Here is a 56,327-nt window from a genome sequence, read left to right on the forward strand (position 1 = left end):
TCCACACCTACAACCACCACCGAAGCCACACCGCACTGAACGGCAAGCCACCCATCAGCCGGATTAACAACGCTGCGGGTCAATACACCTAGGCCGTGTCCGGAAAGTCCCGTCGTGCGCCCGCAGGCCAGACGGGACTTTCCGGACACCCCCTAAGTCCTTTCGTTCCGGCGGGCCGCGTTCAGCCGTCGCGGTCGTCGTCCCCGTCCCGGGCCGGTTCTGTCTTCTTCGGGTGGCCGGGCGGCTGCCGGGGCGACTCGGTCTCCGTGGCGCTCGGTGTCGCCGTCGCCGACGGGGTTCCCTCACCGGGTGTGGCCGGGGCGGTGGGAGAGGCCTTCGAGGGGGTGGGCGCTGTGCTCCTCGTGGGTGTGGCCGTGGGTGTCGACGGGTCCGTGCCGGGGCCGGGGGTGGAGGTGACGGACGAGGCGGAGGAGGTACGGGGTGAGGGCGTGTCCGCGGTACGGGTGCCGGTGTGCGGCCGGGTGGGCCGTGCGGCCGGTGGCGGGGTGCTCGTCGTCCCGCGCCCGCCTCCGCCGCTACGGGCGTGAGCGCTTCCCGTGGGAGCGGTGGAGGCCCGGGTCGTGTCCGGGCCGGCGTCGGACGAAGCGGAGCTGCCCGTGACGGCGAGCACGACCGCTGCGACGGCGGCGAGGGCGACGCCTCCGCCCGCCATGGCGGTGCGTCCTCGTGTGCGGCGGGCGTTGTCGGCCCCGGCGCGCGGCGGATCCGCGTGCGTGGGCCCTGCCGCCGCGGCCGGCCCGGCCCCGGGAGAGGGGAGGGGGATCGTGTGCGCCGTGCCGGCCGGCGCCGTCAGGGCGTGGGCGCAGTCGCGGGCCGTCGGGCGGGCCTCGGCGTCCTGGGCCGTCATCCGGCTGAGCAGGGCGCGGAACTGCTCCGGTGCGTCGGGCGGCAGGGCGGGCGGGCGGTGCAGCCGTGCGATCGCGGCTTCCACGGGGCCACCGCCGTACTCCAGCCTGCCGGTGAGGCATTCGAGGAGCACCAGGCCCAGGGCGTAGATGTCGGCGGGCCGTCCCACGGGCCGGCCGAGCACCTGCTCGGGGGCCAGGTAGGCGGCGGTGCCCACGAGTGTGTCGGTCGCTGTCCGGGTCGTGTCGTCCAGGGGCCTGGATATGCCGAAGTCGGCCAGGTACGGACGGTGTGCGGAGTCCAGGAGGATGTTGGACGGCTTGACGTCGCGGTGGACGATGCCCGTCTCGTGGGCGTGAGCCAGCGCGTGGGCGAGATCCGCTCCGAGTGCCGCGGTGGCGTCGGGGGACAGTGGCCCCTCGGCGATGCGGTTCTTCAGCGTGGTGCCTTCGATCAGCTGCATGACCAGGAAGGCGCGTCCGTCGTGGTGCCCGGCGTCGAAGGCGGTGACCAGTCCCGGGTGGTGCAGCCGCGCCAGGATCTGTGCTTCGCCCCGCCAGCTCTCCTCGGCGTCGAGGGAGGTGTCGGGCCGGAAGACCTTGACGGCCACCGGTCGTCTCATCCTCAGGTCGAAGCCCCGGTAGACGTCCGCCGCACCGCCCGAACCGAGAGTCTCGTCAAGACGGTACCGGCCGCTGAGCACCTCGGCGTGAAGCCGGGAAGCCGTGGCCTGAGCAGATTCGCGAAGCCTCATTCCCTCTCCTACTGCGTTGGGGGGCTTACGCCAGTCGGTGATGCGGAACCGACGCTCCTTGAGACGCCGCCTACCCGGAAGAGCGGCGCGCAGCCCTGCCGATCGCGCTCCGCCGGCCTCGGCCCCCTCCTTCGCCCCGGCCCGGGCCCGGTAGGAGGCGGGCCGGGCGGGGGCGAGAGGTGTTGGCTCACCCCCACTGCGGCTGGGGGCCGGCGGGGGCGAGCCGGGACGGCTTTCCGCGGGGCGACGGGACCCTCGACCTAGTGCGCGGCGTGCATGATGCGCGGGTTGAGGTCCTTGTGGACGACCCGGGCGACGGCCTGGATGGTGTTGATGCCGTCGTTCATCGTCTTGTTGTCCTGGGTGAGCACGGTCAGCCCGTAGTCGTGGCCGTTGCCGGTGAAGGCGCCGATGCTGTGCACCCGCCAGCCGTGGGTGGAGCGCTGCAGCCAGCCGTTCTTGAGCTGGACGGTGGTCCCGGTGACGGCACCGGCCGGGGTGCCCCAGCGCTGCGAGGAGACGACCTTCTTCATCAGCCCCAGCTCGTAGGAGCGGGCGCTGTCGGTGAGCACGGAGTTCTTCGAGGTGAGCAGGGTCAGCAGCCGCTGCTCGTCCTGGGCGGTTATCTGGGTCAGGCCCCAGTAGCCGCCGGAGCCGGGCACGGTGTGGGTCATCCCGGCCGCCTTGAGGAAGGAGTTGACCTTGGTGACGCCGAGCTGCTTCCACAGGGCGGTGGTCGCGTCGTTGTCGGACTTGGTGATCATCTTGGTGCTGAGGTCGATCTCGCGCTGGGTGAGATAGCGGTTGTGCCGGGAGTTGTCCCACAGGAGCGTGGCCAGCACGGTCGCCTTCACGACGCTCGCGGAGTCGTACTTCGTGGTCGCGCGGAGCGTGCACGTGGTGTTGGTGGACCGGTCGTAGAGCGCGAGCGCGACGGTGGACTTGCGGCCCTTGAGCGCGGCGGTGATGTCCTTGGTCAGCTGGGCGGCGAGCCCGGCCCGCCCGGAGGTGCAGCTCACCTGCGCGGTGGCGGCGGACGCGGGCGCGGCGGCGAGGGCGACGGGCGCGAGGACCCCGGCGGCGACGGCGGCACAGAGCGCGGCGCGGCGGCGCCCGGTGGTACGGGACGTGGTCATTGGTGATTTCCCCCTGAACGATTCCTGCGGGCGGCCCCCCGGCGCGCCCGCAGGAGATGACTCGCGGGCGGCAGGAAGGTTGTACGCGCCACAGAGCCCGGCGGGGGTCTGTTACAGGTACGTCGACTTACAGGTTCGTGGGCTCTGGTCGGGTGTCCGGTGCTGACAGGTACGTGGGTTCTTGTCGGGTGTCCGGTGCTCACAGGTACGTGGGCATCGGCCGGGTTTCCGGCGCTTACAGGTGCGTCGGCTCGAACATCTTCAGCAGGGCCGGGAGTACGACGACCGAGGGCCCCGGCCGTCCGAACGCCTCCGCCAGGTCCGCGGCGAGCGTTCCGGGGCTCGACCGAACCGCCGGGACGCCGAAGGACGCGGCGAGCGCCGTGAAGTCCGGGCGGGCCAGCTCCGTACCGGTGGTCTCGCCGAAGGCGCCGGTGAGGTACTCGCGCAGGATGCCGTAGCCGCCGTCGTCCACGATGAGCCAGGTCACCGGCAGGCCGTACTGCCGGGCGGTGGCCAGTTCCGCGACGGAGTACATCGCGCCGCCGTCGCCGGAGACCGCGAGGACCGGCCGGGTCGGGTCGGCCACCGCCGCGCCGAGCGCCGCCGGGAACGCGTAGCCGAGGCCGCCGGCGCCCTGGGCCGAGTGCATGGTGTTCGGGCGGCGGGCGTCGAACGCGGCCCAGGCCCAGTAGCCGAGGATCGTCATGTCCCAGAAGCTGGGCGAGGCGTCGGGCAGGGCGGTCCTGATCGCCGCGAGGAGGTCCTGTTCCAGCTCCCGGCCCTGGCCGGCGATCCGGTCCCGGACCCGGTCGAGCACCCCGGCGACGCGGTCCGCCGCCGCCGGGTCCTCGCGCGGGGCGACCGCCTCGACGAGGTCGGCGAGCGCGTCGCGGGCGTCCGCGTGGATGCCGAGCGCGGGGAGGTTGGCCTCCAGCTTGCCGGCGTCCGCCTCGATCTGGATCACCCGGCCGCGCGGGGCGAAGGTGTAGTAGTTCGAGGAGAGTTCACCGAGTCCGGAGCCGACGACGAGCAGGACGTCGGCGTCCTCCAGGAAGTCGGTGACGTGCCGGTCCTCCACCCACGACTGGAGCGAGAGCGGGTGGAGCCAGGGGAAGGCGCCCTTCCCGCCGTACGTGGTGACCACCGGGGCCGTCAGCTTCTCGGCCAGCGCCCGCAGCTTCCCGGAGGCGTCCGCCCGTACGACCCCGCCGCCCGCGACGATCGCCGGGCGCTCCGCGTGCGACAGCAGGTGCGCGGCGACGGCGACGAGTTCGGGGCGGGCGTGCGGCTCGCGCGGGGTGGCGTCCGGGGCGGGGACGACCGGCAGCCCGGTCGCCGCGTCCAGCACGTCCTGCGGGATCTCGACCCAGACGGGGCCGTGCGGGGCCGTCAGCGCGGACTCCCAGGCGGCGGCGATCGCCGACGGGATCTGCGAGGCGGCACGCACGGTGTGGACGGACTTCACGACGTCCCGGAACGACGCCTGCTGGTCGCGCAGCTCGTGCAGGTGGCCGTGGCGCCCGCCGCCCAGACCGCGCACCGGGATCTGGCTGGAGACCGCGAGCACCGGCGCGGAGGCGGCCGCCGCCTCCTGGAGCGCGGCGAGCGAGGTCAGCGCGCCGGGCCCGGTCGACAGGAACAGCGGGGCGACCTCGCCGGTGATCCGCCCGTAGGCGTCGGCGGCGAAGCCCGCGTTGTTCTCGACACGCAGCCCCACGTACTCCAGCGAGGAGCGGCGCAGCGCGTCGAACAGCGCCAGCGCGTGCTGTCCGGGCAGCCCGAAGACGGTGGTCGCGCCGAGCCCGCGCAGGGTCTCGACAACGAGGTCGCCGCCGGTGCGCCCCGGTGGCGGATTCAGCGCGGCCTCGATCTGCGCCGGGGTGAGCTCGGGCCGCTCGTCGTGGTGGTCGTGACTCAACGCTGCCGGGCCTCCGCGATCTGGCGGGTCATGATCGTCGTCAGCTCGTACGCGGTGTGCGAGGCGGCGACGGAGGTGATCTCCGCGTGATCGTACGCGGGGGCGACCTCGACCAGGTCGGCGGAGACCAGGTGGCAGGAGGACAGGCCGCGCACGATCTCCAGGAGCTCGCGGGAGGTGAGGCCGCCGGCCTCCGGGGTGCCGGTGCCGGGCGCGTGCGCCGGGTCGAGCACGTCGATGTCGATGGAGATGTACAGCGGCCGGTCGCCGATGCGCTGGCGCAGCTGGTCGGCGATCTCGTCCACGCCGCGCCGCATGACATCGGCGGAGGTGACGATCCCGAAGCCCATCTTGGCGTCGTCGGTGAGGTCCTGCTTGCCGTAGAGCGGGCCGCGGGTGCCGACGTGGGAGAGCGCCGAGGTGTCGAGGATGCCCTCCTCGACGGCCCGGCGGAACGGGGTGCCGTGCGTGTAGGCGGCGCCGAAGTAGGTGTCCCAGGTGTCGAGGTGGGCGTCGAAGTGGAGCAGGGCGACCGGGCCGTGCTTCTTGGCGACGGACCGCAGCAGCGGCAGCGCGATCGTGTGGTCGCCGCCGAGCGTCATCAGCCGGGCGCCCGTGGACAGCAGCTCGTCGGCCGCCGCCTCTACGGTCTCCACGGCCTCCTCGATGTTGAACGGGTTGGCCGCGATGTCCCCCGCGTCGGCGACCTGCGCCAGGGCGAAGGGCGAGGCGTCCTGCGCCGGGTTGTACGGGCGCAGCAGCCGCGACGCCTCACGGATCGCGTTTCCGCCGAAGCGGGCGCCGGGCCGGTAGGAGACGCCCGAGTCGAAGGGCACCCCGACGACGGCTACGTCCGCCGCGCCGACCTCGTCGAGGCGGGGCAGCCGGGCGAACGTCGCGGGTCCCGCGTACCGGGGGATGCGCGAGGAGTCGACGGGGCCGCGCGGCGTCTCGTTGCTGGTCATGACGGAGGTGCCCTTTCCTGGGGTGCGTGTGCCGAGGCGACGCTAGGCGGCCGCGGGGGCGGACTGAAGTGTACGTTTCGTCCACTCACCCACCGGAACGGATGAAACCGCCACGGCCCGGCCCCACACGCCTTCGATCCGGCCACCCGAGGTGTCCCCGTCGTCACCCCATGCCTTATGTTGCAGTGGCAAAGGGGGGTCGCATGGCACGGGATTACGACAGTCAGCTGCTGGAGTCGGTGGGAGTACGCCGCCGGCGGATGCGCGACGCGCTCCTGTTCGGCACCGGCCGTGCGCGGCGGACGGCCGACGAGCGCCTGGGCAAGGTGTTCGCGGGCATCGCGATCACCGCGGTGCTCTGCGCGGGCTGCGTCGGCTGGTCCTTCCTCCAGCACACCCTGGACAAGCAGAAGGCCGAGCAGGAGAAGCAGCAGCGGCAGTACCAGCAGTACGACCGCTGACCGGTTCACCCCGAAGTTCCTGGACGTCGCGATGATTGGTTTTCGTCTGTGAGTACGGCAATGGCTTCCCGAGCGGAAATGAGCCGGGTGACCCTGGTCGGCGAACGGCGCCGCGCGGACCTCGTCCTGCCGTCCGACACCCCGGTCGGGCAGCTCCTTCCGGACATACTCCAGCTGCTGGACGACCGGGCCGCGTCCCGCCCGCTGACCCGGCAGCTGCTCACCGCCGACGGCTCGGCGCTGCCGCACGACGCCACCCTGGCCTCGGCGGGCATCGGGGACGGTGCCGTGCTCCGGCTGGTCCGCATCCACGCGGCCCCGCCGGCCCCGGTGGTCCACGACGTGACGGACCAGGTGGCGGACAGCCTGGACCTCCAGACCTGGCGCTGGCGCCCGGCCGCCCGCCGCGTCGCCGCGGGCGCGGCGACCGTGGTCTTCGCGGTGATCGCCGCGCTGCTCGCCCGCCGCGAGTTCCCGCTGGGCGCGCTGGCCGGGGCGCTCGCGGGCGTGGCGGTCCTGCTGCTGGCGGCCGGTGCGCTGGTCGCCCGGCTCGGCCGGGGCAACCGCACGCTGGCCACCGCGCTGCTCCTCGTCTCGGCCGGGCTCGGCGTCCTCTCGGCGTGGACGGCCGCCGACGCGCACGACTGGTCCGGTGCGCTGCGCCTGGCGGCCGTGGCCGGGGCGGTCGCCCTGTCGCTGGCGCTGCTCGGGCTGCTGTCGCCGCTGGGCCGGGGCGGGCTGATCGGCGCGCTGGCCACGGCCGTGGTGACGGGGGTCTGGGAGGTCGTCGCGGCCGTCGCGGACGCCCCGGCCAGGATCGGCGCCGTGATGGCGGTGTTCTCCGTGGTCCTGCTCGGGCTGCTGCCCCGGCTCGCCCTGATGGCGTCGGGCCTCACGGGGCTGGACGACCGCCGCTCGGGCGGTGCCTCGGTCAGCCGCCACGACGTGGGCAACGCGCTGGCCGCCACGCACCGGGGCCTCGCCCTGGCGACGCTCGTCACGGCGGTGTCGGCCGCCGCCGCCGGCCACCTCCTCACCACGGCGGACCGGCCGACGGTGTGGACGGTGCTGCTGCCGTGCCTGGTCGCGGTGGTACTGCTGTCCCGGGCCCGGGCGTTCCCGCTGGTCGCGGAGGTGGTGGCGCTGTTCGCCGCCGCCGCGTTCGTCGCGGTGCGGCTGGTGGTGCTGTGGCTGGACCACTCCGGGGGCGCGGGGCCCATCGCGGTCCTGTGCGCGGCCGCGCTGCTGCCCCTGCTCGCGCTGGCGGTGGAGCCGCCGGAGCACGTCCGGGTGCGGCTGCGGCGGACGGCCGACCTCGTCGAGTCCATCGGCGTCGTGGGGCTCTTCCCGCTCGCCATCGGGGTGTTCGGCGTCTACGGGCAACTGCTGAACAAGTTCTGACGACACCGAGACCACTCACGCGGGCCCGGCGGGGCATCGAAGCGGCGAAGAAGGGCAGACATGCCGAACGCGGACCACAACTGGCAGGGCGACCTCCTGCGCGACCTGAGAGGGCCCGGCGAGGCCGGCGGCACCGGGGCCCCGGCGGACCCGCCCCCGGCGGTGCCGCCCGCACGTCCCGGGCCCGCGAAGCAACCCGCCCCCGCCGCGCAGTCCTGGCCCGGGACGCCCACGCCTCCCCCCACCCCCGACTCGCTCCCCGTCCTCGACAAGGCGATGTCCGCCGTGGCCCGGCGCCCGGTGCGCGGTGAGGCCGTCGCCGTACGGGCCGTCCGCGCCGTGCGCCGTATCGTCTCCGGGTCCGCCGCCCGCGAGGTCGCCGCGCTCACCCGTACCGCCGAGGTGCTCCAGCAGCCGGTGACGACGGGGCGGCAGATCGCGGTCACGTCCATCCGGGGCGGCGCGGGCAAGACGACGGTGACCGCGCTGCTCGGCACCACGTACGCGCACTACCGGCAGGACCCCGTCCTCCTCGTGGAGGCCGATCCGGCGCTGGGCTCGCTGCCGCTGCGGATGGGCGCCGACGCACTGCGGTGGACCCTGGCCGACCTGGCGGACATCGCGGCGCCGCAGATGTCGCTGCTCGACGTCACCGGCTATCTCGTCCAGCTCCCGGACAACGCCTGGCTGCTGCCCGGCAGCCAGGGCCGGATCGGGGCCATGATCGACACCGTCACGTACGAACGCGTGATGGTCGCCCTGCGCCGCTACTTCGGGGTGACCGTGGTGGACTGCGAGACGCTGCCCGCCGAGGTCGCCCGGGTCGCCCTGTCCGCCGCGCAGGCCCGGGTGCTGGCGGCCCCCGCCACGCTCGACGGCGTGACCAGCACCTACGCCGTGCTCCAGTGGCTGCGGGCGCTGCCCCCGCACGTCATCGAGGGGACCGTCGTCGCGCTCTCCGTGACGACCCCGCGCCCCGGCATCGGCATCGACGCGGCGGCGGAACGCCTCGCGACGACCGGCGCCCGCGTCCACGTCCTGCCGTACGACCGGCACCTCGCGGCCGGCGGACCGCTGCGCACCGAACTGCTCGCCCGCCCGGCCCGGCTCGCGGCCGCCCGCCTCGCCGCCGAGGTCTTCGAGCTGTCCCAGAAGCGCCGGTGACCCCGGTGCCGAGCCCGTACGCCCACCCGGCCGACCTCCCCGGACGGAGCCGATGAGCACCCGCCTGATCCACCGCCCCGCCCGCACGACGCGCCCGCCGGCCCCGTCCGAGCCGCGCACCATCGAGGCGCCGCCCAACCTGCCCGAGGGCAAGTCCGGGAACATCGCGATGTCGCTGCTCCCGGTCGCGGGGGTCATGTCGTCCGTGGTGATGATGACGGTGGTCCGCAACAGCCAGTTCGCCGGGCTCGGCGCGATCATCCTCGTCGTCACGGTCATCGGCTCGGCGGTTTTGCTGCTCTCCCAGCGCGGCAAGGCGCAGCGGACCCGGCGCACCCAGCGCGAGGCGTATCTCGCCTATGTGGAGGACCTGCGCGAGGAGCTGTCGGCCGAGGAGCGGGTCCGGCGCGAACAGGCGGACGTGCTCAACCCGTCCCCGTACGCCCTGTACGACATCGTGCGCGACCCGGCCCGCCTCTGGGAGCGGCGCAGGGCCGACGACGACTTCCTGCGGATACGGGCCGGCACGGGCGAGATGCCGCTGCGGGACCTCCGCATCGGCGAGCAGGGCTCGTCCGTCCTCACCCCGCCCGACCTCTTCATGCTCAACGAGGCGTCGGCCGTGGTGAAGCGGTTCCGCAACGGCACCGAACTCCCCCTGACCGTCCCGCTGGACCGGGCCGGGAACGTCAGCGTGATCGGCCCCCGCGAGGACGGCCTGCGGGTCGTGCGCGCCCTGCTCGTCCAGGCGGCCGCCCTGCACGCGCCGGACGACGTGGCCCTCGCGGTCGCCGCCTCCGGTGAGCGGATGGCCGACTGGGAGTGGGCCAAGTGGCTGCCGCATCTGCTCGACCCCGAGCAGTCCGACGGCCCGGTCGCCGCCCGCCGCATCGCGCCCTCCGCCGCCCGGCTGGCCCGGCTCCTCGGCCCCGAGCTGCGCCGCCGCGCCTCGTACGCGGCCGAGGTGCGCCGGGGCCTGGCCGGGCGGGACGCGCTCGCGATGAACTCCCGGCTGCTCGTGGTGGTCGACGGGCACGGCGAGGACGCCGTGGACCTGCCGCGCCCCGACGACGCGGTCGGGCTGCGCGAGATGGGCGTGACCGTGGTGCACCTGCTCGACCGGCGGGTCCAGGAGCCGGACCACGTCAATGTCCGCCTCACCGTGGACGGCACGGACGTGGTCGTGGAGGACCTGCGCGGGGCGGAGACCGTCGGGTCGCACGGCACGGTGGACGAGGTCGGGGTGCCCTTCGCGGAGGGCCTGGCCCGGATGATCGCCCCGCTGCGGCTGTCCGCCGAGTCCCTGGCCGACGCGCCGCTGGCCGGGCCCGTCGAGTTCGCCGCGATGCTCGGCATCCAGGACGTGGCGGCGCTGGACCTGGACCGGCTGTGGGCGCCGCGCGGCGAACGGGCCTTCCTCCGGGTGCCGATCGGGATCAGCGACGCGCACGAGCCGGTGCTCCTGGACCTCAAGGAGTCCTCCGAGCTGGGCATGGGCCCGCACGGGCTGTGCGTGGGCGCGACGGGCTCCGGCAAGTCGGAGCTGCTGCGCACCCTGGTCCTCGGACTGGCCGCCACGCACCCGCCGGAGGACCTGGCGCTCGTCCTGGTCGACTACAAGGGCGGCGCCACCTTCGCCCCGTTCGCGGACCTGCCGCACGTGGCGGGGGTCATCACCAACCTGGAGAACCAGGCGGGTCTGGTCGAGCGCGTCCACTCCTCGCTCGCCGGCGAGGTCAAACGCCGCCAGCAGGCCCTGAAGGACGCGGGCAACGTCGCGGACATCGGGGACTACGCGGCGCTGCGCGCGCAGAAGCGGCCGGACCTGGAGCCGTTGCCCCACCTGTTCGTGGTGATCGACGAGTTCGGCGAACTCCTCACCGCAAAACCGGACTTCATCGACCTGTTCCTGTCCATCGGCCGGATCGGCCGCTCCATCGGCGTGCATCTGCTGCTGTCCAGCCAGCGCATCGAGAGCGGCAAGCTCAAGGGCCTGGAGACCTATCTCTCGTACCGGCTCGGCCTGCGCACCTTCTCCGCCGACGAGTCGCGGATGGTCCTGGACACCACGGACGCCTTCCACCTGCCGCCGCTGCCCGGCTTCGGTTTCCTCAAGGTGGACACCAGCCACTACACCCGCTTCAAGGCGGGTTACGTCTCCGGCGCGTACCGGGGCCCCGTACGGAGCGCCGACGAGGAGGAGACCGGGCCGCTCGCCCTCCCCTACGAGGCGTACAACACCCTCGCCGGGCCGGAGGGCGCCCCGCAGGACCGCGAGCCGTCGGCCCGCCGCCGCGAGACCGGGCCGACCGAACTCGCGGTGATGGTCGGCCAGCTGGCCGGTGCGGCGCCCGGGGTGCGCAGCATCTGGCTGCCCCCGCTGCCCTCGGCGGTCACCCTGGACGCCGTCGCCGGACCGCTGGACGCGGGGCCGCGCGGGATGCGGCTGGCCGGGGTGCGCCCGGACGCGGGCAGGCCGGGCACCCGGCAGCGCGGCCCGCTCCTGGTGCCGCTCGGCCTGCTGGACGACCCGGCCAAGCAGTGGCAGGGGCAGTGGCTCCTCGACCTCACGGTGGCCGGCGGGCACGCGGCCGTCATCGGCGGCCCGCAGTCCGGCAAGACGACGCTGCTGCGCACCCTGGTCCTCTCCCTGGCGCTCACGCACACCCCGCAGGAGGTCGGCGTCTACGCCCTCGACCTCGTCGGAGGCGGCCTCCAGGCGCTCGCCGAGCTGCCGCACGTCGGCGGAGTCGCCGGCCGCGCCGACCGGGAGCGGGCCGCGCGCACGGTCGAGGAGGTGCGCGCGATGCTCGCCCTGCGCGAGGAGCTGTTCCGGGAGCACGGCATCGACTCCGTCGAGCAGCTGCGCACCCTGCACGCGGCGGGCCGCCTGCCGGAGCTGGCGTCCGCCGAGGTCGTCCTCGTCATCGACGGGTTCGGCGCGCTGCGCGACGACTTCGACGAGCTGGACGACGCGGTCGCGGACATCCTCAAGCGGGGCGGCGGCTACGGCATCCACGTCGTCGCCGGGATGCTCCGGTGGAACGACGTGCGCATCGCGATCCAGTCCAACTTCGGCACCCGCGTGGAGCTGCGGCTCAACGACCCGGGCGAGTCGAGCATCGACCGCAAGCTGGCCGAGACCCTCTCCCCCGACGAGCCGGGCCGCGTCCTCACCGACGGGAAGCTGTTCGCCCAGGTCGCCCTGGCGCGCACGGACGGGGTCGCGGAGACGGCGGAGCTGGGCGCGGTGCTGGAACGCGTGACGCGCACGGTCCGGGCCACCTGGCACGGCGAGGTCGCCCAGCCGGTACGGGTGCTGCCGCACCTGCTCGAACCGCACCTGCTGCCCGGCCGGTCGGCGGAACCGGAGCGGGTGCCGCTCGGGCTCGACCAGTCGGCCCTGGCGCCCGTGCTCCTCGACCTGTTCGGCCACGACCAGCACCTGCTGGTGCTCGGGGACAGCGAGTGCGGCAAGACGAACCTGCTGCGGGCGGTCGCGCAGGGGCTCGCCGACCGCTACGGCGAGGACGACCTCGTGTTCGCGGTGATGGACCCCCGGCGCTCGCTGCGCGGGGTGGTCCCGGAGGAGCTGAACGGCGGTTACGCGTACAACTCCAAGCTCTGCATGGGCCTTTCGGCCGCGATCTCCGCCGAACTGGAGAAGCGGCTGCCGGACGAGAACGCCCGCCTGGAGGACCTGGAGCCGGGCAGTTGGGGCAAGGGCCCGCGCATCGTGGTGCTGGTGGACGACTACGACGTGCTGACGACGGCGGGCCAGTCGCCGCTGGCCGCGTTCCTGCCGTACATCCCCTCCGCCGTGGACATCGGCCTGCACTTCGTGCTGTCGCGGCGCGTGGCGGGGGCGGCGCGCGGGATGTACGAGCCGGTGGTGCAGAGCCTGCGGGAGTCGGGGGCCTCGGCGCTGGTGATGTCCGGCGACCGCAGCGAGGGCCAGCTCTTCCCCGGTGTCTACGCCTCCCAACAGGCTTCCGGCCGTGGGGTGTTCATTCAGCGGGGGCGCCCGAACCGGCTGACGCAGACGGTGTACGTACCGCACTGACGTACCGCTTCGCAAAGCGCGTCCGGCCGGGGCGCCGGTCGGCTCGCCCGGTCACCGCGACGATATGGCCGATTGCAGATTGCAGTAGCGACGCGCGGATTGATAGACATGAGGCTGGGACGGATACATCCGTTCGAGGTTCCGACGCATTGGGGGAAGCCGATGAAGTTCGACATGGGGTCCACGGTCCTGACGACGCTGCTCAAGCACTCGCAGGGATCCAGCACCGATCTGGGCACGCTGATCCGGCAGCTGATCGCCGCGGCGGAACCGCTGGAGGGCAAGTTCAACGGCGCGGGCAAGATCGCGTTCGACGACTTCAAGAACCGCTCCGACGAGATCACCGCGGCGCTGAACGCCTCGCTCTCCGGCATCCTGGGCGGCCAGCAGGGCATGGACGCGGCCTTCGGCTCGGGCGAGCAGGAGCAGGGCGAGAACGCGCGTACGCAGATGGCTTCGGCCAATTTCGACGCGGCCCGTTTTGGCGCCCGCTGAGCCGGCCGGCCGGCACCTTCGACGCATCCGTACACATTCCTGACGGGGAGACAAGCATCATGGCGGGAAACGCGGGCAACACGGACCGGCGCTCGTACGACACCGGCGCATCGACCGAGGTGCAGGGCAGCCTCCAGACGGTCATCGCCCAGCTCGAACTGGTCATCACGGCCCGGGACGGCCAGGTCAAGGCCGCGATGAGCGACTTCACGGCGGACGGCGTGGCCGACGAGTACCACGGCAAGGAGCTCCGCTGGCAGGCGACCTCGCAGGAGGTCAAGAACATCATCCACCTCCTCCGCTCCACGCTGGAGAAGAACGACGGCACGGCCCACCAGACCCTGGCCCGCGCGAAGGCGGCCGTCGACAACATCGGCTGACGTTCACGACTCCGGGGGGGGCGGCCGGTGACGGCTTGGGACATCAAACCGCAGGGTGTGCAGGGACAGCTGAAGAAGGTCGGCACGCACGCCGGTGACCTGGAGAAGGCGTTGAACTCCATGGTCACCGCGATGTCGGAGGCGGCGACGCACGCGGGCACGGCGGTGCCGGGCTCGGCGGCGTCGCTGCCGGTGGCCGGTCCGGTGGCGGTGGGGGCGGAGCCCCTGTCCCACCCGACGCTGGGGCCGGTGGCCGCCGCGCTGGGCGCGTACATCACGGAGCGGAAGCCGCAGCTGAAGTCGATGGCGGAGCGCGTCCAGGCCGCCGTGGTGGGCGCCGCGACGGCGACGAGCGAGTACGTGGAGGGCGACCTCGACACGGCCAAGCGTGCCCAGGACGCCGCCAAGTCCGTCCGCCTGGACGTGCTCAAGGACATACGGGCGGGCAAGTGAGCAAGAACGAGGCGGTCACCCCGTCGGGCATACCCGTCTTCACCGGCAACCTCGCCCTGCTGGACACCAGCGTGACCACGCTGACGAAGAGCGGGGCGTCGACCGCCACCGCGGCCGGTGACGTCCACAGCAGCTTCGGCGGCCTCCAGGCGTTCTACCAGGCGCCGGAGGCCGACCAGTTGTTCGCGACCACGAAACCGGTCGCGGACCGAGGGACCTCCCTGAAGTCGGAGCTGGAGACGATCACGGCCGCGCTGTCCACGTACGCGTCGGACGCCGCCCCGCTGGTCGAGAGGCTGAATGAGCTCAAGCGCGAGGCCGAGTCCTTCGTCGTCCGGATCAAGGACGACGACACGTGGCGCGAGGACGGGGACCTGGTCGAGGAGAACAACCGCCGGCACGACGAGATCGCCGAGACCTGGGCGGCTTTCCAGGCGGTGGAGCGGGCCTGCCACGACAAGATCGTCGCCCTGGTCGGCGGCCCCGCGCTGAAGACGGACGACGGCTCCGGCAAGGAGGGCACGTACGGCTACGACGCCGACACCCTCAAGCACGCCGAGGGCCTGCCCTGGGGCGACCCGGTCGAGGAGTCCAAGCCCTGGTGGCAACTCCACGAGCACGCCTGGGACTTCGTCAAGGGCTTCTTCGTCGACGGCGTCTGGGGCACGATCAAGGGCCTGGGGACCCTGGTCGGCACCGATGGCTGGGACTCCGCCAAGCAGGCCTGGTCGGGCCTCGGCAAGCTCGCCACCGGCCTGGCGATCTCCGGCACACCGCTGGCCGGCCTGTACTGGGGCCTGCCGGACGACAAGCTCCCCTCCTACCTGCGTGAATCCCGTACCGCGATGAAGGAGACCGGCAAGGCACTGCTGGCCTGGAACCAGTGGAGCGAGAACCCGTCCCGGGCCCTGGGCGCGGTGTCGTTCAACGTCGTCACGACGGTGTTCACCGGCGGCACGGGCAGCGCGGCCTCCGGCGCCGGAAAGGCGGCGGTCGCGGCGAAGGCCCTGTCCACGGTGGGCAAGGTGGGGCGGGTCGTGGACCCGATGACGTACGTCTTCAAGGGCGCGGGCATGGGCCTGACGAAGATCGGCGACGGCCTGGCGGCGCTCAAGGGCCTGGGACAGTTCGAGATACCCGCCCTCCCCGAGGGCGCGATCACCCTCCCGGAGGGCGCGTTCAAGCTCCAGGACGGCACCCTGCACCTGCCGGAGGGCGCGGCGGTCCCGGAGTCCGCGTTCGAGGTCCCGGCCAACTCCTTCAAACTGCCGGACGGCGCGGAGATCCCCCCGGGCGCGACAGACCTGGGCGACGGCGTGGTCCGCCTCCCGGACGGCGTACACGCTCCGGAGGGCTCCCTCCGCATCCCCGAGGGCGCGCTCAAACTCCCCGAGGGCACGACGGCCCTCCCCGAGAACGTGCTCAGGGGCACGGACGAGGCCGGCAACACGGTCTACCTGGACCGCCCGGGCAACGTCCTGTCGGAGGACGGCACCCTCCTCCAGCACAACTCGGCGGCCCGCCAGGAGGGGACGGGGACGGGCACCACCCGTCCGGAAACGCCGAGCAGGGCTTCCGAAATGGCCGGAGTCGGCGCTCACTCCGCCCAGAACTCGGTCAGCCACCAGTCGCCTGGCTCCGGCGCAATGGACAGCACCGCCACCGGCGGACGAGGCGACGGCACGCCGACTGCCGTCGGCCACGGCGGCGGCACCGGTCGTGCCGTCCCTCACCAGAGCACCGGCCACGGTGGAGGCGACGGCGGCGGACCGGGTCACCGTCCCGCTGCGGGGCACGGTCTGCCCGAGCCCCGGGATCCACGCACGTACACCCCCGCCGAACGCCAAACGATCATGGAACACCAAGTGGAGCGCGCGAATAACGATCCCGCGTACCGCAAGGAGTACTACCGAAAGAACGGCTACCGCCTCAGCGAGACCCGCACCGACTGGACGAATACTGTCCCTCCGCAACTCGTCAGATTGCCCGATGGCACCTGGGTGGCGAAATCAGATCTCGCGCCCCCGCTGCCTCCTGCCTACCTCGACGACATGCCGGTGGAGAGCGGACGAACGGCGGCCACGCCAGAGGCGCGCGCGGAGCTCGACGAACTGGCAAAGGCCAGGCACGATGCCATCGCCGCAGACCACCCGTTCCATGTGGAGCACGGCAACGCCAGGAAGGAATACAAGCTCCACCGAACCGACGAATTGCGCGCAGCGTTGGAGGAAGCGGCCGAAAGACACCGGGGCCCCCACAACGCATCAACCAAAGCCAGCGAAACCTACGGGGAGGGCGTAGCGCGCCTGCACGCGATCCCTGAACTTTACCCGAACGCCAAGCCGGAAACCTTGCACGGACCCAAAAATGGCAACGCCCAGTTCGATCAGGTCTACAGCGACGGAGATCGATTCATCGTCGTAGAGGCGAAGAGCCATGTGGATACACCGCTGGGGGAACGCCTGATCAATGGGGCACGCTACTCCCAGGGGTCGCGTACGTACTTCCTCGACATTCTCAACCAAATGGAAAAGAGGCGGCGTAAGTTTCCCAGTGAAGGAAGATTGTCGGCCGACCTACGGGACGCGCTTCGGGACGGTCGAGTCGATTACATCGTCGTCAGGGGCCAGGACAACGCAGGTACATACACTGGGTACTCGACTCAGAAGTTCGACATCAGGGAGCCTTCGTGACCGTAACCATCCCCCGCCACGGCGCGCCTGGGCCCGACGACGAAGGCTTTGCACGAGCCGTGACCGAGGAGACCATTGAGCAGATCTCCTCGATCGAGCGGGCGCCGCACATGCTCGACGCCCTGTGGAACTCAGTGCGGACATGTGTCAGTGCCCGTTCGACCGTCGACCCCACATGCTCAGGCATCGAGACCTGGGAAGCCGTGGTGAACGCCACGCAAGTGGGATCGGCCATCTTCCGCGCCGCCACTGCCACGGGTGACACCTTCGAGTGCCGCATCCATCACGAGATGCGCACGCTCCCTGTCACCGGCCCCAGGGTCCACACCAACGCGCCCTCGTGGATCGACGCCTTCTACTTCGCCGTCATCTGCCGTGACCAGGAACGGCTGACCGAACTGTGCGAGGTGCCCATGGCTGTGCTGCGCGCCTCCGGTGCGCAGCACGACGAATATCTCTACCACTGGGTGGCAACGCTGCAGGCGTATTGGTCACGTCAGCAGCCCGCAATGGTCGAGGCCCTCTCCGCAGCCTTCCGCACCTCCCACCCGGACATGATCGAAATCGCCCCGCGAGACTGGCTGCAGAATATCTCGTACCCGCCGATCAATCTCTTCTACCGGTTCATCAAGCATGACCATGCCGGTTTCAACGCTGCCCTGATCGAAGCCCTGGAACTTCACAAGAGCTACTGGACAAAGAACGAGGACCGCGAGGAGGACACCGAGGGCCTGTGGGCCATCGGCCCACTTGCCATGGCGTGCCTCGCCTACGACGGCGATTTCCCCGTCGACGTCGAATCCGAATACCTCCCCCAGCATCTCCTGCAGCGGAGCTGGGTCGGAGAATTTCCTGTCTGACACCTCGCATGATGACTCTGTCACGACCCAAGAATCTCCTCCATGACAGGTCGCCACCGTGAGCAACCTGCTCTTCCCCGGAGCCCCGCCAAGCCGCCCAGATCAAGCGGCGCCGCACCGACCGCAAGAGCGGCGGGACCACGATCACCACCGTCTACGCGGTCACCAGCCTGACCGCCGAACAGGCCACCCCCGCCCAGCTCGCCCAGCGCGTCCGCGACCCCACGGGAAGATCGAGGCCCTGCGCCGCGATGCCCGCGACCCGCAACAGGTAGTCGCCCCGCTCGGCCTCCCCTCATCCCGAAGTCGCCGCGGGCAGAGCCGGTGACGCCACGCCAGGCGGATCGACCAGCCAGGGCGACTCCCCTTGATAGTCAAGCAAGTCCTTGACTATCAAGGGCGCAGTCCAATAAACTCAAGCACATGCTTAACCATGAAGTCCCACTGGACCGGGTCTTCCAAGCCCTGGCGGACCCCACCCGCCGGGCGCTGGTCGACCGGCTCATCCGCGGACCCGCCACGGTGAGCGAACTGGCCCAACCCCTGCCCATGTCCCTGACAGCGGTCCTCCAGCACGTCCAGGTGCTGGAGGCGAGCGGACTCGTGCGTTCCGAGAAGGTCGGCCGCGTGCGGACCTGCCACATCGAGTCGGCCGTCCTTCGAGAGGCCGAACAGTGGATCGCCGCACGCCGCACCTCCTGGGAGAGCCGCCTGGACAGACTGGGCGACCGCCTCGCCGACACATCGACCACCCCCACCGAGCGGAGCAGCACATGACCCAGCGCAGCGTGACCCACGGCACCTTCGTGATCGAGCGCGTCTACGACGCGGCACCCGCCCGGGTCTTCGCGGCCTGGGCCGACCCGGTCGCCAAGACCCGGTGGTTCAACGGCACCGCCGGCACCCCGATGGACCTCGACTTCACCGAGGGCGGCGTCGAGCGCACCAGTGGAGGCAAGGAGGGCGGCCCGGTGTTCACCTACGAGGCCCGCTTCCAGGACATCGTCAGCGGCGAGCGGATCGTGTCGACCAACCAGATGCACGCCGACGGCACCCGCATCTCCGTCAACCTCGTGACCGTGCAGTTCCTGCCGGAGGGCGAGGGAACCCGTCTCATCCTGACCGACCAGGGCACCTACCTCGACGGACACGACAACCCCGAATGGCGCGAGAGCGGCACCCGTACCCAGCTCGACGCCCTGGCCACCGAACTCGGCAGCCCCATCAGCACCTGATCAACGCACGCACAGGCACCGCCGAACCCCGGCGGCGCCTGCGCCCGTAACGCGCACCGCACACGACCAGGGCCTCGCACCGTCCGAAGCCCTGCAGCAAACTCACCGACGGCCTCCCGGAGGGGGACCACGCCCCCGGTAGCATGCGCCTCGGCGCCCTCCGGGAACTGGCTGCCGACCTGCGAGAGAGCCTTCGGCAGGAACCGACCCCATGACCGACGCTACGGAAACCGGCTCGTACGCCTCCGAGTGGACCGCACCCGGCACACGGCGCCCGAGCCGCGAGTAACGGAGCATCTTGTGACACGGCACGTGGCTCGGCACGGCAGTGCGCGGCCTGACGACGAGGCGTACGCGCGGAACCTGAGTGCGGGGCTCCTGAGGACCATCGGGACTTTGGAACGCTCACCCGGAATGTTCGACAGTGGCCTAGGTAAATCTCTCTTGAATGTACGGGCACATCTGGCCACCGACCCGGCCGCGTCGGAACTGCGCACTTGGGAGGCGGTGATGACGGCACTGCAGGTGCACTCTGCCCTGTTCGCGACAGCTGAACGGTCCGAGGGACACGTAATGTGCCGCATCGCTGGTGAAACACGATCCATCCCGGCGACCGGACCGACCCGTTCCGCCAACCCCGGTCACTGGATCAACGCCTTCTGGCTGGCCATTGTCTGCCGTGACCAAACCCGGATGAATCAGTTGAGCGGCGTTCCGCTGGAGCTGTTGAGGGCGTCACGAGCGCGGTACGACGAGTTCATGTTCGATTGGGTCGACACACTTCAGTCCTACTGGGACGAGCGTCCCGGCCTCGTAGGGAAAATCGTCGCCACCATCGAGGGCTCGCATCCTGACGTCGCGCAGGTGGCGGAACAAGGTCTCATCGACAAGATTCTCTATCAACCGGTCAACCTCTTCCATCTCTTCGTACGCAAAGACCGAGAAGGTTTCAACCAGGCTCTCTTCGAGGCTCTGGGGCTGCACAGGTCGTACTGGACCGCGACCCCGGAGAGAGAAGCCAGCGTCGAGGGCTACCTGGCGCTCGGACCCCTGGCCATGGCCTGTCTAGCCCTCGACGCAGGATTCCCGATCGAGGTGGAATCCGAATACCTCCCCAAGCATCTCCTCCAGCGGAGCTGGGTCGGCGAGTCCCCCACCTGACACCGTTGGCGGACGACCGCGCTACTCGCCGGGACGCCCGAAGAGTTCCGCTTCCGAACGCAGCGCGGCGACCATGTTCGCGCGGTTCGCGGGTCCGTTCGCCTCGCGGCCCGGGATCACGGCGCGGGGGAGGTAGTCGCTGTCCACCGCAGGCGTCCAGCCCCGGCGGTGGTGGGCCAGTGCGGCGAGCGTGAGGGGGGTGAGCGGCAGGAGGGAGCTGGGGTGCGTACTGACCTCGCCGAACGCCCTGTTCGTGAGCAGCAGTTGCCTCAGCGCCGCGCCGAACGCCTCCCGGCGGCCCGGAGGACGGCTTCCGCCTGCGGAGTGTCGAGCGCGGGGTGACGATTACATGCCGCTCGATGTGCACAGCTCCACCGTTCCGTCCCGCTCGTGTCCGGCCGGGCGCAGGTCGCACATCGCCCTGCCGACCGACCGCTCCCGCGTGCTCAGCATCACCCTGGACAGCCCCGTGACCGCCGGGTAACTTTTAACCATGGCTGAGCAAGCGCTTAGCCATGCTCCGGAAGACGTAGAAGTAGCAGCCGACCAGGGAGGCACCCCGTGCGCCGTACGGTATTCAACGAGGACCACGAGGCGTTCCGGGAGACCATCCGGGCCTTCATCGCGGCCGAGGTCGTGCCTGTGTACGACGAGTGGTTCGCCGCCGGGCAGGCGCCGCGCGAGTTCTACCAGCAGCTCGGTGAGCTGGGCGTCTTCGGGATCAACGTGGACGAGGAGTACGACGGGGCGGGCATCGACTCGCACAAGTACGAGGCGATCATCTACGAGGAGACCGCCCGGGCCGGCGTCTCCTTCGGCGGCTCCGGCGTGCACACGCTGCTCGGCCTGCCGTACATCAAGATGCTCGCCACCGATGAGCAGAAGAAGCGCTGGCTGCCGAAGTTCGTCACCGGCGAGGAGATGTGGGCCCTCGCGATGACCGAGCCGGGCACCGGGTCGGACGTCGCGGGCATGAAGACCACCGCGAAGCTCTCCGAGGACGGCACGCACTACGTCCTCAACGGCGCCAAGACGTTCATCACCGGTGGCGTCCACGCCGACCGCGTCATCGTCTGCGCCCGCACCTCCGCCCCGCGCGAGGACGACCGCCGCTTCGGCATCTCGCTGTTCGCCGTGGACACCAAGTCCGAGGGCTACTCCATCGGCCGCAAGCTCGACAAGCTGGGCCTGAAGGTCTCCGACACCGCCGAGCTGGCGTTCGTGGACGTCAAGGTGCCCGCCGAGGACCTGCTCGGCGAGGAGAACAAGGGCTTCGGCTACCTCGGCACCAACCTGGCCTCCGAGCGCTGGGGCATCGCCTTCGGCGCGTACGCCCAGGCCGCCGCCGCCGTGCGGTTCGCCAAGGAGTACGTCCAGGAGCGCACCGTCTTCGGCAAGACCGTCGCCTCGTTCCAGAACACCAAGTTCGAGCTGGCCGCCTGCCAGGCCGAGGTGGACGCGGCCCAGGCCGTCGCCGACCGCGCCCTCGACGCGCTGGACGCCGGTGAGCTGACCGCCGCCGAGGCCGCCTCCGCCAAGCTGTTCTGCACCGAGGTCGCCCACCGCGTGATCGACCGCTGCCTCCAGCTGCACGGCGGCTACGGCTTCATGAACGAGTACCCGATCGCCCGCCTGTACGCGGACAACCGCGTCAACCGCATCTACGGCGGCACCAGCGAGGTCATGAAGTCGATCATCGCCAAGTCCATGGGCCTGTAGGGACCGCGTCCACACAGCCATGAGCACCGCACTCGATTCCCTGCTCGATCTGCTCGACCTGGAGCGGATCGAGCAGGACATCTTCCGGGGCACCAGCCGCTCGGCGGTCGTGCCCCGGGTCTTCGGCGGACAGGTCGCGGCCCAGGCGCTCGTCGCCGCGGGCCGCACCGTCCCCGCCGAGAAGTCCGCCCACTCGCTGCACGCGTACTTCCTGCGCATGGGCGACCCCGGCGCGCCGATCGTCTACACCGTCGACCGCATCCGCGACGGCCGCTCCTTCACCACCCGGAGGGTCGTCGCCGTCCAGCACGGGCAGCCGATCTTCCACCTCTCCGCGTCCTTCCAGGCGTACGAGGACGGGCTGGAGCACCAGGCGGCCATGCCGCCCGCGCCCGACCCCGAGACGCTGCCCACCGCCGCCGAGATGCTGCCCCGCTACGCCGACCGGTTCAGCGACCCCGGCATGGTGGACCGGCTGGTCGAGGCGCGGGCCGCCGTCGATCTGCGGTACGTGGACGCGCCCCCGTTCGGCACGGTCGGCGAACCCCGCGAGCCCAGGTCGCAGGTGTGGTTCCGTACCAACGGCAAGCTGGCCGACGACCCGCTGCTGCACGTCTGCATGGCCACCTACGTCTCCGACATGACGCTGCTCGACTCCGTGCTGCTCGCCCACGGGCGCGGCGGCTGGGCGGTCGGGGACGTCGTCGGGGCCAGCCTGGACCACGCGATGTGGTTCCACCGGCCCTTCCGGGCCGACGAGTGGCTGCTGTACGACCAGGAGTCGCCGTCCGCGTCCGGCGGGCGCGGCCTCGGCCAGGCCCGCATCTACACCCAGGACGGCCGCCTCGCGATCACCGTCATCCAGGAGGGTGTGGTCCGGGTCCCCCGGTGACCGGCCGCGCATCGGACATGAGTGGGCCGGGCGCGGACATACTCACCGGCATGACTGACGCGAAAAGCAGTGGTGGGGACTCGACGTTCACCGTCATCGTCGCGGCGCTGGCCAACCTCGGCATCGCCGTGGCGAAGGCGGTCGCCGGGCTGATCAGCGGATCGAGCGCGATGCTCTCCGAAGCGGCCCACTCGGTCGCCGACACCGTCACCGAGGTGCTGCTGCTCACCGCGCTCAAGCGCAGCGAGAAGCCGGCCGACGAGGACCACCCGCTCGGATACGGCTCCGAGCGGTACATCTGGGCGCTGCTCGCCTCCGTCGCCACCTTCGTCGGCGGGGCGGTCTACTCGTTCTACGACGGGGTGCACACCCTGCTCCAGGGCGAGGAGCTGGGCAACCCGCTGATCTCGTACATCGTGCTCGTCATCGCCTTCCTGCTGGAGGGCTTCTCACTGCGGACCGGGCTCAAGCAGGTCCGCGAGGAGGCCGACGAGCTGGGCGCGCCCGCCCGGCACTACTTCCGGCGCACCCCGGACACGGCCGTCAAGGCCGTGGTGATGGAGGACTCGGCGGCCCTGCTCGGGCTGCTGTTCGCGGCGGGCGGGCTGCTCGGCGGCCAGCTGACCGGGTCGGGGATGTGGGACGGCATCGCCTCGCTGCTGATCGGGGCGCTGCTGGTGTACGTGGCCTGGGTTCTCGGCCGGTCCAACATCCAGCTGCTGATCGGCAGGCCGGTGTCGCGGCCGATGCGGGACGGCATCCGGGAGGAGCTCCTCGGAGTGGAGCACCTCACCTCCGTCAAGGAGCTGACCACGCTCATCCAGCAGCCGGGCGAGGTCCTGGTCGCCGCGAAGGTCGGCTTCCGGGACACGGTCACCGCCGAAGAGGTCGAGTCCGCCTGCGAGCAGGCCGAGCACCGGCTGCGGGAGCGGTACGAGTCCATCAAGCGGGTGTACCTGGACCCCACCTCGGGGCGGGAGGCGCGCCGCCGGGCCCTCGCGGCCGAGGAGGGCGCGGAGGAGAAGGCCTGAGGCGCCGGCCTCTCAGAGCAGCCCCGCCGCGTCCAGCAGGTAGTCCGTCATCGGGTCGTAGAAGCGCGGGTCCAGGACGTGGTCGTCCAGCGGGATCGCCACCTGGAGGGTGCCCTCGGACTCGCCGAGGAACAGGGCGGGGTCGTTGCAGTCCGCGTAGCCGATGGCGTCCAGGCCGCGCTGTGCGGCGCAGCCCGCCCAGCCGTGGTCGGCGACGACGAGGTCGGGCAGGGGGCGGCCCTCGCGTTCCAGGCCGTCGAGGATGGCCGCCATCGGGGCCGGGGAGTGGGTGTGCCAGAGCGTCGCGCCGCGCTCCTGGACGGCGACGTCCGCGAACTGGAAGACCATGCCCTCGTCGGCCATCAGCCCGCCGGGGATGCGGACGATCTCGCAGCCGGCCGCCCGCAGCGCCTGCGCGGTCTGGCGGTGCACGTCGAGCAGGCCGCCGGGGTGGCCGGTGGCGAAGAGGACCCGTTCGGCGCCCTCGACGGCCTTGCGGAGCCGGGCGGCGGCCCGCTCCAGGGCGTCGACGGTCAGCTCGGGGTCGATGGTGTCCTGCCCGAACCGGTGCTCCGGGTCGTCGCTGACCCCGCACCGCTCGGCCATCACGGCCAGCACGTCCTGCTCGTCGCGCCACCGGTCGCCCAGCTCCAGGCCCAGCCAGTAGTGCCGGTCCCCGTTGGCCAGGCTGCGGTAGTGGGCCAGGTTGTTGTCGCGCGGGGTGGCGACGTCCCCCGCGATGCGCGTACGGACGAGGTGTTCGACGAGGGCGGCGCGGCTGGGTATCGGCATGGGGCCATTGTGCCGTGGCGCGTGCCCGGCGTCCCGGCCGTCCGGGAGGCGGTCAGTCCGCCTGCCGCTCCCCCGCCGCCGCGAAGGCGCCCCGGGCCAGCCGGTGCAGCAGCGCCGCCGTCTCGGTGCGCCCGGGCAGCGCGCCCGGGCGCCCCAGGTGCGGGGTGGAGTTCAGCAGGCCGAAGACGGCGTGGACGGCGGCGCGGGCCTCGTGTTCGGGCAGGTCCGGGTAGAGGTCGCGGACGACGGCGACCCACACCTCGACGTACTGCCGCTGGAGCCGGCGCACCCGCTTGCGGTCGGTGTCCCGCAGGCGGTCCAGCTCCCGGTCGTGCAGGGTGATCAGGGGGCGGTCGTCGAGGGCGAAGTCGATGTGGCCCTCGATGAGCGCGTCCAGCAGGGCCTCGGGCGATCCGTCGCCGGAGGCGGCGTCCTCGGACACCCGGAGCTCGCCGCCGGCCAGCAGCCGTTCGCTGATGCCGACGAGGAGCTCGGCGAGCATCGCGTCCTTGCCGGGGAAGTGGCGGTAGAGGCCGGGGCCGCTGATGCCGACGGCGGCCCCTATCTCGTCTACGCCGACGCCGTGGAAGCCGCGCTCGGCGAAGAGCCGGGCGGCCTCCCGGAGGATCTGCTCGCGGCGGGTCGGGGCCGCGACGCGGGCGGCGGCATGGGTGCTCATGAGCAGCCATTCTAGACAGGCGGGTTAGCGCTCGTTAACCTGTGATCACGTTAACGCTCATTAACACGGTGGCGTTGGCGATCGGAACGGCGCGGTACGGGCAAGGGGGCTCGACACGATGCAGCAGGCACCGGTGCTGACGAGCGCGGCGGATCCCGCCTCGGCGGCCTGGCAGGCCAACGAGGCGGCGCACCACGCGCTCGCCGACGAGCTGCGCAAGCGGCTCGCCACGGCCAGGCTCGGCGGAGGTGAGAGGGCCCGCGCCCGGCATGTGGCGCGCGGCAAGCTGCTGCCCAGGGAGCGGGTGGACACCCTGCTCGACCCGGGCTCGCCCTTCCTGGAGCTGGCCCCGCTGGCGGCCGAGGGGCTCTACGGGGGCGCGGCGCCGGCCGCCGGGGTGATCGCCGGGATCGGCCGGGTCAGCGGCCGGGAGTGCGTGGTCGTCGCCAACGACGCGACCGTCAAGGGCGGCACGTACTACCCGATGACCGTGAAGAAGCACCTGCGGGCCCAGGAGGTGGCGCTGGAGAACCGTCTCCCCTGCCTCTATCTGGTGGACTCGGGCGGTGCCTTCCTGCCGATGCAGGACGAGGTCTTCCCGGACCGCGAGCACTTCGGCCGGATCTTCTACAACCAGGCCCGGATGTCGGGCGCCGGCATCCCGCAGATCGCGGCGGTCCTGGGCTCCTGCACGGCGGGCGGGGCGTATGTCCCGGCGATGAGCGACGAGGCCGTCATCGTCCGGAACCAGGGCACGATCTTCCTGGGCGGCCCGCCGCTGGTGAAGGCCGCCACCGGCGAGGTGGTCACGGCCGAGGAGCTGGGCGGCGGCGAGGTGCACTCCCGTACGTCGGGCGTCACCGACCACCTCGCGGAGGACGACGCGCACGCGCTGCGGATCGTGCGGAACATCGTGGCGACGCTGCCGGACCGGGGCGCGCTGCCCTGGTCGGTGCGGCCGGTCGAGGAGCCGAAGGTGGACCCGGCCGGGCTCTACGGAGCGGTCCCGGTCGACTCGCGTACGCCGTACGACGTGCGCGAGGTGATCGCCCGGGTGGCCGACGGCTCGCGGTTCGCCGAGTTCAAGGCGGAGTACGGCCAGACGCTGATCACCGGCTTCGCGCACATCCACGGCCATCCGGTCGGGATCGTCGCCAACAACGGCATCCTGTTCTCCGAGTCCGCCCAGAAGGGCGCGCACTTCATCGAGCTGTGCGACCAGCGCGGCATCCCGCTGGTCTTCCTGCAGAACATCTCGGGCTTCATGGTGGGCCGGGACTACGAGGCCGGCGGCATCGCCAAGCACGGCGCGAAGATGGTCACCGCCGTCGCCTGCACCCGGGTGCCGAAGCTGACCGTGGTCGTCGGCGGCTCCTACGGCGCGGGCAACTACTCCATGTGCGGCCGGGCCTACAGCCCCCGGTTCCTGTGGATGTGGCCCAACGCGAAGATCTCCGTCATGGGCGGCGAGCAGGCCGCCTCCGTCCTCGCCACGGTCAAGCGCGACCAGCTGGGCGACGACTGGAGCGCCGAGGACGAGGAGGCCTTCAAGGCCCCGATCCGCGAGCAGTACGAGACCCAGGGCAACGCGTACTACGCCACCGCCCGGCTCTGGGACGACGGGGTGATCGACCCGCTGGAGACCCGGCAGGTGCTGGGGCTCGCCCTGACCGCGTGCGCCAACGCGCCCTTGGGCGACGCCGGCTTCGGCGTCTTCCGGATGTGAGGAAGAGATGACGATGTTCGACACGGTCCTCGTCGCCAACCGCGGCGAGATCGCGGTCCGGGTCATCCGGACCCTGCGCGAGCTGGGCGTGCGCTCGGTCGCCGTCTTCAGCGACGCCGACGCCGACGCGCGGCACGTACGGGAGGCCGACACGGCCGTACGGATCGGCCCCGCGCCCGCCTCCGAGAGCTACCTCAGCGCCGACCGCCTCCTGGAGGCCGCCCGCCGCACCGGCGCCCAGGCCGTCCACCCCGGCTACGGCTTCCTGGCGGAGAACGCGGCCTTCGCCCACGCCTGCACGGAGGCGGGGCTGGTCTTCATCGGCCCGCCCGCCGCCGCGATCTCGCTGATGGGCGACAAGATCCGGGCCAAGGAGACGGTCGCCGCGGCGGGCGTCCCCGTCGTGCCCGGCTCCTCCGGGAGCGGCCTGAGCGACGCCGAGCTGGCGGAGGCGGCGGCCGGGATCGGCATGCCCGTGCTGCTGAAGCCCTCGGCGGGCGGCGGCGGCAAGGGCATGCGGCTGGTCCGGGACGCGGCGCTGCTCGCGGACGAGATCGCGGCGGCCCGGCGCGAGGCCCGCGCCTCCTTCGGCGACGACACGCTGCTGGTGGAGCGGTGGATCGACCGGCCGCGCCACATCGAGATCCAGGTCCTGGCCGACACGCACGGCAACGTGGTGCACCTGGGCGAGCGCGAGTGCTCGCTCCAGCGCCGCCACCAGAAGATCATCGAGGAGGCCCCGTCCGTCCTGCTGGACGAGGCGACCCGGGCCTCGATGGGCGAGGCGGCCGTCCAGGCGGCCCGCTCCTGCGGGTACGTCGGCGCGGGCACGGTGGAGTTCATCGTCCCGGGCAGCGACCCGTCCTCGTACTACTTCATGGAGATGAACACCCGCCTCCAGGTCGAGCACCCGGTGACCGAGCTGATCACCGGTCTCGACCTGGTGGAGTGGCAGCTGCGCGTCGCCTCCGGTGAGCCGCTGCCGTACGGGCAGGACGCCATCACGCTCACCGGGCACGCGGTGGAGGCCCGGGTCTGCGCCGAGGACCCGGCCCGCGGCTTCCTGCCCTCCGGCGGCACCGTGCTGGCGCTGCACGAGCCGCAGGGCGGCGGGGTCCGCACCGACTCGGGGCTCGCCGAGGGCGGCGAGGTCGGCAGCCTGTACGACCCGATGCTGTCCAAGGTCATCGCGTACGGCCCCGACCGGGCGACCGCCCTGCGCCGGCTGCGGGTGGCCCTCGCGGACACCGTCGTCCTCGGCGTCCCGGTCAACGCGGGCTTCCTGCGCCGGCTGCTGGCCCACCCGGCCGTGGTGGCGGGCGAGCTGGACACCGGCCTGGTGGAGCGCGAAGTGGCCGCCCTGGTCCCGGACGGCGTGCCGGAGGAGGTGTACGCGGCCGCGGCGCTGCTGCGGCAGCACACCGCGTCCGCCGCCGCCCGCCCCGCGCCCGGCGCCTGGGCCGACCCGTTCTCGGCCGGGAACGGCTGGCGGCTCGGCGGCGCCCCGGCGCGGACCGTGCTCGACTTCCACATCCCGGGCCACGACCCGGTCCAGGTGGGCCTGCGGCCGTGCGGCGGCGGGGACACCGAGCTGACGTTCGGCCATGTCGGCGAGGGCGCGACCCCGCCCGCCCCGGAATCGGGTTCCTGCGGACCGCTCGGCCCGCTGCCCGGCACGGCGGAGAAGGCCAGGACCCTGGCGGCCGGTGACGGCCGGATCGCGTTCGAACTCGCCGGGGTCACCCATGTGTTCGCGTACGCGGTCTCCCCGGAGGGGCACTGGCTCGGCCGGGACGGCGACAGCTGGCACGTCCGGGACCACGACCCGGTCGAGGCGTCGCTGACCGGCGCCGCCCGCTCCGGCGCGGACACGCTCGCCGCGCCCATGCCCGGGACGGTGACCGTGGTGAAGGTGGCCGTCGGGGACGAGGTCGCCGCCGGGCAGAGCCTGCTGGTGGTGGAGGCGATGAAGATGGAGCACGTCATCTCCGCGCCGCACGCCGGCACCGTGACCGAGCTCGACGTGACCGCCGGGTCCACGGTGGCCATGGACCAGGTGCTCGCCGTGGTCGTGCCCGCCGCCGGTGCCGGGGAGGACGCATGAGCGCCGACGCCCGCGCCCTGCCGATGACCGTGCCCGCCGAGGGGCTGCCCGCCCGGGTCCGGATCCACGAGGTCGGCGCCCGCGACGGCCTCCAGAACGAGAAGGAGGTCGTCCCGACCGAGGTGAAGGCGGAGTTCATCCGCCGGCTCGCGGTCGCCGGGCTGACCACCATCGAGGCCACCAGCTTCGTGCACCCCAAGTGGGTGCCCCAACTCGCGGACGCCGAGCAGCTGTTCCCGATGCTCGGGGACATCGCGGACGTCGGCGACGTGGCGCTGCCGGTCCTCGTACCGAACGAACGCGGGCTCGACCGGGCCCTGGCGCTCGGCGCCCGCGGGATCGCGGTGTTCGGCTCGGCCACGGAGACGTTCGCCGCGCGCAACCTCAACCGCACGGTGGACGAGTCACTGGCGATGTTCGCGCCGGTGGTGGCCCGGGCCAGGGCCGAGTCGGTGCGGGTGCGCGGCTACCTGTCGATGTGCTTCGGAGACCCCTGGGAGGGCGCCGTGCCGGTCCCGCAGGTCGTCCGGGTCGCGAAGGCGCTGATGGACCTCGGCTGCGACGAGCTGTCCCTCGGCGACACCATCGGCGTCGCCACCCCCGGCCACGTGACCGCGCTGCTGACCGGGCTGAACGAGGCCGGGGTGGCCACCGACGTGATCGGGGTGCATTTCCACGACACGTACGGGCAGGCCCTGGCCAACACCCTGACGGCGCTCCGGCACGGCGTGACGACCGTGGACGCGTCGGCCGGCGGCCTCGGCGGCTGCCCCTACGCGAAGAGCGCGACCGGAAACCTCGCCACCGAGGATCTCGTGTGGATGCTCGACGGCCTCGGTATCGAAACCGGGGTCGACCTCGACGAGCTCACCGCCACCAGCGTATGGCTCGCCGGACACCTGGGCCGACCCAGCCCTTCCCGTACCGTCCGCGCCCTGTCCCACAAGGAGCAGTGATACCCCGATGTCCCTGGACCACCGGCTGACCGCCGAGCACGAGGAACTCCGCCGCACCGTCGAGGAGTTCGCCCATGACGTCGTCGCCCCGAAGATCGGCGACTTCTACGAGCGGCACGAGTTCCCGTACGAGATCGTGCGCGAGATGGGGCGGATGGGCCTGTTCGGGCTGCCGTTCCCGGAGGAGTACGGCGGGATGGGCGGCGACTACCTCGCGCTCGGCATCGCCCTGGAGGAGCTGGCCCGGGTCGACTCCTCGGTCGCGATCACGCTGGAGGCGGGCGTCTCGCTGGGCGCGATGCCGGTCTACCGCTTCGGCACCGAGGAGCAGAAGCGGCGGTGGCTGCCGAAGCTCTGCTCGGGCGAGGCGCTGGGCGCGTTCGGCCTGACCGAGCCGGACGGCGGCTCGGACGCGGGCGGCACCCGGACGACCGCCGTGCGCGACGAGGCGGCGGGCGAGTGGGTGATCAACGGCTCCAAATGCTTCATCACCAACTCCGGTACGGACATCACGGAGCTGGTGACCGTCACGGCGGTGACCGGCCGCAAGGAGAACGGCGCCCCGCTGATCTCCTCGATCATCGTCCCCTCCGGCACCCCCGGCTTCACGGTGGCCGCCCCCTACTCCAAGGTCGGCTGGAACGCCTCGGACACCCGCGAGCTGTCCTTCGCCGACGTCCGCGTCCCGCTGGAGAACCTGCTCGGCGAGGAGGGCCGGGGCTACGCGCAGTTCCTGCGCATCCTGGACGAGGGCCGCATCGCCATCGCGGCGCTCTCGACGGGCCTGGCGCAGGGCTGTGTGGACGAGTCGGTGAAGTACGCCGCCGAGCGGCATGCCTTCGGGAAGCCGATCGGCGCCAACCAGGCCATCCAGTTCAAGATCGCGGACATGGAGATGCGCGCGCACATGGCCCGCATCGGCTGGCGCGACGCGGCCTCCCGGCTGCTGGCGGAGGAGCCGTTCAAGAAGGAGGCGGCCATCGCCAAGCTGTACTCCTCGACGGTGGCCGTGGACAACGCCCGCGAGGCGACCCAGATCCACGGCGGCTACGGCTTCATGAACGAGTACCCGGTGGCCCGGATGTGGCGCGACTCCAAGATCCTGGAGATCGGCGAGGGCACGAGCGAGGTGCAGCGCATGCTGATCGCGCGGGAGCTGGGGCTGCAGGCCTGAGCCCGGTCGCGGCGGCGTACGGCTCCGGCCCGCGCCGCCCCGTTCCGCTTCCCCTATTCTCGTTCGACACCGGCGCCGGGGCCCGGCAGAGTCGGGCCATGAAGCCTGCCGCCTGGCCCCTCTACGGGCTCCGCATCCGCACGCCCCGGCTGGAACTGCGCCTGCCCGACCTGGAGTTGCTGGACGACCTGGCGGCGGTCGGTGCCGGCGGGGTGCACGCCCCGGACACCATGCCGTTCACCGTGCCGTGGACCGACGGCCCGCCCGCCGAGCGCGGGCGGGCCGTCTTCCAGCATGTGCTGTCCACGATCGCCGGCTGGTCCGCCGATGACTGGTGCCTGAGCCTCGCGGTGCTGCGCGAGGGCCGGGTGGTCGGACGCCAGGACCTGATGGCGAAGCAGTTCGCGGTGACCGGCCAGGTCGAGACGGGCTCCTGGCTCGGGCTCGCGCACCAGGGCCGGGGCATCGGCACGGAGATGCGGGCCGCCGTCCTGCACTTCGCCTTCACCGGACTCGGCGCCGCCACGGCGGTCTCGGCCGCGATGCTGGACAACCCCCGCTCCCTGGGCGTCTCCCGGCGGCTCGGCTACCGGCCGGACGGGCTGTCGGTCACCGCGCTGCGGGGCGAGCCGGTCACCCTCCAGCGGCTGCGCCTGGAGCGCGGGCGGTGGGAGGAGCACCGCACGGCCGACGTGACGGTCGAGGGGCTGGACGACTGCCGGTACATGTTCGGGTGAGCCCGCCCGGCGGTCGGGGCCGGGGGCCGTCGACAGGTCGACATTGCGTGAGGTTAGGCTAGCCTTCCCTTGAACGTGTCACCTGCCGGTCTCCGGCTCGTACGAAGGCGGATTCCGTCATGAGCACTACCCGAGCGTCCCGTCCCACCCGCCGCGGCCTGCTGGCCATGGGCGGTGCCGTTGGTCTCGGCGCCGTGCTCGCGGCCTGCGGCGGCAGCGACTCGAAGGACTCCGCCGGCTCGGGCTCCAAGAGCGCCGACGCCGGGCCGTGGAAGTTCAAGGACGACCGGGGCCAGGTCGCCGAAGCCAAGTCCATACCGAAGAACATCGTCGCCTTCACCGGTGTCGCCGCCGCCCTCCACGACTACGGCATCGAGGTCAAGGCGGTCTTCGGCCCGACGAAGACCAAGGACGGCAAGCCGGACGTGCAGGCCGGCGACCTGGACATCGGCAAGGTCGAGATCCTGGGCAACGTCTGGGGCGAGTTCAACGTCGAGAAGTACGCGGAGCTCGGCCCGGAGCTGCTGGTCACGGCGATGTGGGAGAAGGACGCCCTCTGGTACGTGCCGGACCAGTCCAAGGACAAGATCCTCAAGCTGGCCCCGAGCGTCGCCCTGTGGGCCGCCGAGACCACGATCCCGAAGGCCATCCAGCGCCACGAGGACCTGGCGGCCTCGCTCGGCGCCGATGTGAAGTCCGCGAAGGTCGTCGCCGCGAAGACGCGGTTCGAGAAGGCGGCGGCCCGGCTGCGCGCGGCCGCGAAGTCGAAGCCGGAGATCAGGGTCATGGTCGGCTCGGCCAGCCAGGACCTGTTCTACGTCTCGCTCGCCAAGATGTCCGCCGACACCCTGTACTTCCAGGACCTGGGCGTGAAGTTCGTGACGCCGAAGGTGAACGCGGCGGGCTTCTTCGAGGAGCTGAGCTGGGAGAACGTCGACAAGTACGACGCCGACATCATCATGATGGACAACCGCTCCTCGGCCCTCCAGCCCGAGGCCCTGACCTCCAAGCCGACCTGGGCGCAGCTGCCCGCAGTCAAGGCGGGCCAGGTCGTCCCGCGTACGACGGAGCCGATCTACAGCTACGACAAGTGCGCGCCGATCCTGGAGGACCTGGCGAAGGCCATCGAGAACGCCAAGAAGGTCGCCTGACGCGACGGTTCACCGCCCCCGGCGGCCGGAATGCCCGGCCGCCGGGGGCGGTGCCGTGTCAGCTCCCGCCCGCCGTCTCCGACGCGGGCCACGGGACCTGCGGCGAGCGGTAGTAGTCGATGCCCTGGGCGGTGAACCGCTCCCCGAGCGCCGCGAGCCGCACCTTGTACGTCTCCCAGTCGTGCGTCGAAGCGGGCGACCAGGCCAGCTCGGCGGCGCCGGGCAGCCTCGGGAACGCCATGGCGTCGATGTCGTCGCTGTCGGTCAGGGTCTCGGACCAGATCGGCGCCTCCACCCCGAGGACCGCGCTCTCCGGGGCGCCGGTGAGGTACGTCCCCGGGTCCCAGTCGTAACTGCGCTGCACCTCGACCGTGCCGGCCCACTTCAGGCCCAGCACGGTCTGGTCGTTGTACTTCATGTCGAGGTACACCCGGTCCGCCGGCGACAGCACCAGCTTCGTGCCGTTCTTCGCCGCGTCCACCACCTGCTGCCGGTCGGCGGCACTGGTCTTGTCGTAGCCCCAGTACTGCGCGACGGCGCCCTTCACCGGGTCGGCGCCGGTCAGCTGGTGCCAGCCCATCACGGTCTTGCCGTACTTGCCGACGATGGCCTGGGCCCGGTCCATGATCTCCACGTAGTCCTCATGGGTGGTGGAGTGCGCCTCGTCGCCGCCGATGTGGAAGTAGCGGCCGGGCGTGAGCGCGGCCACCTCGCCGACGACGTCGTCGATGAAGTCGTACGTGACGTCCTTGCCGGCGCACAGCGTGCTGAAACCGACCTTGATACCGGTGTAGAGCGGCGGTGCGACGCCGTCGCAGTTCAGCTCGGCGTACGAGGCGAGCGCCGCGTTGGTGTGGCTGGGCATGTCGATCTCCGGGACCACCTCCAGATAGCGGGAGGCCGCGTACCGCACGATCTCCTGGTACTGCGCCTTCGTGTAGTACCCGCCGGGTCCGCCGTCGACCTCGGTGGAGCCGCCGTACGTGGCCAGCCTCGGCCAGGAGTCGATGGCGATGCGCCAGCCCTGGTCGTCGGAGAGGTGGATGTGGAAGGTGTTGAACTTGTACTGGGCGACCTGGTCGATGTAGCGCTTGACCTCGTCCACCGAGAAGAAGTGGCGCGCGACGTCGAGCATCGCGCCCCGGTAGGCGTAGCGCGGGGTGTCGGTGATGGAGCCGCCGGCGATCCGCCAGGGGCCCGTCTGGCGGGTGTCGCGCTCCACCTGGGCCGGAAGCAGCTGGCGCAGCGTCTGGACGCCGTGGAAGAGCCCTGCGGGCTGCCTGGCGGTGATGGTGACGTTGCCGCGCCCGGAGGTGAGCGTGTAGCCCTCGGCGCCCAGCTTGCCGGCGCGGGGGTCGATCCGGAGCCGGATGCCGTCGGCGCCGTCCTTGGTGGTGACGGGCAGGGCGAATCCGGTGGAGGGGCGCAGCACGCCCGCCAGGTAGTCGCCGATCCTCCGGGCCTCGCCGGAGGAGCCGAGGGTCCGGATCCTGGTGGAACCGTTGAGCATGTACGGGTCGCCGCCGGGTCTGACCGAGACGGGGGCGGGCACCACTTGGCCGAGCGGCCTGGGTGCCCACGCCGCCCCGGCCGTACCGGCGGCGGACGCCTGTGGGGCGGCGCACGCGCTGGAGACACCGGCCGCCGCGACGAGTAGCAGCGAGCCGAGGAGCCGGGGTAGAGAACGGGTAAGAGCACTGCGCCGTACCGTGTGCAGTCTCACAAGCCGGGTCCCTTTCTGGGGGGTCACTCTGCTGGGTCTCCTGACCTTTCTCCGTCGCCATGCGTACCGCGCGTCTCACGGGTGGTCAAGGTGTAGACCACCTACCGGCGTTGGTCACCCAGGCACCCTGATGGTCTTTTGCGGCTTATGTGCGGATTCACCCCTTCGGCTCCGACCACTACGGCGCCACCCCCTCCCCCACACCCCCGTGCCGCCCGTGCGAAATCCACCCAAGCCAGAAAAAGAGGGCCAGTATCGCGGTTCCCTGCCCGAAATCGGGCAGGATTGTTGCGCTCGGGCCCCTTCCGCCGCAGTATCGACGGGTGCTCGAACGCCTCTCGTCGTACGACGACCTCATTGACCACGTGGTGCGCAGCACCACGCTGCCCCGCGGCGAAGCCGCCCGGGTGATCCTCGACGTGCTGGCGTACTTCGACGAGACGACCGAGGTCTTCGTCCGCCGCCGCCACCGCGAACTGCAGGCCGGCGGCCTGGTGAACACGGAGATCTTCGAGCGGATCGCGGCCGAACTGCCGCACCGCGCGGTCGCACCGCCGGAGCTCTCGCTCCGTCAGCTGCGCCGGATCGTCTACGGCTGAGGCCGCCTCACGGCCGGGTACCCCTTTACTTGTTCGTCGTCGGAGGACAGAAAGCTCTATGTGCGGAATCGTCGGTTACATCGGAAAGCGTGACGTGGCCCCGCTGCTGCTCGAGGGCCTGCAGCGGCTGGAGTACCGGGGTTACGACTCCGCCGGGATCGTGATCACCGGGAAGCCCGCGGCCGGGAAGCCCGCCGCGCTGAAGTCGGTCAAGGCCAAGGGCCGGGTCCGCGAGCTGGAGTCCCGGGTCCCCAAGCGCTTCGCCGGCACGACCGGCATCGCCCACACCCGCTGGGCCACCCACGGCGCCCCGAGCGACGAGAACGCCCACCCGCACCTGGACGCCGAGGGCAGGGTCGCCGTCGTCCACAACGGGATCATCGACAACGCCTCCGAGCTGCGCGCCCGGCTGACCGCCGAGGGCGTCGTCTTCCTCTCCGAGACCGACACCGAGGTGCTGGTCCACCTGATCGCCCGCTCGGACGCCGCGACGCTGGAGGAGAAGGTCCGCGAGGCCCTGCGCTCCGTCGAGGGCACCTACGGCATCGCCGTCCTGCATGCCGACTTCAACGACCGCATCGTGGTCGCCCGCAACGGCTCCCCGGTCGTCCTCGGCATCGGCGAGAAGGAGATGTTCGTCGCCTCGGACGTCGCCGCCCTGGTCGCCCACACCCGCCAGGTCGTCACCCTGGACGACGGCGAGATGGCCACCCTGAAGGCCGACGACTTCCGTACGTACACCACGGAGGGCTCCACCACGACGGCCACGCCGACCACCGTGGAGTGGGAGGCCGAGTCGTACGACATGGGCGGCCACGACACGTACATGCACAAGGAGATCTCGGAGCAGGCGGACGCCGTCGACCGGGTGCTGCGCGGCCGGATCGACGACCGGTTCTCCACGGTGCACCTGGGCGGCCTCAATCTGGACGCCCGCGAGGCGCGCGGGGTCCGCCGGATCAAGATCCTGGGCTGCGGCACCTCGTACCACGCGGGCCAGATCGGCGCCCAGCTGATCGAGGAGCTGGCCCGCATCCCCGCGGATGCCGAGCCCGCCTCCGAGTTCCGCTACCGCAACCCGGTCGTGGACCCCGACACGCTGTACGTCGCGGTCTCGCAGTCGGGTGAGACGTACGACGTGCTGGCCGCCGTCCAGGAGCTGAAGCGCAAGGGCGCCCGGGTCCTCGGTGTGGTCAACGTGGTCGGCTCGGCGATCGCCCGCGAGGCGGACGGCGGCACCTATGTGCACGCGGGGCCCGAGGTGTGCGTGGTCTCCACCAAGTGCTTCACCAACACCGTGGTCGCCTTCGCGCTGCTCGCCCTGCACCTGGGCCGCATCCGGGACCTGTCGGTCGCCGACGGCAAGCGGATCATCGAGGGCCTGCGCAAGCTGCCCGCCCAGATCAGCGAGATCCTGGCGGGCGAGGACGAGATCAAGCGGCTGGCCGCCGAGTACGCGGACGCGAAGTCGATGATGTTCATCGGCCGGGTGCGCGGGTACCCCGTGGCCCGTGAGGCGTCGCTGAAGCTCAAGGAGGTCTCGTACATCCACGCCGAGGCCTACCCCGCCTCCGAGCTGAAGCACGGCCCGCTCGCCCTGATCGAGCCCGCGATGCCGACCGTGGCGATCGTCCCGGACGACGACCTGCTGGAGAAGAACCGCGCCGCGATGGAGGAGATCAAGGCCCGCAGCGGCCGCATCCTCGCCGTGGCCCACCAGGTCCAGGAGAAGGCCGACCACACCATCGTCGTACCGAAGAACGAGAACGAGCTGGACCCGATCCTCATGGGCATCCCGCTCCAGCTCTTCGCCTACCACACGGCGCTGGCCATGGGCCGGGACATCGACAAGCCCCGCAATCTGGCCAAGTCGGTCACCGTCGAATAGTCACGTTACGCGGATGAGGTCCTGCGGTCGGTGACCGCGGGACCTCATCCGCATACGGGCCCGAATCAGCCCCGGAGCGGCCGGGAAGGGCCCATGAGGCTTTTTCCACAGGCGAGTTGACGCCACGGGCCCCCGAGCGGCTTCCGGGCTACGGGATGACCACCACCGGCCGCTGGGCGCGGCGGGCCAGACGGCCGGCCACCGAGCCGAAGATCTTGCCCACCAGGCCGTGCGTGGACCCCACCACGATGGCGTCCGCCGAGTACTCCCGGCCGACCTCCTCCAGCTCGTGGCAGATGTCCCCGCCGCGCTCCACGAGCACCCAGGGCACCTCGGCGAGGTAGTCCGCGCAGGCGAGCTCCAGGCCCAGGACCTCGGTGCGGTGGTCCGGCACGTCCACGAAGACGGGGGGCTCGCAGCCCGCCCAGACCGTGGTCGGAAGCCGGTTGGCGACATGGACGATGATCAGACCGGAGCCTGTCCTGCGGGACATGCCGATCGCATAGGCGAGGGCCCGCTCGCTGGAGGTCGAGCCGTCGAAGCCGACGACGACCCCGTGCCTGAAGGCGGGATCGCACGGACGGCGCGCTTGTTCGGCCGCCAGCGGGTCCGACAGGGGGTCGGCTACCTGCTTGCGGTCCGCGGGTTCGGGGATTTCGTGACCGGCCATCGGTGTCTCGGCGAAGAGAGTCCTCGTGAGGAGAGCGACGTGGGAAGGTGCGTCAGCGGGCTGTGTCGTGGTGTCCGGGAATCATCTTCCCAACCCCTTACCCCCAAGGGTACGGCCCCACTCCTCCATTGCCCGCCCCGCGCACGGCGCATGCGGCGTTTTCCGGAGCATGCCCGAGACGGGGCCCCCATGGCAATGCCGGTTGGCCTCTACACAGACGTACGGGCCGCCGCCCCGGCCCCTTGCGGCGCCCGGCCGGGCCGCCCGGGACGGGCCCGGGCGGACGGTCCGGGGGCGTCGCCCGGCAGGAGCGGAACCCACTCTTCCGGGGGAGTCGGCCGGCTCGCCCGGTCCGTCCGGAACCCACCGCACGGTCTGCTCCGGGGACGGCCGGTAGAGCGGTATTCGGATGCCCGCCCGGACCGGCCGCCGACCGGGGCCGCCGAACCCGCCGCGGGGGCCGCGGCCCCGGCGAGGGGGCGTGCGGAGGTGGATGGGCGCCCCGGGTTGTGCGCCGGTAGAACGACTGATTTCCGCACACGCGACCGTACGTTTTCAGCCAACTTCGAGGACCGGTCCGTTCCTTGTCGAAATGGCCGATCAACCCCCTTGCCACCAGGCAGGAAGAGACCGACCGGTACGCTTCCGCCCAATGGGGACGGGCCATGAACGCCGGACGCACTTCCCTGCACGGGCCGCGAGTGAAACGCTTCGTGATCGAACGCTTCCCGCCAGGTTGCCTTGTCGACAATGAGCCGGTTGGTGAACTTGTCACGACGGCACCACGGGACGCAGTAGATTCGATCTTGGGCGTCTCAGGCCAGGGACTCGTGCACGACCGAGGGGACATGTGCAGGTGCGACAGGCCCGTCAGGACCAGGAAGACGCGAACACCGAGGGGGGCTTAGCGTCATGAGCCAGGACTCCGCCACCGCAACGGAGACTGTTAGGAAGCTGGGCGGAAGACGACGCCGGGAAGTCGTCGCCGTCCTGCTCTTCAGCGGTGGCCCCATCTTCGAGAGCTCCATCCCGCTGTCGGTGTTCGGAATCGACCGCCAGGACGCGGGAGTTCCGCGCTACCGGTTGCTCGTGTGCAGCGGTGAAGAGGGACCGCTGCGCACCACCGGAGGACTCGAACTGACCGCGCCCTACGGGCTGGAGGCGATCAGCAGGGCCGGCACCGTCGTGGTGCCCGCCTGGCGCTCGATCACCTCGCCGCCGCCCATGGAGGCGCTGGACGCGCTGCGCCGCGCCCACGAGGAGGGCGCCCGCATCGTCGGCCTGTGCACGGGGGCCTTCGTGCTCGCCGCCGCCGGGCTGCTGGACGGCCGCCCGGCCACCACCCACTGGATGTACGCACCGACGCTGGCCAAGCGCTATCCGTCGGTGCACGTCGACCCACGCGAACTGTTCGTGGACGACGGGGACGTGCTGACCTCCGCCGGGACGGCGGCCGGCATCGACCTGTGTCTGCACATAGTCCGCTCGGACCACGGCACCGAGGCCGCCGGGGCACTCGCCCGACGGCTCGTCGTGCCGCCCCGGCGCAGTGGCGGTCAGGAGCGCTACCTCGACAGGTCTTTACCCGAAGAGATCGGCTCCGACCCGCTCGCCGAGGTCGTCGCCTGGGCGCTGGAGCATCTGCACGAGCAGTTCGACGTGGAGACGCTGGCCGCGCGTGCCTACATGAGCCGGCGGACCTTCGACCGGAGGTTCCGCTCGCTGACGGGCAGCGCACCGCTCCAGTGGCTGATCACCCAGCGGGTGCTGCAGGCGCAGCGCCTCCTGGAGACGTCGGACTACTCGGTGGACGAGGTCGCGGGCCGCTGCGGCTTCCGCTCGCCGGTCGCGCTGCGCGGGCACTTCCGCCGCCAGCTCGGCTCCTCCCCCGCCGCGTACCGGGCCGCCTACCGGGCCCGTCGTCCGCAGGGCGGGATGCCGGAGCCGGTCATGGTGACGGAGGCGGCGGTGCCCAGCCAGGGCAACGCCCAGAGCCGCCGTACCGCCGTCCCCGGTCCGTCCGGCGCCGCACCCGCGGTGCTGGACGCGAAGGCGGGCACCGATGTGTTCGCCGCGGGGCGCCCGGCCCTGCCCGGGCAGCGGAGCGCCCCGTAGGGTGGAGCCCATGAACGACCGCATGGTGTGGATCGACTGCGAGATGACCGGGCTCTCGTTGGCGGAGGACGCACTCATCGAGGTGGCCGCCCTGGTCACCGACTCGGAGCTGAACGTGCTCGGCGAAGGGGTGGACATCGTGATCCGCCCGCCGGACGCGGCGCTGGAGACCATGCCCGAGGTGGTGCGGCAGATGCACACCGCCTCGGGCCTCCTCGACGAGCTGGCCGGCGGCACCACGCTGGCCGACGCCGAGGAGCAGGTCCTCGCCTATGTCCGCGAGCACGTGAAGGAGCCGGGCAAGGCGCCCCTGTGCGGGAACTCGGTCGGCACCGACCGCGGTTTCCTCTCCCGGGACATGCCGCTGCTGGAGGGCTACCTCCACTACCGGATCGTGGACGTCTCCTCCATCAAGGAGCTGTCCCGCCGCTGGTATCCGAGGGCGTACTTCAACAGCCCGGAGAAGAACGGCAACCACCGGGCGCTCGCCGACATCCGCGACTCGATCACCGAGCTGCGGTATTACCGCGAGGCGGTCTTCGTCCCGCAGCCCGGCCCGGACTCCGAGCAGGCGAGGGCGGCGGCCGCGCGGGTCTCGCAGCCCCGCGCCTGAAGGCGCTGGTCACGGCCCTTCCGGGGGCCGCGACCCCCCGCCGGGAAATGAGTGCGCGAGCACCCTCCCGGACCCTGTACACTTTTTCTCGGCCGGTCGGAAACGCCCGGGCGTGGTGGGTATAGCTCAGATGGTAGAGCACCTGGTTGTGGTCCAGGATGTCGCGGGTTCGAGTCCCGTTACTCACCCTGAAGGATCAGCCCCCGACCTGTCTCACAGGTCGGGGGCTGATGCGTTTCCCGGCGCTACGCGAGGCCGTCGGCGGCGCCCAGGGGCCGCCAGGCCGGTCCGTCGCCGTCCGGTACGACCCGGCCGAAGGCCGCGTCCGCGAAGTGGATGCCGAAGGCGAGCGTGCCCGGCTCCGCGAGTTCGGCGACGAGGCGGCGGCGGTGTGCGGCGGACCCGGCCGGGTCGTGGTCGTAGACGCAGGACCAGTCGGGCCGGTCCACCTGGACCGGTGAGTGCAGCGAGTCCCCGAAGGCGATCAGCCGCTTCCCGCCGCCGGTGATGACGAACTCCGTGTGGCCCGCGGTGTGTCCGGCGGTGACCCGGACCCGGACGCCGGGGAAGATCTCCTGGCCGTCGGCGACCGTACGGACGTGGGGCGCGAGGGCGTCCGGGCCGTCACCGGGCTCGCGGGCGACCCACTCCGCTTCCGCCACCAGGTACGCGGCGCGGGCGAAGAGCCGTTCGTGGGTGGCCCAGCCCGTGTGGTCCGGGTGGAGGTGGCTGAAGGCGACGGCCTCGATACTGTCCGGGGTCCGGCCGAGCGCGGCCAGGCCGGCCGGGAGGTCGCCGCCGCGCATGGCGCCGTTGGGGGTGGCCGGGTCCGCCGGGAGCGTGTGCGGGCCGAAGCCCGCGTCGATCAGGAGGGCGCGGCCGCCGTGCTCCACCAGGAGACCGCCGACGCTCGCGACCAGGTGTCCGGAGGCGTCCAGATACTCCGGGTGGGCCGCCCAGAAGGCGTCGGTGCTGTCCGGCAGCCAGGCGGTCGGGCGGCCCTGGATCACCCCGTCCCGCACGAAGGACACCGTGGTGTCGCCCAGACGCAGGGTGCTCGGTTCCGTCATGGCGTCGCTCCTCGTTCGTCGCTGTGTGGCGGGGCCACCATAAGCATCGAACTAGAAACATTCAAGTTGTAATTATTCTTGCTTGATGGACTTGCTAGAGTGGGTCCATGACGACACCCCCCGAGGCACAGGCCGCCGCCGAGCGGGAGCTGTGCGGACTGGTGAACGGGCTGGCCGCCCGGATCGCCGATCACGTGCGCACATGCGCCGTCCCCCTCGGTCTCACCGCCGCCCAGGCGACGGCGCTGCGGGAGATGACCGGGCCCATGACCATGCGCGAGCTGGCCGAGCGCATGAGCTGCGAGCCGTCCAACGCCACCTTCGTCGTCGACAAGCTGGAGAAGCGGGGGCTGGTCGATCGCCGCCCCCACCCCACCGACCGACGCGCCCGGCACCTCGTACTGACGCCCGAGGGCACCGGCGTACGCGCACGGCTCCTGGAACTCCTCACCGAGGGCTCACCGCTGGCCGGGCTCGGCCCGGGAGGGCAGCGCGCCCTTCAGGAACTGCTGGAGAAGACGGTCGCCCGGCCGACGTGACCGACGAACTCCGTCCACGCGTCCGGAGCGAAGGCGAGCGCGGGGAGGGACGGGGCCTTGGAGTCACGCAGGCGGACCGCCGCCGCGGGGCCGGGGGGCAGCGCCACCTCGACGCAGTCGGGGCCCGCCGAGTCGCAGTAGGTGGACCTGGTCCAGTGCAAGCTCATGGTGTGCTCCTCCGCTCGCCGTCCGGCGCCCCCGTCACGTGGCACCGTAGCCATCGGGCCGGGGAACCGGAAGCGCCGAGACCCCGAGGTCCCGGCGCATCGTCTGCCGCACCTCGTACAGGCCCTCCGAGGCCCGTTCCAGCCGTTCCCCTACGTCCTCCAGGGACTCGTCGGCCGCCTCTCCCCGCTCGTGCCGGCCCAGCAGGGCGTGGATGCGGTGCAGTTGGTGCACGACGCCGCCCGCGACGGTCAGCACCTCGTCGCTGATCACCATCTGCGCCTCGGCGTACACATCGCGCAGGACGCGGCGGGGCTCCTCCCGCTCCCGGCCCCGTTCGGGGTGCGCCTCCCCGGCGGCGAGGGCGAAGTAGTCCTTCGACAGGACGGAGTGGAACTGCCGCAGGCGCTGGTTGAACACCGCGTAGGAGGCGCGCCGCACGGCAAGGTTCTCGCGGCGTTCGTCCGCCAGCAGCTCCTCCCGGCGCAGCCGCTCCGCGCGGTCGAGCTCCACCGTCTTGGCCCTCAGGGCGCCCCGGTGCGCCATCACGCCGGACACCAGGGTGCCCGCCACGCCCACCACGGCGACGATCAGAGCGGTCAGAGAAGGGTCCACGCCTCCGAAGCTACTCGAAGTGCGCGCCAGGGGGCCCGAGTTGCGGCAACCCCGGGCTCACGAGGAGTCGCGGACCACCAGCTCGGTCGGCAGCACGATCTGCGCCCGGTCCGCGTTCTCGCCCGCGATCATGTCGAGCAGGACCCGGGTCATGGTGCGGCCCATCTCCTCGATCGGCTGGCGCACGCTGGTGAGGGCCGGGTCCATGTGGCGGGCCACGGCCGAGTCGTCGAAGCCGATGAGGGCGACGTCGTCCGGGATGCGGCGGCCGGCCTCGCGCAGGACCTGGCGGGCACCGGCGGCCATCACATCGGAGGCGGCGAAGACCGCGTCCACGTCGGGGCGGCGGGCGAGCAGGTCGCGCATGGCACGGGCGCCGCCCTCCTCGGAGAAGTCGGCGGGGGCGATCAGCCGCTCGTCGGGCTCCAGTCCCGCGTCGCGGACGGCCTGGCGGTATCCGTCCAGGCGGCTCTGGGAGGCGTATACGTCGAGCCGGCCGGTGATCGTGGCGATGGAGCGGCGGCCGCGCGAGGCGAGGTGTTCCACGGCGCTGCGGGCGCCCTCGAAGTTGTCGGAGTCGACGGAGGAGAGGGACTCGGCGGCGGATCTGCGCCCGTTCATCACGGCGGGCATGCCGAGCTGTTCGAGCAGGTCGGGCAGCGGGTCGTCGGCGTGCACGGAGACCAGCAGCACGCCGTCCACGCGGTGCGCGGTGAGGTACTGCGCGAGCCGGCGGCGCTCGCGGTCGCTGCCGACGAGGGTGAGCAGCAGCTGCATCTCCGTATCGGCGAGGGCGGCACCGACCCCGCGCACGATGTCGGAGAAGTACGGCTCCGCGAAGAAGCGGCTCTCCGATTCGGGCACCACGAGCGCGATGGCGTCCGTGCGGTTGCCGGCCAGCGCGCGGGCCGCGCGGTTGGGCACGTAACCCAGCTCGGCGACGGCGGCCTCGACCGCCTCCCTGGTGTGGGCGCTGACCCGGGGCGATCCGTTGATGACGCGCGAGGCCGTGCCCCGCCCGACCCCCGCCCGCGCCGCGACCTCTTCGAGCGTGGGCCGGCCCCCGCTCCGTACTCGCGCTGCCGTCATGGCTGCCTCCCGTTCGCGGTCAATTTCTCACAGTCGGATAACCAAACCAAGTCCTGGCGTTGGTTCCCTTGACACTCTGCGGGACCGGTCGGCCGCTCCCCCGCCCCCTGCGTGGGAGCGCTCCCACTCTACGCGCGTGGTCAAGCGGAACGCACAGGCCGGGGGGGCGAATGGGCCGAGACCCGGCAAGGGGTGCCGGGTCTCGGGGGAAAGGCAGCGGTACGGAACAGGGCGTACCGGAGCGGATCAGGCGCGGTCCTCCTGCGGCGGGAGGGCGTGGCGTCGGATCACGTCGGCGTACCAGTGGGCGCTCGCCTTCGGGATGCGGCGCTGGGACGCGTAGTCCACGTACACCGCGCCGAACCGCTTCGAATAGCCGTACGCCCACTCGAAGTTGTCCATCAGCGACCAGAGGAAGTAGCCGCGCACGTCCGCGCCGTCGGCCACCGCGCGCTGCACGGCGTCGAGGTGTCCGTGCAGGTAGGCGATGCGCTCGGGGTCCTGGACCCGTCCCTCGGGCGAGACGTAGTCGTCGAAGGCGGCGCCGTTCTCGGTGACCATGAGCGGGATGCCGGGGTGCTCGCGGGTGACGTCCATGAGCAGGTTGTAGAGCCCGTTGGGATCGATCGACCAGTTCATGGCGGTGGTCGGCTTGCCGTCGGCGAGGTGGAAGGCGACGTGCTCGGAGCCGGGCCAGGGCGAGTAGTCGCTCGCGCCGTGGCCGTCGTTGCGGGTGTCGCCGGCGCCCTCGGCGGGCGTCGAGACCAGGGTCGGCGTGTAGTAGTTGATGCCGAGGACGTCGACCGGGCGCGCGATGGCCTCCAGGTCGCCGTCCCGGACCAGCTTCGACCAGTCCACCACGTTCGCGGTGTCCGCGAGCAGGTCCTCCGGGTAGGCGCCGTGCAGCATCGGGCCGGTGAAGACCCGGTTGCCGACCGCGTCGATACGGCGGGCGGCGTCCGCGTCCTCGGGGCTCGGCGTCAGCGGGCGCACCTGGTGGAGGTTGAGGGTGACCGAGGTCTGCGCGGCAGCGGGGAGTTGCCCGCGCAGAACCTCGATCGCCCGGCCATGGGCGAGGTTGAGGTGGTGGGCGGCCCGCAGGGCGGAGGCCGCCTCGGTGCGGCCGGGGGCGTGCACCCCGGAGCCGTAGCCGAGGAAGGCCGAGCACCACGGCTCGTTGAAGGTGGTCCACATACCGACGCGGTCGCCGAGCGCGCCGGCCATGATCGCGGTGTAGTCCGCGAACCGCTCGGCGGTGGCGCGCTCCGGCCAGCCGCCCGCGTCCTCCAGCTCCTGGGGCAGGTCCCAGTGGTAGAGGGTGGCGACGGGCTTGATGCCGGCTTCGAGGAGTTCGTCGACCAGCTTGCGGTAGAAGTCGAGCCCGCGCTGGACGGCGGGGCCGCGGCCGGTGGGCTGGACCCGGGACCAGGAGATGGAGAAGCGGTACGCCTTCAGCCCCAGCTGCTTCATCAGGGCCACGTCGTCGCGGTAGCGGTGGTAGTGGTCGGCGGCGATGTCGCCGGTGTCGCCGTTGCGGACCTTGCCGGGGGTGCGGCTGAAGGTGTCCCAGATGGAGGGCGTGCGCCCGTCCTCGGCGGCGGCACCCTCGACCTGGTAGGCGGCGGTGGCCGCTCCCCAGACGAAGCCCGTCGGGAACGTGGTGGTGACCTCGGGCGCCGGCTTCGGGGCGATGTCAGGTCGTACGGCAGTCATGCGGGAGCGCTCCCAGGGGTGTGAAGGACAGGGGCGTTGACGGGGTGGGGCTACGGAGCCCGCACGGTCCACGGGGCGGGCGGGACCGTACGGCTCCGTGACACAGCAGCGGCGAGCGGGTGGTCAGCCCTTGACGGCGCCGGACATGATGCCGCCGACGATCTGCTTGCCGAAGATCACGAACACGACGAGCAGCGGCAGGGTGCTGATCAGCGCGCCGGCCATCACGATGCTCGTGTCGGGGGTGTACGAGGCACTGAGCTGGCCGAGGGCCACCTGAAGGGTGGGGTTCTGCTGGTTCAGGGCGAGGTAGGGCCAGAAGAAGTCGTTCCACGCCTGGACGAAGGTGAGCATGCCGAGCACCATCATCGCGGGGCGGGCCACCGGCAGCACCACGCTCAGCACGATGCGGAAGTTGTTCGCGCCGTCGATCTTCGCGGCCTCGATCAGCTCGTACGGCAGTGCCTCCATGAGGTACTGGCGCATGAAGAACACACCGAAGGCGCTGACCAGGGTCGGGAAGATCACCGCTTCCAGGTCCCCGCCCCAGCCGATGTCGGACATCATCATGAACAGCGGGACGACGCTGAGCTGCGGCGGGATCGTCAGGGTCAGAATGACGCCGGTCATCAGGATGTTCCGGCCGCGGAAGCGCATCTTGGCGAAGGCGTAGCCGGCCAGGGTGCAGAAGAAGAGCGTCGCCACGGTGATGCAGCCGGCCACGATGACGCTGTTGACGATCGCCTTGCCCAGGTGGGCCTGGTTCCACGCGGCGTCGAGGTTGTGGAAGAGGCGGCCGCCCGGCAGGAACGGCGGGGTGGTGGCCAGCACCTCGTCCTGGGTGTGGGACGCGGCCACGAGGGTCCAGTACAGCGGCAGCAGCGAGCCGATGCCGATGACGGCCAGCGCGATGTAGGCGAACGGGCCGCCCTTCAGCTGCTGCCCGGCACCGGGCCTGAAGCGGCTGGGACGCTTCGGTGCGCGGTGGACGGAACGCGCCGGGAGGACGGGCTCCGAGACTTTGGTGGGGCTGGTGATGGTCATTGGATATCGCTCCCGGTCAGACCGCGGATTTGCGTACGAAGCGGCCGATGAGCCAGTTGACCGCGGCGATGATCAGCAGGAGGGCGAGCATCGCCCAGGCCACTGCGGCGGCCGGACCGAGGTGCCCCAGGTTCCAGCCGTAGTTGTAGAGGTAGACGCTGAGGGTCTCGTACTGATTCTCGTTGCCGCCGGTCTGGCCGAGGGTGCCGCCTTCGAGCAGCAGGGGCTCACCGAACAGCTGCATCGATCCGATGGTCGAGATGACGATCGTGAAGAGGATCGTGGGCCGGAGCGACGGGATGGTCACCTTGCGGAACTGCTGCCAGCGCGAGGCGCCGTCGAGCGAGGCCGCCTCGTACAGGTCGGACGGCACGGCCTGCATCGCGGCGAGGTAGATCAGGGCGTTGTAGCCGGTCCAGCGCCAGATCACGATCACCGCGATAGCGATCTTGGACGTCCAGTGGCCGTTGGCCCAGTTGGTGTCGCCGAGCCCGACGAAGTGCAGCACCCAGTTGAGCAGACCTCCGTCGGCCCGGAACACCAGGGCGAAGACTAGGGCGGCGGAGGCCACGGAGGTGGCGTACGGGGTGAGGATGACCGTGCGCCAGAAGGTGCTGGCCCGCAGCTTGTAGTTGAGCAGGTGGGCCAGGCCGAGCGCGACGAGCAGCTGCGGGACGACCGAGATGACGCCGATCAGGAAGGTGTTGGCGACCGCCGTCCAGAACTCGGAGTCGTGCAGGATCTTGTCGAAGTTCTCCCAGCCGACCCACTCCATCTGGTCCATGCCGGTCATCTCGACCCGGTGCAGGGCGATCCAGCCGGTGTAGAGCAGCGGGTAGAGCCCGAAGGCGCCGAAGACGAGGAAGAACGGGGCTATGTAGGCGTACGGCGACGCCTTGTCGTCGAACCGCCAGATCCGGCTGCGCCAGGTCTGCCGGCGGGCGTCCACCGGTTTGCGCTGGGAGCCGCGGGGTGGCGGCGCGTATGCGTCCCGGGTGGGAGTCGAGGTGGCCACGAGCGGGAGTCCTTCCCTGGATTGCTTGAGTTACCCGGGTACGGGGATGGCTGGGCCGTTGCGCCGCACCCCTCAGGAACACGCGGGTGCGGGCGGCCCGGGGAGGGGCCGCCCGCGCCCGGGCGGGTCCGGCAGGTCAGGAGGCCGGACACGCCCTGGCGAACGTCAGCCGATCACCTTGTCGATGGACTTGGTGGCCGCCTCCCACGCGGCGTCCGGCTTGGTGCCGCGCTGCTCCATGTTGTTGATCTGGGTGGAGATGGTGTCCTTGATGGCCGCGTCCTTCGGGCCGAGGATCGTCTCGGGGATCGACTTGGCCTCGTCGGCGTAGATCTGGCCGATCGGGGCGTCGTTGAAGTACGGCAGGGTCGCGGTCTTCACGTCGGGCAGGTCATACGCGCCCTTGTTGGACGGGAAGGAACCGATCGCCTTGAAGACGGCGGCCTGCTGCTCGGGGGCGGTCAGCCACTTGACGAGCTTGGCGGCCTCGTCGACGTTCTTGCCGGACTTCGGGACGCCGAGGAAGGAGCCGCCCCAGTTGGCCGCGGTGGTGCCGGGGGCGGTGGTGATGTCCCACTTGCCCTTGTTGGCGTCACCGGCGTTCACGGAGATCTGGCCGGCCATCCAGGCGGGGCAGACCACGGTGGCCATGGTGCTCTTGCGGAGCGCGGCCTTCCACGGGTCGCTGAACTGGGCCAGGCCCTGGGTCAGCTTCTTGTCCGCGGCCTCGGCCGCCAGGTTCCAGCCCTGCTGGACGCTGGGGCTGTCCTTGTAGATCGCTTTGCCGCTCTCGTCGTAGTACTGCTTCGCGTTGGAGCTGACGACGGCGTTGTACATGGCGCTGGCGGAGTCCATGAAGTACGTGCCCGCGGGGGCCTTCTTCTTGAACTCCTCACCGAGCTTGAGGTAGTCCTCCCAGCCGCCGGCGATCTTGGCGGCGACCTCCTTGCGGTCGGTCGGCAGACCGGCCTTCTTGAACAGCTCGGTGTTGTAGCAGAGCGACATCGGGCCGATGTCGGTACCCGCGCCGATCACCTTGCCGTCGGCCGTGGTGGCCTGCTTCTCCTTCCACGACACGAACTCGTTGACGTCGATGACCTTGCTCAGGTCGGCGAACTGGTCCGCCTTGGTGTCGACGAGCTCCTTGATGCGGCCGACCTCGAGCCCCTGGACGTCGGCGAGGCCGCTGCCCGAGTTCAGCTGCTGGAGCAGCTTCGGGTAGTAGACCTTCTCATCGGCGGTGGTGTCTTCCTTCACCGTGATGTTCGGGTGCAGCTCGTGGTACTTGGCGAAGAGACCGGCTTCCTTGTAGCCGAACTGGCCGAAGTCGGCGACGGTCAGCGTGATCTTCCCGTTCGCGTCGGAGGACTCGTTCGAATCGGAGTCGTCGCTGCTGCAGCCGGTCAGCAGCAGCGCCGAAGCGGTCAGGCCCGTGGTGGCCAGGACCGCGACTCTGCGGCCGCGGCCGGCGACGGTGCGGGTGATACGCATTCCACTACTCCTTGTTCCAGGGTGGGACTGGCTCACTGCGTGGCATACGCGCTGGTGAGTGCGGGTGCCGGATGGGTTCGGGGGGAGTACACGGGCAGTGCCGTTCACCCGGGGAAAACCCCGTGTGATGTGGGAGCGCTCCCATGCGTCGATGTCGGAAGATTGCTGCCTTCGGGGGGTGGGTGTCAAGAGTTGAAGACGCTTCCGTTGCGCGAGCGTGTCCTGCAAGTCACGAGACCGTGTCCGGCCGAAGGCTTGCCAAAGCGGTCCGCCGCGCTGCGGCGCGCGACGCGATTCCGAATTCCCGCAGGTGGACGGTGGGTTGACAGTGGATCTTGACTGGGCCTCCGCGAAAAACCGGCTGTGGTGCCGGTTTTTTGGCACGGCCCGGAAACAGGCCGCCGGAGGTCCGGGGACCCCGCCGGGAAGTGAACGGGCCATGGCGCGGAGGGGGCGTGGATCAGGACCCGCGCGTTCTTTGCCCGAAGCCGGGGTCCGGATGGTGGCGGAGCGGGAGCGCTCCGGCGTCACGCCCCGCGCAGCCGGGACAGCGTCGCTTCCAGTTCCTCCTGGGCCGCCCGGGCCGCCCGCTCCGGGTCGCCCGAGACGATGGCGGTGACCAGGGCGCGGTGGCCGGCGTGGCCGTGGTGGGGGTCCTGGCGGCGCAGCCCCAGGAGGTCCACGAGGTCGATGAGGCCCTGGCGGAGGGCCGGGACGAACTCGGCGAAGAGGTCGGTGAGGACCGGGTTGTGCGCGGCGGCCACGACCGCCCGGTGCACCGCGATGTCCGCGTCCACGAAGTCCGCGTCGTCGACACCCGCGCCCGCCTTGAGCCGGGCCGTGAGCGCCGCGTCGAGGGCGGTCAGGTCCTCGTCGGTGCGGCGGCGGGCCGCGAGGCGGGCGGCCTGCACCTCGATGAGCATGCGCACCTCGTAGACATCGGTGACCGATGCCCGGCGCAGCCGTACCGGCCAGTCCTCCGTGACGTGGTCCGCGACGACGAAGACGCCGGCGCCCTGGCGGGACTGGAGGAGCCCGAGCGTGGCGAGCGTGCGGACCGCCTCGCGGACCGTGGAGCGGCCCACACCCAGTTCGCGGGCGAGGGTCGTCTCGCCCGGGAGCTTCGTGCCGACCGGCCAGTGCCCTTCGGTGATCTGCGTGCGCAGATGACTGGTCGCCTGCTCTACGAGGGGACTGGGGCGGAGGGGGCCGAGCCGGGACACGTCGTTCACCTGTCAGGTTGTCTGAGGGGTTGCGTTCTGGTTACTGTACCGCCCATGACGTACCGCGGTCTCCTCCTTCTCGGCTGCCGCGGCGGGGCCTGAAGCGATCGGCACCCCGCCGCGGGGTGCCGTGCTGGGCCGGTCGCATCCGGCGATGCGAGAAGAGACACCGTTCATGCCCGAGCCCATGTCCGCGGCCACGTCCGACGCCCGGTCCCCGATGCACAGCTTCCCCACCATCTGCACGCCGCGCGGCCCGGTCCCCCAGGCGGCGCCCCGCTGGAACCCGCAGCGCTCCAGCTCCATGCCCTCGCACCGCTACCGCTCCGCGTTCGACCGGGTCGCGGTCCCGGTGACCGGGCGGAGCTGGCCGCAGGCCCGTATCGAACGCGCCCCGCTGTGGGTGCCGGTCGACCTGCGGGACGGCAACCAGGCACTGGCGGAGCCGATGGACACCCCGCGCAAGCGGCGGATGTTCGACCTGCTGGTGGCGATGGGCTTCAAGGAGATCGAGGTCGGCTACCCGTCCGCGAGCCGCACCGACTTCGAGTTCGTACGCCACCTGGCGACGAGCGGCGCGGTCCCCGACGACGTCACCGTGGTCGTCTTCACCCCCGCCCGGGCCGACCTGATCGACCGGACCTTCGAGTCCGTGGCGGGCCTGGACCGCGTCGTCGTCCACCTCTACATCGCGACCGCCCCCGTCTGGCGCGAGGTGGTCCTGGGCCGCGACCGGACCGAGGTGCACGGCGTGGTGCTGGACGCGGCCCGGCGGATGGACCGGCTGGCGCGGGCCAGGCCGGGCGCGGACATCCGGTTCCAGTTCTCGCCCGAGGTCTTCAACCTGACCGAGCCCGACTACATCCTGGAGATCTGCGACAGCCTCACCGAGCTGTGGGACGCCTCGCCGGACCGGCCGGTCGTCCACAATCTGCCGGCCACCGTCGAGATCGCGACGCCCAACGTCTACGCGGACCAGATCGAGTACATGCACCGCCATCTGACCCGGCGGGACTCGGTGATCCTCTCTGTGCACCCGCACAACGACCGGGGCACGGGCGTGGCCTGCGCGGAGCTGGCGGTGCTGGCGGGCGCCCAGCGGGTGGAGGGCTGCCTGTTCGGCAACGGGGAGCGCACCGGCAACGTCGACCTGGTCAACCTGGCGCTCAATCTGCACGCCCAGGGCGTCGACCCGATGATCGACTTCTCGGACATCGACGAGATCCGCCGCACGGTCGAGCACTGCAACCGGCTGCCGGTGCCGCCGCGCCATCCGTACGGCGGGGACCTGGTGTACACCGCGTTCTCCGGCACCCACCAGGACGCCATCAGCAAGGGCTTCGCCCGCCGCGCGGACAGCGCCTCGGAGCTGTGGGAGGTGCCGTACCTGCCGATCGACCCGGCCGATGTGGGGCGTACGTACGAGGCCGTCATCCGGGTCAACTCGCAGTCGGGCAAGGGCGGGATCGCGCATCTGCTGCGCACCGGCCACGGGGTGGACCTGCCCGCCGGGATGCGGGCGGAGTTCTCCCGTACCGTCCAGGAGGCGACCGACGACAGCGGCGCGGAGGCCACCGGGAAGGACCTGTGGAACCTCTTCGAGGCGGCGTATCTGGTCCCCGGGCGGGACGGCGGGGTCGCCCTCACCTCCTGGTCGGCGCAGACCGGCCCGGCCGGTGAGCACCGCTTCGTCTGCACTCTGCGCGTGGACGACCGGGAGGGCGATTACGAGGGGACGGGCACCGGCCCGGTCACGGCGTTCGCGGACGCGCTGGCGGCGGCCGGGGTGGCGGTGGCCGTCCTCGAACTGTCGGAGCAGCACCCGGACGGGGCCGGGACGACGACCGCGTACGCGCGCTGCCGGACCGGCGGCGAGGAGTGCTGGGGCGCGGGCCGGGACGCCTCGGGCGTGGCCGCGTCCGTGGCGGCGGTGCTGTCGGCGGTGAACCGGGCGCGCGGGTAGCGGATCGCGGGAAGGAGTGCGCCCCCGGCCGGGAGGAAGGGGGGGTGCTCGCCCCGGCCGGGGGCAGTGGGGCGCGCACCCCGGCCGGGGGGGGGGGGAAGGGGGGCCGGGCCGGGGTGCGCGGAGGGGGTGTGGTCCTGCGTGGTCCTACTTGTACGCGCCGAACGCCTTGGTGAAGGCGAGCGGCTCCTGGGTGATCGAGCTGCACGAGGCGTCCGCGGTGGGCTTGGCACCGCCCGCGCACTCCTTGTCCCGGGTGCCCGACCACATCGCGAGCCAGGCGAGGCCCTTCTCCTTCGCGAAGGCGACGAGCTGGGTGGCGTCCTCGACCTTGAAGACCTCGGTGCTGACGTCGTTGACGCCGATCATCGGGGTGACGGCGACGGCCTTCCACGCGTCGGCGTCGGAGAGCCCGAGCACGCCCTTGATCTGGGCCTGTGTGGCGGTGGCGGCCTGGACGGCGTAGGTGCCCATGTCGCCGCTGTAGGAGGCGCCGTAGTCCATCGCCATGATGTTGACGGCGCCGACGTCCACGCCGTTCTTCTTCGCGTCCGCGATCAGGTCGACGCCGGGCTGGGTCAGGCCCTCGGGCATCACGGGCAGCGTGAAGGACACGTCCAGGCCGGGGTGCGCCTTCTGGAGCTGCGCGATGGCCTGCGAGCGGCGGGTGTTGGCGGCGGTGTCGGGGAGCGCGCCGCCCTCGATGTCGAAGTCGACCTTGGTCAGCTTGTAGGTGTCGACCACCTTGCCGTACGCGGCGGCGAGGTCGGCCGCCGAGGAGCAGCGCAGGGCCAGTTCGGATCCCGCCGCCCCGCCGAAGGAGACCCGGACGTCGCCGCCGGCCGCGCGCAGGGCGCCGATCTGGGACGCCACGTGGTCGTCGCCGAGGCCGGTGACGCCGCCCCAGAGCGGGGCGCAGCTGCCGCCGGAGGTGATGAAGGCGAGGTTGAACTGCTTGACGCCGGTCCTGCCGGCGGTGTCGACCAGGTCGTACGCGGGGTAGAGCGAGGTGTCCACGTACGGGGCGAAGCGGGCGCCGCTCGCGGTGCCACCGCCGTCGTCGGTCTTCGTGGGGGTGGGGGTCGGCGTCGGGGTCGCCGACTCGGTGGGCTTCTGGGTGGGGGTGGCCGTGGGGGTGGGGGTGGCCGTTTCGGTCGGGCGGCCGCTGGGTTCGGGGGTCGCGCCGGGGTCCACGGAACACTTCGCGCCGTCGATCAGGCAGCCGGTGGGGTCGGCTGCGGTGCCGTCGGACGCGGCGACGAAACCGACGGTGACGGACTGCCCGGCGGCCAGCTGCTTGTTCCAGCTCGCGGGGCGGACGGTGACGTGGTTGCCGCTGACGGTCTGCTCGCCGTTCCACAGCGAGCTGAGCTTCGTGCCCGCCGGGAGGTCGAACTCAAGGGCCCAGTCGGTCCTGGCCGAGCCGGTGTCGTTGGTGACGACGTACTGCCCGGTGTAGCCGCCGGTCCAGCCGCTGGTACGGGTGTACGCGGCGCCGACCGCCGACGCCTGCGCCGTCCCGGTGAGGGCGAACACGGTCCCGCCGATCACCGCGGCCGCGACGACCGAGCCGATCACCTTGGTCCTGGTGCCCATCGTGCGCCGGTGCGTACTGGTGCCCATCGCGTTCCTGCCTCGTCGTACGGGAGTGGGGGATGCGGGAGCACGCTAGCGGCTGCGGAACGGGCAAATGGGGCGAGCCGGGCCGGGGTTGAGGTTCTTAGGACTGCCTTAAGGAGCGCATCGGCCGGGCTAAAGGTTGGCCCGGCCCACGCCCCTGCGACGCCGCTGGCGACCGACCCGGTGGCCCCGTCCGCCGCCCTGCGGGCGCTGTCCGTCGAGCCCGATCCAGACCCGGACCTCCGTGCCGCCCAGCACCGAGCGGCCGATGCGCACATCACCGCCGGTGGACTCGGCGACCCGGCGCACGATGTCGAGCCCGAGCCCGGTCGAGCCCACCGCGTCCCGGGCCCCGCCGCGCGCCAGGGCCGCCTTCGGGTCGGCGATCCCGCCCCCCGCGTCCGAGACCAGCACGATCACCGCGTCGCCGCTGTGGTGCACGTCGACCGCGAAGGCGGTGCCCTCCGGGGTGTGCCGGAAGACGTTGCCGAGCAACGCGTCGAGGGCGGCCGCCAGTTCGGGCCGGGCGACCGGGATGCGTACCGTGCGGTCCACCCCGGCGAGGCGCACCTCGCGGCCCTCGTCCTCGGCCAGCGCGGACCAGAAGGCCATCCGCTCGCGGATCACCTCGGACGCGTCGCAGCCCGCGCCCGGACCGCCCGGCTGGGTCTGCGGGCGCTGCTCGCGGGCGGTCCGGATGATCGTGTCGACCTCGCGCTCCAGCTGTTCGACGGCCGCCCGGGTCTGCTCGGCGGCGGGCCCCTCGCCGAGCGAGGCGGCGTTCAGCCGCAGGACGGTGAGCGGGGTGCGCAACCGGTGCGAGAGGTCGGCGGCCAGTTCGCGTTCGTTGGCGAGGAGCTGGACGACCTGGTCGGCCATGGAGTTGAACGCGACTGCGGCGGACCGCAGTTCGTCGGGGCCCTCCTCGGGGACGCGGGTGCCGAGCCGCCCCTCCCCCAGGTCGTGGGCGGCGCCCGCGAGGCGGCGGGCCGGCTCGACCATGCGGATGCCGAGGCGGTCGGCCACGGCGACCGAGCCGACGACGAGCGCGACGCCGACGCCCGCCAGCATCAGCCAGGCGGTGGTGACCCCGTGGGACACGGCGGCCTCGGGGACGAACACCTCGACGACCGCGATGTCCCTGGGCCCCACGGCGGTCGGCTGGAGCAGCACGGAGCCGCCGGTGACCCCGATGATCGTGGCCCGCCCCGAGACACGCACGGCCTCCAGCTCCTCGCGGGTGGCATGGCCCTTGCCGATGTCGACCGCGATGCCGTCGGGCTCGCCGGAGGCCGGGACGTGGACGGCCATCCGTCCCGCCGCGCCCGGTTCGGTGGTGAGGACGGCCTTCTCCAGCTGGGTCCGGTCCGTGGTGATGGACAGCGTCGGGCCGATCGTCGCGGCCTGCCGTTCGGCGTCGGAGAACGCGCGGTCGCGGGCCATCTCCTTGACGACGAGCCCCAGGGGCACGGCGAAGGCGATGACGACCATGGCGGTGACGGCCAGGCAGACCTTGACCAGCGCCCATCTCATGCCGGCTGCTCCGGTGCCGGGGGCTGGAGCTTCACGCCGACGCCGCGCAGGGTGTGCAGATAGCGCGGCCGGGCCGCGGTCTCGCCCAGCTTGCGGCGCAGCCAGGAGAGGTGGACGTCGATGGTCTGGTCGTCGCCGTAGGACTGCTGCCAGACCTCGGCGAGGAGTTCGCGGCGGGGGACGACGACGCCGGGGCGCCCGGCCAGGAAGGCGAGCAGGTCGAACTCGCGGCGGGTGAGGTCGAGTGCGGTGCCGTCGAGTTCGGCCTGCCGGCGCAGCGGGTCGACGCAGAGCCCGCCGACCTGGATGACGCGCGGGGGCGGGGCCTCGCCGCCGGCGGCCCTGGCCCTGCGCAGCACGGCGGCCATCCGGGCCGACAGGTGCTCCACGGAGAACGGCTTGGTGAGGTAGTCGTCGGCGCCGTCGTTGAGGAGCCGGACGATCTCGCTCTCGTCGTCCCGGGCGGTCGCGATGATGACGGGCACGTCGGTGATGCCGCGCAGCATCTTCAGGGCCTCGGATCCGTCGAGGTCGGGCAGCCCGAGGTCGAGAATGACCACGTCGAAACGGAAGTGGGCGACTTCGCGCAAGGCTTCGAGCGCGGTACCGACGCTCCGTACGGTGTGACCGGCCTCCGTCAGGTGCCGGATGAGGGCGGAACGTACAAAC

Annotated in this window: 48 protein-coding genes, 1 tRNA gene and 1 pseudogene (1 of these 50 running past the window's edge); 29 read left to right on the top strand and 21 right to left on the bottom strand. The window is 71.7% G+C overall.

What is annotated here, in order from left to right; genetic code table 11:
• Positions 1 to 181: 181 nt before the first annotated feature.
• From ACFZAT_RS27375 to speB, 4 genes are all read right to left on the bottom strand, one after another.
• Entirely contained in the window at positions 182 to 1,621 is a 1,440-nt protein-coding gene (locus ACFZAT_RS27375; protein ID WP_391268218.1) for a protein kinase, read from the bottom strand.
• Positions 1,622 to 1,881: 260 nt separating this feature from the next.
• Positions 1,882 to 2,757 (bottom strand): serine hydrolase, encoded by an 876-nt coding sequence (locus tag ACFZAT_RS27380; protein ID WP_391268222.1) that lies wholly within the window; start codon positions 2,755 to 2,757, stop codon positions 1,882 to 1,884.
• 235 nt (positions 2,758 to 2,992) lie between these two features.
• Positions 2,993 to 4,678, bottom strand: a complete 1,686-nt coding sequence (locus ACFZAT_RS27385) for a thiamine pyrophosphate-dependent enzyme (RefSeq protein ID WP_391268226.1) — start codon at positions 4,676 to 4,678, stop codon at positions 2,993 to 2,995.
• Entirely contained in the window at positions 4,675 to 5,643 is a 969-nt protein-coding gene (gene speB / locus ACFZAT_RS27390) for an agmatinase (protein ID WP_391268228.1), read from the bottom strand. The genes ACFZAT_RS27385 and speB overlap by 4 nt, the downstream gene beginning before the upstream one ends.
• A 203-nt stretch (positions 5,644 to 5,846) precedes the next feature.
• On the opposite strand from speB, the gene ACFZAT_RS27395 reads away from it, so the two are divergent.
• The 12 genes from ACFZAT_RS27395 to ACFZAT_RS27450 all read left to right on the top strand — a co-directional run bounded on the left by ACFZAT_RS27395 (position 5,847) and on the right by ACFZAT_RS27450 (position 20,009).
• On the top strand, positions 5,847 to 6,104 hold the full coding sequence (locus ACFZAT_RS27395) for a hypothetical protein (RefSeq protein ID WP_073965107.1): 258 nt from the start codon (positions 5,847 to 5,849) through the stop codon (positions 6,102 to 6,104).
• 60 nt (positions 6,105 to 6,164) lie between these two features.
• Positions 6,165 to 7,505, top strand: coding sequence for a type VII secretion integral membrane protein EccD (gene eccD, locus ACFZAT_RS27400; protein WP_391268229.1), 1,341 nt, complete (start codon positions 6,165 to 6,167; stop codon positions 7,503 to 7,505).
• A gap of 60 nt (positions 7,506 to 7,565) precedes the next feature.
• Entirely contained in the window at positions 7,566 to 8,669 is a 1,104-nt protein-coding gene (locus ACFZAT_RS27405) for a MinD/ParA family protein (protein ID WP_391268231.1), read from the top strand.
• 52 nt (positions 8,670 to 8,721) lie between these two features.
• Positions 8,722 to 12,732 (top strand): type VII secretion protein EccCa, encoded by a 4,011-nt coding sequence (eccCa, locus tag ACFZAT_RS27410; RefSeq protein WP_391268232.1) that lies wholly within the window; start codon positions 8,722 to 8,724, stop codon positions 12,730 to 12,732.
• Positions 12,733 to 12,894: 162 nt separating this feature from the next.
• Positions 12,895 to 13,227: a hypothetical protein gene (locus tag ACFZAT_RS27415; RefSeq protein WP_391268234.1), complete on the top strand. Its 333-nt coding sequence runs from the start codon at positions 12,895 to 12,897 to the stop codon at positions 13,225 to 13,227.
• A gap of 59 nt (positions 13,228 to 13,286) precedes the next feature.
• Positions 13,287 to 13,607 (top strand): pore-forming ESAT-6 family protein, encoded by a 321-nt coding sequence (locus tag ACFZAT_RS27420; RefSeq protein WP_391268236.1) that lies wholly within the window; start codon positions 13,287 to 13,289, stop codon positions 13,605 to 13,607.
• A 27-nt stretch (positions 13,608 to 13,634) separates the two neighbouring features.
• Entirely contained in the window at positions 13,635 to 14,060 is a 426-nt protein-coding gene (locus ACFZAT_RS27425) for a DUF6507 family protein (RefSeq protein WP_391268237.1), read from the top strand.
• Entirely contained in the window at positions 14,057 to 16,753 is a 2,697-nt protein-coding gene (locus tag ACFZAT_RS27430) for a hypothetical protein (RefSeq protein ID WP_391268239.1), read from the top strand. The genes ACFZAT_RS27425 and ACFZAT_RS27430 overlap by 4 nt, the downstream gene beginning before the upstream one ends.
• Positions 16,750 to 17,613, top strand: a complete 864-nt coding sequence (locus ACFZAT_RS27435; protein WP_391268240.1) for an Imm49 family immunity protein — start codon at positions 16,750 to 16,752, stop codon at positions 17,611 to 17,613. Before ACFZAT_RS27430 ends, ACFZAT_RS27435 begins: the two co-directional genes overlap by 4 nt.
• A 423-nt stretch (positions 17,614 to 18,036) precedes the next feature.
• Complete coding sequence (locus tag ACFZAT_RS27440; protein ID WP_391268241.1) at positions 18,037 to 18,390, top strand: metalloregulator ArsR/SmtB family transcription factor; 354 nt, start codon at positions 18,037 to 18,039, stop codon at positions 18,388 to 18,390.
• The gene (locus ACFZAT_RS27445) at positions 18,387 to 18,848 is read left to right on the top strand and encodes an SRPBCC domain-containing protein (RefSeq protein WP_391268242.1); all 462 of its coding nucleotides are present in this window, start codon (positions 18,387 to 18,389) and stop codon (positions 18,846 to 18,848) included. The genes ACFZAT_RS27440 and ACFZAT_RS27445 overlap by 4 nt, the downstream gene beginning before the upstream one ends.
• A 414-nt stretch (positions 18,849 to 19,262) precedes the next feature.
• Positions 19,263 to 20,009, top strand: coding sequence for an Imm49 family immunity protein (locus ACFZAT_RS27450; RefSeq protein WP_391268243.1), 747 nt, complete (start codon positions 19,263 to 19,265; stop codon positions 20,007 to 20,009).
• Between the two features lie 21 nt (positions 20,010 to 20,030).
• Here ACFZAT_RS27450 and ACFZAT_RS27455 read toward each other — a convergent pair.
• A pseudogene (locus ACFZAT_RS27455) lies at positions 20,031 to 20,291 on the bottom strand (Imm49 family immunity protein); the annotation flags it as partial.
• 67 nt (positions 20,292 to 20,358) lie between these two features.
• On the opposite strand from ACFZAT_RS27455, the gene ACFZAT_RS27460 reads away from it, so the two are divergent.
• The 4 genes from ACFZAT_RS27460 to ACFZAT_RS27475 all read left to right on the top strand — a co-directional run bounded on the left by ACFZAT_RS27460 (position 20,359) and on the right by ACFZAT_RS27475 (position 23,651).
• Positions 20,359 to 20,493, top strand: coding sequence for a hypothetical protein (locus ACFZAT_RS27460; protein WP_391268244.1), 135 nt, complete (start codon positions 20,359 to 20,361; stop codon positions 20,491 to 20,493).
• 77 nt (positions 20,494 to 20,570) lie between these two features.
• On the top strand, positions 20,571 to 21,728 hold the full coding sequence (locus ACFZAT_RS27465; protein WP_391268245.1) for an acyl-CoA dehydrogenase family protein: 1,158 nt from the start codon (positions 20,571 to 20,573) through the stop codon (positions 21,726 to 21,728).
• A 19-nt stretch (positions 21,729 to 21,747) separates the two neighbouring features.
• Positions 21,748 to 22,620 (top strand): acyl-CoA thioesterase II, encoded by an 873-nt coding sequence (gene tesB / locus ACFZAT_RS27470; protein WP_391268246.1) that lies wholly within the window; start codon positions 21,748 to 21,750, stop codon positions 22,618 to 22,620.
• Positions 22,621 to 22,637: 17 nt separating this feature from the next.
• On the top strand, positions 22,638 to 23,651 hold the full coding sequence (locus ACFZAT_RS27475) for a cation diffusion facilitator family transporter (RefSeq protein ID WP_391268396.1): 1,014 nt from the start codon (positions 22,638 to 22,640) through the stop codon (positions 23,649 to 23,651).
• Positions 23,652 to 23,663: 12 nt separating this feature from the next.
• Here the strand turns inward: ACFZAT_RS27475 and ACFZAT_RS27480 are convergent, their stop codons facing one another.
• A complete protein-coding gene (locus tag ACFZAT_RS27480) occupies positions 23,664 to 24,443 on the bottom strand; it encodes a phosphatase (protein ID WP_018106322.1) in 780 nt (259 codons plus the stop codon).
• A 52-nt stretch (positions 24,444 to 24,495) separates the two neighbouring features.
• The gene (locus ACFZAT_RS27485; RefSeq protein ID WP_073965092.1) at positions 24,496 to 25,122 is read right to left on the bottom strand and encodes a TetR/AcrR family transcriptional regulator; all 627 of its coding nucleotides are present in this window, start codon (positions 25,120 to 25,122) and stop codon (positions 24,496 to 24,498) included.
• A 118-nt stretch (positions 25,123 to 25,240) separates the two neighbouring features.
• Between ACFZAT_RS27485 and ACFZAT_RS27490 the strand changes: the two genes are divergently transcribed.
• From ACFZAT_RS27490 to ACFZAT_RS27515, 6 genes are all read left to right on the top strand, one after another.
• On the top strand, positions 25,241 to 26,848 hold the full coding sequence (locus ACFZAT_RS27490) for a carboxyl transferase domain-containing protein (RefSeq protein WP_391268247.1): 1,608 nt from the start codon (positions 25,241 to 25,243) through the stop codon (positions 26,846 to 26,848).
• Positions 26,849 to 26,861: 13 nt separating this feature from the next.
• Positions 26,862 to 28,952 carry a biotin carboxylase N-terminal domain-containing protein gene (locus ACFZAT_RS27495; RefSeq protein WP_391268397.1) on the top strand — a complete coding sequence of 697 codons (2,091 nt, stop codon included), beginning with the start codon at positions 26,862 to 26,864 and terminating at the stop codon, positions 28,950 to 28,952.
• Entirely contained in the window at positions 28,949 to 29,908 is a 960-nt protein-coding gene (locus ACFZAT_RS27500; RefSeq protein ID WP_391268248.1) for a hydroxymethylglutaryl-CoA lyase, read from the top strand. The genes ACFZAT_RS27495 and ACFZAT_RS27500 overlap by 4 nt, the downstream gene beginning before the upstream one ends.
• A 7-nt stretch (positions 29,909 to 29,915) precedes the next feature.
• A complete protein-coding gene (locus ACFZAT_RS27505) occupies positions 29,916 to 31,082 on the top strand; it encodes an acyl-CoA dehydrogenase family protein (protein WP_391268249.1) in 1,167 nt (388 codons plus the stop codon).
• A gap of 98 nt (positions 31,083 to 31,180) precedes the next feature.
• Entirely contained in the window at positions 31,181 to 31,819 is a 639-nt protein-coding gene (locus tag ACFZAT_RS27510) for a GNAT family N-acetyltransferase (RefSeq protein ID WP_391268250.1), read from the top strand.
• Between the two features lie 167 nt (positions 31,820 to 31,986).
• On the top strand, positions 31,987 to 32,970 hold the full coding sequence (locus tag ACFZAT_RS27515) for an ABC transporter substrate-binding protein (RefSeq protein ID WP_391268398.1): 984 nt from the start codon (positions 31,987 to 31,989) through the stop codon (positions 32,968 to 32,970).
• Between the two features lie 58 nt (positions 32,971 to 33,028).
• On the opposite strand, the gene ACFZAT_RS27520 is transcribed toward ACFZAT_RS27515, so the two are convergent.
• Positions 33,029 to 34,693 carry a family 20 glycosylhydrolase gene (locus ACFZAT_RS27520; RefSeq protein WP_391268251.1) on the bottom strand — a complete coding sequence of 555 codons (1,665 nt, stop codon included), beginning with the start codon at positions 34,691 to 34,693 and terminating at the stop codon, positions 33,029 to 33,031.
• 323 nt (positions 34,694 to 35,016) lie between these two features.
• On the opposite strand from ACFZAT_RS27520, the gene ACFZAT_RS27525 reads away from it, so the two are divergent.
• Together ACFZAT_RS27525 and glmS are read left to right on the top strand one after the other, a co-directional pair.
• The gene (locus ACFZAT_RS27525; protein ID WP_018105728.1) at positions 35,017 to 35,292 is read left to right on the top strand and encodes a hypothetical protein; all 276 of its coding nucleotides are present in this window, start codon (positions 35,017 to 35,019) and stop codon (positions 35,290 to 35,292) included.
• Positions 35,293 to 35,350: 58 nt separating this feature from the next.
• Positions 35,351 to 37,180 (top strand): glutamine--fructose-6-phosphate transaminase (isomerizing), encoded by a 1,830-nt coding sequence (gene glmS / locus ACFZAT_RS27530; protein ID WP_391268252.1) that lies wholly within the window; start codon positions 35,351 to 35,353, stop codon positions 37,178 to 37,180.
• 148 nt (positions 37,181 to 37,328) lie between these two features.
• Here glmS and ACFZAT_RS27535 read toward each other — a convergent pair whose 3' ends face one another.
• A complete protein-coding gene (locus ACFZAT_RS27535; protein ID WP_018105726.1) occupies positions 37,329 to 37,850 on the bottom strand; it encodes a universal stress protein in 522 nt (173 codons plus the stop codon).
• A 912-nt stretch (positions 37,851 to 38,762) separates the two neighbouring features.
• On the opposite strand from ACFZAT_RS27535, the gene ACFZAT_RS27540 reads away from it, so the two are divergent.
• The 3 genes from ACFZAT_RS27540 (at position 38,763) to ACFZAT_RS27550 (ending at position 40,766) form a co-directional block, all read left to right on the top strand.
• Positions 38,763 to 39,965 carry a helix-turn-helix domain-containing protein gene (locus tag ACFZAT_RS27540; protein ID WP_391268253.1) on the top strand — a complete coding sequence of 401 codons (1,203 nt, stop codon included), beginning with the start codon at positions 38,763 to 38,765 and terminating at the stop codon, positions 39,963 to 39,965.
• 10 nt (positions 39,966 to 39,975) lie between these two features.
• A complete protein-coding gene (orn, locus tag ACFZAT_RS27545) occupies positions 39,976 to 40,578 on the top strand; it encodes an oligoribonuclease (RefSeq protein WP_391268254.1) in 603 nt (200 codons plus the stop codon).
• Positions 40,579 to 40,693: 115 nt separating this feature from the next.
• Positions 40,694 to 40,766 (top strand) — tRNA-His (locus ACFZAT_RS27550).
• A gap of 57 nt (positions 40,767 to 40,823) precedes the next feature.
• Here the strand turns inward: ACFZAT_RS27550 and ACFZAT_RS27555 are convergent.
• Complete coding sequence (locus tag ACFZAT_RS27555) at positions 40,824 to 41,648, bottom strand: MBL fold metallo-hydrolase (RefSeq protein ID WP_391268255.1); 825 nt, start codon at positions 41,646 to 41,648, stop codon at positions 40,824 to 40,826.
• 107 nt (positions 41,649 to 41,755) lie between these two features.
• Here ACFZAT_RS27555 and ACFZAT_RS27560 point away from each other — a divergent pair, with 107 nt between their 5' ends.
• Positions 41,756 to 42,187 carry a MarR family transcriptional regulator gene (locus tag ACFZAT_RS27560; protein ID WP_391268256.1) on the top strand — a complete coding sequence of 144 codons (432 nt, stop codon included), beginning with the start codon at positions 41,756 to 41,758 and terminating at the stop codon, positions 42,185 to 42,187.
• Here ACFZAT_RS27560 and ACFZAT_RS27565 read toward each other — a convergent pair.
• The 8 genes from ACFZAT_RS27565 to ACFZAT_RS27600 form a co-directional block, all read right to left on the bottom strand.
• Positions 42,148 to 42,354 carry a DUF397 domain-containing protein gene (locus ACFZAT_RS27565; protein ID WP_391268257.1) on the bottom strand — a complete coding sequence of 69 codons (207 nt, stop codon included), beginning with the start codon at positions 42,352 to 42,354 and terminating at the stop codon, positions 42,148 to 42,150. The genes ACFZAT_RS27560 and ACFZAT_RS27565 overlap by 40 nt on opposite strands.
• Before the next feature lie 34 nt (positions 42,355 to 42,388).
• The gene (locus ACFZAT_RS27570; RefSeq protein ID WP_391268258.1) at positions 42,389 to 42,967 is read right to left on the bottom strand and encodes a hypothetical protein; all 579 of its coding nucleotides are present in this window, start codon (positions 42,965 to 42,967) and stop codon (positions 42,389 to 42,391) included.
• A 57-nt stretch (positions 42,968 to 43,024) separates the two neighbouring features.
• Positions 43,025 to 44,056 (bottom strand): LacI family DNA-binding transcriptional regulator, encoded by a 1,032-nt coding sequence (locus ACFZAT_RS27575; protein WP_026171869.1) that lies wholly within the window; start codon positions 44,054 to 44,056, stop codon positions 43,025 to 43,027.
• A gap of 246 nt (positions 44,057 to 44,302) precedes the next feature.
• Positions 44,303 to 45,769, bottom strand: a complete 1,467-nt coding sequence (locus ACFZAT_RS27580; protein ID WP_391268259.1) for a GH1 family beta-glucosidase — start codon at positions 45,767 to 45,769, stop codon at positions 44,303 to 44,305.
• 123 nt (positions 45,770 to 45,892) lie between these two features.
• Positions 45,893 to 46,813, bottom strand: a complete 921-nt coding sequence (locus ACFZAT_RS27585; protein ID WP_391268260.1) for an ABC transporter permease subunit — start codon at positions 46,811 to 46,813, stop codon at positions 45,893 to 45,895.
• Between the two features lie 16 nt (positions 46,814 to 46,829).
• A complete protein-coding gene (locus ACFZAT_RS27590; protein ID WP_391268261.1) occupies positions 46,830 to 47,828 on the bottom strand; it encodes an ABC transporter permease subunit in 999 nt (332 codons plus the stop codon).
• A 165-nt stretch (positions 47,829 to 47,993) separates the two neighbouring features.
• Positions 47,994 to 49,319 carry an extracellular solute-binding protein gene (locus ACFZAT_RS27595; RefSeq protein WP_391268262.1) on the bottom strand — a complete coding sequence of 442 codons (1,326 nt, stop codon included), beginning with the start codon at positions 49,317 to 49,319 and terminating at the stop codon, positions 47,994 to 47,996.
• A gap of 527 nt (positions 49,320 to 49,846) precedes the next feature.
• Positions 49,847 to 50,551, bottom strand: coding sequence for an FCD domain-containing protein (locus ACFZAT_RS27600; RefSeq protein ID WP_391268263.1), 705 nt, complete (start codon positions 50,549 to 50,551; stop codon positions 49,847 to 49,849).
• Between the two features lie 166 nt (positions 50,552 to 50,717).
• Between ACFZAT_RS27600 and ACFZAT_RS27605 the strand changes: the two genes are divergently transcribed.
• The gene (locus ACFZAT_RS27605) at positions 50,718 to 52,505 is read left to right on the top strand and encodes a 2-isopropylmalate synthase (RefSeq protein ID WP_391268264.1); all 1,788 of its coding nucleotides are present in this window, start codon (positions 50,718 to 50,720) and stop codon (positions 52,503 to 52,505) included.
• 147 nt (positions 52,506 to 52,652) lie between these two features.
• Here ACFZAT_RS27605 and ACFZAT_RS27610 read toward each other — a convergent pair whose 3' ends face one another.
• The 3 genes from ACFZAT_RS27610 to ACFZAT_RS27620 form a co-directional block, all read right to left on the bottom strand.
• Positions 52,653 to 54,128, bottom strand: a complete 1,476-nt coding sequence (locus tag ACFZAT_RS27610) for a cellulose binding domain-containing protein (RefSeq protein ID WP_391268265.1) — start codon at positions 54,126 to 54,128, stop codon at positions 52,653 to 52,655.
• Between the two features lie 129 nt (positions 54,129 to 54,257).
• Positions 54,258 to 55,658, bottom strand: coding sequence for an ATP-binding protein (locus ACFZAT_RS27615; protein WP_391268266.1), 1,401 nt, complete (start codon positions 55,656 to 55,658; stop codon positions 54,258 to 54,260).
• Positions 55,655 to 56,327, bottom strand: the 3' portion of a protein-coding gene (locus ACFZAT_RS27620) for a response regulator transcription factor (protein WP_073965070.1). It continues 32 nt past the right edge of the window; the window shows 673 of its 705 coding nt (coding positions 33-705); its start codon lies off the right edge, out of view — the gene reads right to left on this strand; the stop codon is at positions 55,655 to 55,657. The genes ACFZAT_RS27615 and ACFZAT_RS27620 overlap by 4 nt, the downstream gene beginning before the upstream one ends.

Source organism: Streptomyces sp. NPDC008163 (assembly GCF_042956885.1).
GTDB classification, from domain to species: domain Bacteria; phylum Actinomycetota; class Actinomycetes; order Streptomycetales; family Streptomycetaceae; genus Streptomyces; species Streptomyces drozdowiczii_A.

Bases quoted from the DNA above. Each gene is read 5' to 3' on its own strand.
- ACFZAT_RS27375 (WP_391268218.1), bottom strand. From the start codon at position 1,621: ATGAGGCTTCGCGAATCTGCTCAGGCCACGGCTTCCCGGCTTCACGCC.
- ACFZAT_RS27380 (WP_391268222.1), bottom strand. From the start codon at position 2,757: ATGACCACGTCCCGTACCACCGGGCGCCGCCGCGCCGCGCTCTGTGCC.
- speB (WP_391268228.1), bottom strand. From the start codon at position 5,643: ATGACCAGCAACGAGACGCCGCGCGGCCCCGTCGACTCCTCGCGCATC.
- ACFZAT_RS27395 (WP_073965107.1), top strand. From the start codon at position 5,847: ATGGCACGGGATTACGACAGTCAGCTGCTGGAGTCGGTGGGAGTACGC.
- eccD (WP_391268229.1), top strand. From the start codon at position 6,165: ATGGCTTCCCGAGCGGAAATGAGCCGGGTGACCCTGGTCGGCGAACGG.
- ACFZAT_RS27405 (WP_391268231.1), top strand. From the start codon at position 7,566: ATGCCGAACGCGGACCACAACTGGCAGGGCGACCTCCTGCGCGACCTG.
- eccCa (WP_391268232.1), top strand. From the start codon at position 8,722: ATGAGCACCCGCCTGATCCACCGCCCCGCCCGCACGACGCGCCCGCCG.
- ACFZAT_RS27415 (WP_391268234.1), top strand. From the start codon at position 12,895: ATGAAGTTCGACATGGGGTCCACGGTCCTGACGACGCTGCTCAAGCAC.
- ACFZAT_RS27420 (WP_391268236.1), top strand. From the start codon at position 13,287: ATGGCGGGAAACGCGGGCAACACGGACCGGCGCTCGTACGACACCGGC.
- ACFZAT_RS27440 (WP_391268241.1), top strand. From the start codon at position 18,037: ATGCTTAACCATGAAGTCCCACTGGACCGGGTCTTCCAAGCCCTGGCG.
- ACFZAT_RS27445 (WP_391268242.1), top strand. From the start codon at position 18,387: ATGACCCAGCGCAGCGTGACCCACGGCACCTTCGTGATCGAGCGCGTC.
- ACFZAT_RS27450 (WP_391268243.1), top strand. From the start codon at position 19,263: ATGTTCGACAGTGGCCTAGGTAAATCTCTCTTGAATGTACGGGCACAT.
- ACFZAT_RS27460 (WP_391268244.1), top strand. From the start codon at position 20,359: ATGCCGCTCGATGTGCACAGCTCCACCGTTCCGTCCCGCTCGTGTCCG.
- tesB (WP_391268246.1), top strand. From the start codon at position 21,748: ATGAGCACCGCACTCGATTCCCTGCTCGATCTGCTCGACCTGGAGCGG.
- ACFZAT_RS27475 (WP_391268396.1), top strand. From the start codon at position 22,638: ATGAGTGGGCCGGGCGCGGACATACTCACCGGCATGACTGACGCGAAA.
- ACFZAT_RS27480 (WP_018106322.1), bottom strand. From the start codon at position 24,443: ATGCCGATACCCAGCCGCGCCGCCCTCGTCGAACACCTCGTCCGTACG.
- ACFZAT_RS27485 (WP_073965092.1), bottom strand. From the start codon at position 25,122: ATGAGCACCCATGCCGCCGCCCGCGTCGCGGCCCCGACCCGCCGCGAG.
- ACFZAT_RS27490 (WP_391268247.1), top strand. From the start codon at position 25,241: ATGCAGCAGGCACCGGTGCTGACGAGCGCGGCGGATCCCGCCTCGGCG.
- ACFZAT_RS27495 (WP_391268397.1), top strand. From the start codon at position 26,862: ATGTTCGACACGGTCCTCGTCGCCAACCGCGGCGAGATCGCGGTCCGG.
- ACFZAT_RS27500 (WP_391268248.1), top strand. From the start codon at position 28,949: ATGAGCGCCGACGCCCGCGCCCTGCCGATGACCGTGCCCGCCGAGGGG.
- ACFZAT_RS27505 (WP_391268249.1), top strand. From the start codon at position 29,916: ATGTCCCTGGACCACCGGCTGACCGCCGAGCACGAGGAACTCCGCCGC.
- ACFZAT_RS27510 (WP_391268250.1), top strand. From the start codon at position 31,181: ATGAAGCCTGCCGCCTGGCCCCTCTACGGGCTCCGCATCCGCACGCCC.
- ACFZAT_RS27515 (WP_391268398.1), top strand. From the start codon at position 31,987: ATGGGCGGTGCCGTTGGTCTCGGCGCCGTGCTCGCGGCCTGCGGCGGC.
- glmS (WP_391268252.1), top strand. From the start codon at position 35,351: ATGTGCGGAATCGTCGGTTACATCGGAAAGCGTGACGTGGCCCCGCTG.
- ACFZAT_RS27535 (WP_018105726.1), bottom strand. From the start codon at position 37,850: ATGGCCGGTCACGAAATCCCCGAACCCGCGGACCGCAAGCAGGTAGCC.
- ACFZAT_RS27540 (WP_391268253.1), top strand. From the start codon at position 38,763: ATGAGCCAGGACTCCGCCACCGCAACGGAGACTGTTAGGAAGCTGGGC.
- orn (WP_391268254.1), top strand. From the start codon at position 39,976: ATGAACGACCGCATGGTGTGGATCGACTGCGAGATGACCGGGCTCTCG.
- ACFZAT_RS27555 (WP_391268255.1), bottom strand. From the start codon at position 41,648: ATGACGGAACCGAGCACCCTGCGTCTGGGCGACACCACGGTGTCCTTC.
- ACFZAT_RS27560 (WP_391268256.1), top strand. From the start codon at position 41,756: ATGACGACACCCCCCGAGGCACAGGCCGCCGCCGAGCGGGAGCTGTGC.
- ACFZAT_RS27565 (WP_391268257.1), bottom strand. From the start codon at position 42,354: ATGAGCTTGCACTGGACCAGGTCCACCTACTGCGACTCGGCGGGCCCC.
- ACFZAT_RS27575 (WP_026171869.1), bottom strand. From the start codon at position 44,056: ATGACGGCAGCGCGAGTACGGAGCGGGGGCCGGCCCACGCTCGAAGAG.
- ACFZAT_RS27580 (WP_391268259.1), bottom strand. From the start codon at position 45,769: ATGACTGCCGTACGACCTGACATCGCCCCGAAGCCGGCGCCCGAGGTC.
- ACFZAT_RS27585 (WP_391268260.1), bottom strand. From the start codon at position 46,813: ATGACCATCACCAGCCCCACCAAAGTCTCGGAGCCCGTCCTCCCGGCG.
- ACFZAT_RS27595 (WP_391268262.1), bottom strand. From the start codon at position 49,319: ATGCGTATCACCCGCACCGTCGCCGGCCGCGGCCGCAGAGTCGCGGTC.
- ACFZAT_RS27605 (WP_391268264.1), top strand. From the start codon at position 50,718: ATGCCCGAGCCCATGTCCGCGGCCACGTCCGACGCCCGGTCCCCGATG.
- ACFZAT_RS27610 (WP_391268265.1), bottom strand. From the start codon at position 54,128: ATGGGCACCAGTACGCACCGGCGCACGATGGGCACCAGGACCAAGGTG.
- ACFZAT_RS27615 (WP_391268266.1), bottom strand. From the start codon at position 55,658: ATGAGATGGGCGCTGGTCAAGGTCTGCCTGGCCGTCACCGCCATGGTC.